48 protein-coding genes and 1 riboswitch (2 of these 49 running past the window's edge) are annotated in these 57,671 nt (G+C 60.3%); of the genes, 13 read left to right on the top strand and 35 right to left on the bottom strand.

Annotation, left to right across the window (positions count from 1 at the left end; all coding sequences use genetic code 11):
- Both motB and motA read right to left on the bottom strand, forming a co-directional pair.
- A protein-coding gene (gene motB, locus U6037_RS02500; RefSeq protein WP_322845694.1) for a flagellar motor protein MotB crosses the window boundary here: on the bottom strand, window positions 1-929 show its 5' portion. Its footprint begins 145 nt before the window's first position; the window shows 929 of its 1,074 coding nt (coding positions 1-929); the start codon lies at window positions 927-929; its stop codon lies beyond the left edge, outside the window.
- A gap of 3 nt (window positions 930-932) precedes the next feature.
- Window positions 933-1,784, bottom strand: a complete 852-nt coding sequence (motA, locus tag U6037_RS02495) for a flagellar motor stator protein MotA (RefSeq protein ID WP_007915795.1) — start codon at window positions 1,782-1,784, stop codon at window positions 933-935.
- Window positions 1,785-1,950: 166 nt separating this feature from the next.
- Between motA and U6037_RS02490 the strand changes: the two genes are divergently transcribed.
- The 4 genes from U6037_RS02490 to U6037_RS02475 all read left to right on the top strand — a co-directional run bounded on the left by U6037_RS02490 (window position 1,951) and on the right by U6037_RS02475 (window position 7,049).
- Window positions 1,951-3,489: an HDOD domain-containing protein gene (locus U6037_RS02490; RefSeq protein WP_322845693.1), complete on the top strand. Its 1,539-nt coding sequence runs from the start codon at window positions 1,951-1,953 to the stop codon at window positions 3,487-3,489.
- A 42-nt stretch (window positions 3,490-3,531) separates the two neighbouring features.
- The gene (gene rhdA, locus U6037_RS02485) at window positions 3,532-4,347 is read left to right on the top strand and encodes a thiosulfate sulfurtransferase (RefSeq protein ID WP_322845692.1); all 816 of its coding nucleotides are present in this window, start codon (window positions 3,532-3,534) and stop codon (window positions 4,345-4,347) included.
- 19 nt (window positions 4,348-4,366) lie between these two features.
- Window positions 4,367-5,227, top strand: a complete 861-nt coding sequence (gene asd, locus U6037_RS02480) for an archaetidylserine decarboxylase (RefSeq protein WP_008079215.1) — start codon at window positions 4,367-4,369, stop codon at window positions 5,225-5,227.
- A 67-nt stretch (window positions 5,228-5,294) separates the two neighbouring features.
- Window positions 5,295-7,049 (top strand): molecular chaperone, encoded by a 1,755-nt coding sequence (locus U6037_RS02475; RefSeq protein WP_322845691.1) that lies wholly within the window; start codon window positions 5,295-5,297, stop codon window positions 7,047-7,049.
- 119 nt (window positions 7,050-7,168) lie between these two features.
- Here U6037_RS02475 and serB read toward each other — a convergent pair whose 3' ends face one another.
- Window positions 7,169-8,383, bottom strand: coding sequence for a phosphoserine phosphatase SerB (gene serB, locus U6037_RS02470; protein WP_008079219.1), 1,215 nt, complete (start codon window positions 8,381-8,383; stop codon window positions 7,169-7,171).
- Between the two features lie 134 nt (window positions 8,384-8,517).
- Between serB and U6037_RS02465 the strand changes: the two genes are divergently transcribed.
- Window positions 8,518-10,023, top strand: coding sequence for an AhpA/YtjB family protein (locus U6037_RS02465; protein WP_322845690.1), 1,506 nt, complete (start codon window positions 8,518-8,520; stop codon window positions 10,021-10,023).
- Window positions 10,024-10,479: 456 nt separating this feature from the next.
- On the opposite strand, the gene U6037_RS02460 is transcribed toward U6037_RS02465, so the two are convergent.
- From U6037_RS02460 to U6037_RS02420, 9 genes are all read right to left on the bottom strand, one after another.
- The gene (locus U6037_RS02460; RefSeq protein ID WP_064117177.1) at window positions 10,480-11,190 is read right to left on the bottom strand and encodes a PqiC family protein; all 711 of its coding nucleotides are present in this window, start codon (window positions 11,188-11,190) and stop codon (window positions 10,480-10,482) included.
- A 177-nt stretch (window positions 11,191-11,367) separates the two neighbouring features.
- Window positions 11,368-13,632: a DNA topoisomerase IV subunit A gene (gene parC / locus U6037_RS02455; protein WP_322845689.1), complete on the bottom strand. Its 2,265-nt coding sequence runs from the start codon at window positions 13,630-13,632 to the stop codon at window positions 11,368-11,370.
- A 7-nt stretch (window positions 13,633-13,639) separates the two neighbouring features.
- Window positions 13,640-14,164, bottom strand: a complete 525-nt coding sequence (locus U6037_RS02450; protein ID WP_007915776.1) for a retropepsin-like aspartic protease family protein — start codon at window positions 14,162-14,164, stop codon at window positions 13,640-13,642.
- Entirely contained in the window at window positions 14,161-15,150 is a 990-nt protein-coding gene (locus U6037_RS02445; protein WP_322845688.1) for an esterase-like activity of phytase family protein, read from the bottom strand. Before U6037_RS02445 ends, U6037_RS02450 begins: the two co-directional genes overlap by 4 nt.
- Window positions 15,150-17,057 carry a DNA topoisomerase IV subunit B gene (gene parE / locus U6037_RS02440; RefSeq protein WP_007915770.1) on the bottom strand — a complete coding sequence of 636 codons (1,908 nt, stop codon included), beginning with the start codon at window positions 17,055-17,057 and terminating at the stop codon, window positions 15,150-15,152. Before parE ends, U6037_RS02445 begins: the two co-directional genes overlap by 1 nt.
- 42 nt (window positions 17,058-17,099) lie before the next feature.
- Window positions 17,100-17,708 (bottom strand): YqiA/YcfP family alpha/beta fold hydrolase, encoded by a 609-nt coding sequence (locus U6037_RS02435; RefSeq protein WP_322845687.1) that lies wholly within the window; start codon window positions 17,706-17,708, stop codon window positions 17,100-17,102.
- A gap of 256 nt (window positions 17,709-17,964) precedes the next feature.
- Entirely contained in the window at window positions 17,965-18,780 is an 816-nt protein-coding gene (cpdA, locus tag U6037_RS02430) for a 3',5'-cyclic-AMP phosphodiesterase (protein WP_322845686.1), read from the bottom strand.
- A gap of 99 nt (window positions 18,781-18,879) precedes the next feature.
- Window positions 18,880-19,332, bottom strand: coding sequence for a DUF1249 domain-containing protein (locus tag U6037_RS02425; RefSeq protein WP_322845685.1), 453 nt, complete (start codon window positions 19,330-19,332; stop codon window positions 18,880-18,882).
- The gene (locus U6037_RS02420) at window positions 19,323-19,940 is read right to left on the bottom strand and encodes an NUDIX domain-containing protein (RefSeq protein WP_093430152.1); all 618 of its coding nucleotides are present in this window, start codon (window positions 19,938-19,940) and stop codon (window positions 19,323-19,325) included. The genes U6037_RS02425 and U6037_RS02420 overlap by 10 nt, the downstream gene beginning before the upstream one ends.
- A gap of 227 nt (window positions 19,941-20,167) precedes the next feature.
- Between U6037_RS02420 and U6037_RS02415 the strand changes: the two genes are divergently transcribed.
- The gene (locus tag U6037_RS02415; protein ID WP_322845684.1) at window positions 20,168-20,914 is read left to right on the top strand and encodes an RsiV family protein; all 747 of its coding nucleotides are present in this window, start codon (window positions 20,168-20,170) and stop codon (window positions 20,912-20,914) included.
- On the opposite strand, the gene cytX is transcribed toward U6037_RS02415, so the two are convergent.
- Complete coding sequence (gene cytX / locus U6037_RS02410; RefSeq protein WP_007915751.1) at window positions 20,883-22,175, bottom strand: putative hydroxymethylpyrimidine transporter CytX; 1,293 nt, start codon at window positions 22,173-22,175, stop codon at window positions 20,883-20,885. The two genes, U6037_RS02415 and cytX, sit on opposite strands and share 32 nt — an antisense overlap.
- A 110-nt stretch (window positions 22,176-22,285) precedes the next feature.
- Window positions 22,286-24,178, bottom strand: coding sequence for a phosphomethylpyrimidine synthase ThiC (gene thiC / locus U6037_RS02405; RefSeq protein ID WP_322845683.1), 1,893 nt, complete (start codon window positions 24,176-24,178; stop codon window positions 22,286-22,288).
- Window positions 24,179-24,324: 146 nt separating this feature from the next.
- A riboswitch (TPP riboswitch) is annotated at window positions 24,325-24,430 on the bottom strand.
- A gap of 206 nt (window positions 24,431-24,636) precedes the next feature.
- On the opposite strand from thiC, the gene U6037_RS02400 reads away from it, so the two are divergent.
- A complete protein-coding gene (locus U6037_RS02400; protein ID WP_242208834.1) occupies window positions 24,637-26,070 on the top strand; it encodes a TolC family outer membrane protein in 1,434 nt (477 codons plus the stop codon).
- A gap of 91 nt (window positions 26,071-26,161) precedes the next feature.
- On the opposite strand, the gene waaA is transcribed toward U6037_RS02400, so the two are convergent.
- Both waaA and U6037_RS02390 read right to left on the bottom strand, forming a co-directional pair.
- Window positions 26,162-27,436 carry a lipid IV(A) 3-deoxy-D-manno-octulosonic acid transferase gene (gene waaA / locus U6037_RS02395; protein WP_322845682.1) on the bottom strand — a complete coding sequence of 425 codons (1,275 nt, stop codon included), beginning with the start codon at window positions 27,434-27,436 and terminating at the stop codon, window positions 26,162-26,164.
- 11 nt (window positions 27,437-27,447) lie between these two features.
- Entirely contained in the window at window positions 27,448-28,350 is a 903-nt protein-coding gene (locus U6037_RS02390) for a LysR family transcriptional regulator (protein ID WP_322847275.1), read from the bottom strand.
- Between the two features lie 103 nt (window positions 28,351-28,453).
- On the opposite strand from U6037_RS02390, the gene U6037_RS02385 reads away from it, so the two are divergent.
- The 4 genes from U6037_RS02385 to U6037_RS02370 all read left to right on the top strand — a co-directional run bounded on the left by U6037_RS02385 (window position 28,454) and on the right by U6037_RS02370 (window position 31,882).
- On the top strand, window positions 28,454-28,786 hold the full coding sequence (locus tag U6037_RS02385; RefSeq protein ID WP_007915730.1) for a DMT family transporter: 333 nt from the start codon (window positions 28,454-28,456) through the stop codon (window positions 28,784-28,786).
- 117 nt (window positions 28,787-28,903) lie between these two features.
- Window positions 28,904-30,079, top strand: coding sequence for an NAD(P)/FAD-dependent oxidoreductase (locus tag U6037_RS02380; protein WP_322845681.1), 1,176 nt, complete (start codon window positions 28,904-28,906; stop codon window positions 30,077-30,079).
- Window positions 30,076-30,888, top strand: a complete 813-nt coding sequence (locus U6037_RS02375) for an aldo/keto reductase (RefSeq protein WP_322845680.1) — start codon at window positions 30,076-30,078, stop codon at window positions 30,886-30,888. The genes U6037_RS02380 and U6037_RS02375 overlap by 4 nt, the downstream gene beginning before the upstream one ends.
- 31 nt (window positions 30,889-30,919) lie before the next feature.
- A complete protein-coding gene (locus U6037_RS02370) occupies window positions 30,920-31,882 on the top strand; it encodes a metal ABC transporter ATPase (protein WP_322845679.1) in 963 nt (320 codons plus the stop codon).
- Window positions 31,883-31,886: 4 nt separating this feature from the next.
- Here U6037_RS02370 and U6037_RS02365 read toward each other — a convergent pair whose 3' ends face one another.
- The 7 genes from U6037_RS02365 to msbA all read right to left on the bottom strand — a co-directional run bounded on the left by U6037_RS02365 (window position 31,887) and on the right by msbA (window position 40,145).
- A complete protein-coding gene (locus U6037_RS02365; RefSeq protein WP_322845678.1) occupies window positions 31,887-32,687 on the bottom strand; it encodes a hypothetical protein in 801 nt (266 codons plus the stop codon).
- 58 nt (window positions 32,688-32,745) lie between these two features.
- Window positions 32,746-33,432, bottom strand: coding sequence for a hypothetical protein (locus U6037_RS02360; protein ID WP_322845677.1), 687 nt, complete (start codon window positions 33,430-33,432; stop codon window positions 32,746-32,748).
- Entirely contained in the window at window positions 33,433-34,407 is a 975-nt protein-coding gene (locus U6037_RS02355) for a glycosyltransferase (protein WP_322845676.1), read from the bottom strand.
- Window positions 34,408-34,537: 130 nt separating this feature from the next.
- On the bottom strand, window positions 34,538-35,959 hold the full coding sequence (gene hldE, locus U6037_RS02350; RefSeq protein ID WP_093430139.1) for a bifunctional D-glycero-beta-D-manno-heptose-7-phosphate kinase/D-glycero-beta-D-manno-heptose 1-phosphate adenylyltransferase HldE: 1,422 nt from the start codon (window positions 35,957-35,959) through the stop codon (window positions 34,538-34,540).
- A gap of 64 nt (window positions 35,960-36,023) precedes the next feature.
- Window positions 36,024-37,424: a PIG-L deacetylase family protein gene (locus tag U6037_RS02345; protein ID WP_322845675.1), complete on the bottom strand. Its 1,401-nt coding sequence runs from the start codon at window positions 37,422-37,424 to the stop codon at window positions 36,024-36,026.
- A 4-nt stretch (window positions 37,425-37,428) separates the two neighbouring features.
- Window positions 37,429-38,325, bottom strand: coding sequence for a GNAT family N-acetyltransferase (locus U6037_RS02340; protein WP_322845674.1), 897 nt, complete (start codon window positions 38,323-38,325; stop codon window positions 37,429-37,431).
- On the bottom strand, window positions 38,319-40,145 hold the full coding sequence (gene msbA, locus U6037_RS02335) for a lipid A export permease/ATP-binding protein MsbA (protein ID WP_322845673.1): 1,827 nt from the start codon (window positions 40,143-40,145) through the stop codon (window positions 38,319-38,321). Before msbA ends, U6037_RS02340 begins: the two co-directional genes overlap by 7 nt.
- Window positions 40,146-40,270: 125 nt before the next feature.
- Here msbA and U6037_RS02330 point away from each other — a divergent pair, with 125 nt between their 5' ends.
- On the top strand, window positions 40,271-40,924 hold the full coding sequence (locus U6037_RS02330) for a toluene tolerance protein (RefSeq protein WP_322845672.1): 654 nt from the start codon (window positions 40,271-40,273) through the stop codon (window positions 40,922-40,924).
- Between the two features lie 3 nt (window positions 40,925-40,927).
- On the opposite strand, the gene U6037_RS02325 is transcribed toward U6037_RS02330, so the two are convergent.
- The 12 genes from U6037_RS02325 to glnE all read right to left on the bottom strand — a co-directional run bounded on the left by U6037_RS02325 (window position 40,928) and on the right by glnE (window position 55,937).
- Entirely contained in the window at window positions 40,928-42,388 is a 1,461-nt protein-coding gene (locus U6037_RS02325; protein WP_322845671.1) for a hypothetical protein, read from the bottom strand.
- A 54-nt stretch (window positions 42,389-42,442) separates the two neighbouring features.
- A complete protein-coding gene (locus U6037_RS02320) occupies window positions 42,443-43,351 on the bottom strand; it encodes a glycosyltransferase family A protein (protein ID WP_322845670.1) in 909 nt (302 codons plus the stop codon).
- The gene (locus tag U6037_RS02315; RefSeq protein WP_077570529.1) at window positions 43,344-45,098 is read right to left on the bottom strand and encodes a carbamoyltransferase; all 1,755 of its coding nucleotides are present in this window, start codon (window positions 45,096-45,098) and stop codon (window positions 43,344-43,346) included. Before U6037_RS02315 ends, U6037_RS02320 begins: the two co-directional genes overlap by 8 nt.
- Window positions 45,099-45,269: 171 nt before the next feature.
- A complete protein-coding gene (locus tag U6037_RS02310) occupies window positions 45,270-45,605 on the bottom strand; it encodes a YceK/YidQ family lipoprotein (protein WP_322845669.1) in 336 nt (111 codons plus the stop codon).
- 124 nt (window positions 45,606-45,729) lie between these two features.
- Entirely contained in the window at window positions 45,730-47,181 is a 1,452-nt protein-coding gene (locus U6037_RS02305; RefSeq protein ID WP_322845668.1) for a lipopolysaccharide kinase InaA family protein, read from the bottom strand.
- The gene (locus U6037_RS02300) at window positions 47,181-47,933 is read right to left on the bottom strand and encodes a lipopolysaccharide kinase InaA family protein (RefSeq protein WP_322845667.1); all 753 of its coding nucleotides are present in this window, start codon (window positions 47,931-47,933) and stop codon (window positions 47,181-47,183) included. The genes U6037_RS02305 and U6037_RS02300 overlap by 1 nt, the downstream gene beginning before the upstream one ends.
- Window positions 47,930-48,664: a lipopolysaccharide kinase InaA family protein gene (locus tag U6037_RS02295; RefSeq protein WP_322845666.1), complete on the bottom strand. Its 735-nt coding sequence runs from the start codon at window positions 48,662-48,664 to the stop codon at window positions 47,930-47,932. Before U6037_RS02295 ends, U6037_RS02300 begins: the two co-directional genes overlap by 4 nt.
- Entirely contained in the window at window positions 48,664-49,470 is an 807-nt protein-coding gene (rfaP, locus tag U6037_RS02290; protein WP_322845665.1) for a lipopolysaccharide core heptose(I) kinase RfaP, read from the bottom strand. The genes U6037_RS02295 and rfaP overlap by 1 nt, the downstream gene beginning before the upstream one ends.
- Window positions 49,470-50,591, bottom strand: a complete 1,122-nt coding sequence (locus U6037_RS02285) for a glycosyltransferase family 4 protein (protein ID WP_322845664.1) — start codon at window positions 50,589-50,591, stop codon at window positions 49,470-49,472. The genes rfaP and U6037_RS02285 overlap by 1 nt, the downstream gene beginning before the upstream one ends.
- A complete protein-coding gene (gene waaC, locus U6037_RS02280; protein ID WP_322845663.1) occupies window positions 50,591-51,652 on the bottom strand; it encodes a lipopolysaccharide heptosyltransferase I in 1,062 nt (353 codons plus the stop codon). Before waaC ends, U6037_RS02285 begins: the two co-directional genes overlap by 1 nt.
- A 1-nt stretch (window position 51,653) precedes the next feature.
- On the bottom strand, window positions 51,654-52,688 hold the full coding sequence (gene waaF, locus U6037_RS02275; protein WP_322845662.1) for a lipopolysaccharide heptosyltransferase II: 1,035 nt from the start codon (window positions 52,686-52,688) through the stop codon (window positions 51,654-51,656).
- 309 nt (window positions 52,689-52,997) lie between these two features.
- Entirely contained in the window at window positions 52,998-55,937 is a 2,940-nt protein-coding gene (gene glnE / locus U6037_RS02270; protein ID WP_322845661.1) for a bifunctional [glutamate--ammonia ligase]-adenylyl-L-tyrosine phosphorylase/[glutamate--ammonia-ligase] adenylyltransferase, read from the bottom strand.
- A 384-nt stretch (window positions 55,938-56,321) separates the two neighbouring features.
- Between glnE and aceE the strand changes: the two genes are divergently transcribed.
- Window positions 56,322-57,671: the 5' portion of a pyruvate dehydrogenase (acetyl-transferring), homodimeric type gene (aceE, locus tag U6037_RS02265; protein WP_007915682.1), read on the top strand. Its footprint extends 1,296 nt past the window's final position; only the first 1,350 of its 2,646 coding nucleotides appear in the window; its start codon is at window positions 56,322-56,324; its stop codon lies beyond the right edge, outside the window.

Below are 57,671 nucleotides of genomic sequence, written 5' to 3'. Positions count from 1 at the left end.
GCCGGCAGTGCATTCGGGTCGACAGGCGCTGCCGGAGCGGCGCCATTCTGACCTTGATCCGCCGGTTTCGCCGGATCCGCGCCTTGCGAACCTTCAATCGCCGCTTGAGCTTTCTTGGTCAGCACCACAATGTCGATGCGGCGGTTGACCGGGTTGAACGGGTTTTCCTTGTCGAACAGCGCCGACGAGGCATAACCGACGACCCGCGCCACTTGCGCATCCGGATAGCTACCGGCGACCAAGGCACGACGGGCAGCGTTGGCACGGTTGGCCGACAGTTCCCAGTTACCGAAATCGCCGGTGCCGGTGTACGGCTTGGCGTCGGTGTGACCGCTGATACTGATCTTGTTCGGCACCGCTTTGATGGTGTCGGCCATGGCCAGCAGGATATCTTCGAAGTACGGCTTCAGGCGTGCGGAACCTGAGTCGAACATCGGCCGGTTCTCGGCGTCCATGATCTGGATGCGCAAGCCGTTCGGCGTGATCTCGAAGAGGATCTGGTCCTTGAATTTCTGCAGTTGCGGGTTCTCGTCGACCTTGTTCTGCAGCTCTTGCAGGAGCAGTTCGAGGCGTTCTTTCTCGACCATTTCGGCCATGCCTTCAACCTGCTCCGTGTCGACCGTGACCTTGTCGGGCTGTGGTTGCGACTTCACTTCCGGGTTGAGGGTGTTTTCCGGGGCCAGGGTCGGCGTACCACCGAGGTCGATGATGTACGGCGTGCCGCTTTCGGAAAAGCCGACCGGGTCTTTGAAGTAACCGGCGATGGCAATCTTCTGCTCGGGCGTCGCCGTGGACAGCAGCCACAGCACCAGGAAGAACGCCATCATCGCCGTGGCGAAGTCGGCGAAGGCGATTTTCCACGCCCCGCCGTGATGCCCGCCGGCTATGCGCTTGACGCGCTTGATGATAATCGGCTGATTATTTTCCATGACTTAGCGACCGCGAACGGCTTGTTCCAGCTCGGCAAAGCTTGGACGGTGGGCCGGGTACAGCACCTTGCGACCGAACTCGACCGCCAGCGATGGCGGCATGCCGGAAGCCGAAGCCACCAGCGAGGCCTTGATGGCTTCGTAGACGTTCAGTTCTTCCTTGGCATCGTGGGCCAGGGAATGCGCCAGCGGGCCGAAGAAACCGTACGCCGCGAGAATACCGAAGAAGGTACCGACCAGCGCCGCACCGACGTGCAGACCGATGGACTTCTGATCGCCTTCACCCAGCGAGGCCATGGTCACCACGATACCGAGTACCGCCGCAACGATACCGAAACCGGGCATGGCGTCGGCGATGCCGTTCACCGCATGGGACGGATGCTCGAGATCTTCCTTGAGGCTGTACAGCTCCATGTCGAACAAGCCTTCCAGCTCGTGCGGGGCCATGTTGCCGGACGACATGATGCGCAGGTAATCGCAGATGAACGCGGTCATGCGTTCGTCTTTGAGCACGGCCGGGTACTTGGCGAAGATCGGGCTCGCGGCGGCATCTTCGATGTCGCCTTCAATGGCCATCATGCCTTCGCGGCGGCTCTTGTTGAGGATCTCGTAGATCAGGCCGAGCACTTCCAGATAGAAAGTGTGGCTGAAGCGCGAACTGAACATGCTCAGGGATTTCTTGAGCACGTGCATCGTCATGTAGCCGGGGTTGGCCTGCAGGAATGCACCGAGTGCAGCACCACCAATGATCAACACCTCGAAAGGCTGGATCAGGGCGGCAATCTTGCCGTGGGAGAGCACGTATCCGCCGAGCACGCTCGCGAATACGACGATGATGCCGATAATTTTAGCCATAGGTAGAAAGTACTTACTTAAGTCGGGTTCAAGGTCATATTCGGAAGTTAAAAAATCTCTTCTTCTACTTATCGGCAAAACTGCGCCAGACTATAGCCAGTTCAGGCGAAAAGCCAATTTAGCCCATGCCGGGCGCGTCTACAGTCAGTGAAGATCCCGTCCAGACATGGCTAATGAAACGAACGTCCCACACGCAAAACCGACCACGATCGAGGGCTGGGTAAAGTTGCTCGATGGCGTGCGACTGCCCGTGCCGCAAGAGTCTCACGACAAGGTGTGCCGGGCGATTCGCGACAATCGCAGCTCGTTGCGCGACATCGCCGACCTGATGCAGGACAGCCCGGCGCTGGCCTTGAGCATCATCCGTGAGGCGAATCGTCACACCCACGGCACCATGGCTACGCCAGCGGAAAATCTTGAGGTAGCGATCAATCGCCTCGGCCTCGCCCGCACCGAAGAGTTGCTGGCGCGGCTGCCCGCCGAACCGCAGATGCAGATCCCCAAGGCCCTGCGCCAACTGCAAATGATCAGCCAGCACGCGACGCAACAGGCCAACGGTTTTTTCGCCAGTCGCCTGGCGCGCCTATGGCAGGACATCCATTGGGGCAGCCTGCTGTTTCTGTCGCCGCTGTGGCCGTTGGCGCTGACGTATCCGCAATTGCTCGAAGAATGGGAATTGCGGGTTATCCACAAGGGCGAATCGGCGCGCGTGGTGGAGAAGCAACTGTTCGGCGTACGCCTGCTGAAAATCGCTGAAGCGTTGGTGCAGGCCTGGCATCTGCCGATCTGGGTGCAGCAGGGTTATAAACTGCTGCTCAGCGAGCAACGCGAACTGGTGAAAGTGCTGCGTATTGCCCGCGACAGCGAACATCCGCTGCGTCAGCAAAACCGCCTCGACGATGACCCGACCCTGCGCCGCTGGCTCAATCAACCGGCCAATACCGTGCTGCTGGCCAATGGTCTGGCGCTGTCGGCGCAACAGGCCTGGGACAGTCCGCACAGCGAGCGCTGGCAGTACCTGACCAGCCTTTATCTGCAAATCTCGATGGACGAGGTGCAACAACAGTTGCACCAGCAAGCCGCCAACAGCGCGCGCCAGCATGCGATGCCCGATTTGTGGCACCCGGCGGTTTCGCTGCTGTGGCCGTGGGGCACCCGCCGCTTGCCTGCCGGTATGTTGCCCGCCGCCGCGCCGACGGCAGAAGACCTGAGCCAATGGCGCAAGCAGTGCGCCGAGCTGTTGGCAGAGCCGAGCCGCTTCACCAATGCGATGAGCCTGACCGTCGCCGCCCGCGATGCCTTGGCCGCCAGTGGCATGCGCCAGGTGCTGATCCTGATGGCAGACCGCAGCCAATCCAGCCTGCGCGTGCAGCAAACGCATGGTTTGCCAAAAGACGCTGCGGCGCTGACGTTCGTTGTCAGCCAAAGCAGCGTGCTGCAACGCTTGCTCGCGCAACAGGCGCAAGTGCGCATCAACCCGGACAACAACGCACAATTCTCCGCCCTGCTGCCACCGAGCCTGCGCACGCTGTTTCGCGGCGAGCATCTGATGCTGCGCTCACTGGTCAATAACGGCCGGGTGATCATGATCGTCGTCGCCGATCAGGGCGGCGGGCCGTTCGCTGACATCACCGTGCAAGCCTTTGGCAAAACCGCGCAGTGCATCGAAAAGGCCCTGCACAGCTTTAGCAGCCGTGCCCGATGAGGCTGCGCTACAATCCCCCCCTTTGTGCTCTGGAGACCTCACATGTCTGACTTCTCTGGCTTGCCGCTCGTCATCGAACCGAGCGACCTGCTTCCTCGGCTTGAGTCTGAAGAGCTGATTCTGGTGGATCTGACCAGTGCCGCCCGCTATACCGAAGGTCATCTGCCCGGTGCACGCTTTGTCGACCCGAAACGCACTCAGCTCGGCCAACCGCCGGCGCCGGGGCTGCTGCCGGCCAAAGCCGATCTGGAAGCCTTGTTCGGTGAACTGGGCCATCGCAAAGACGCGGTCTACGTTGTTTACGATGATGAGGGTGGCGGCTGGGCCGGACGTTTTATCTGGCTGCTCGACGTCATCGGTCACGACAAGTACCACTATATAGACGGTGGTCTGCCGGCGTGGCTGGCGGATGGCATGCCGATGTCGATCCAGGTTCCGCCGATTGTCGGTGGGCCGTTGGCATTGACCCTGGACGAAGCGCCGACTGCAACGCGCGAATACCTGCAAAGCCGTCTCGGCGCTGCCGATCTGGCGATCTGGGATGCGCGCGGGCCGCTGGAGTATTCCGGCGAGAAAGTGCTGGCCGCCAAGGCCGGGCACATTCCCGGTGCGGTCAATTTCGAATGGACGGCGGGCATGGACAAGGCGCGTCAACTGCGCATCCGCACGGACATGCCGCAGATCCTCGAAGATCTCGGGATCACCAAGGACAAAGAAATCATTACCCACTGCCAGACCCATCACCGGTCGGGCTTCACTTATCTGGTGGCCAAGTCCCTCGGTTATCCGCGGGTCAAGGGCTACGCCGGTTCCTGGGGCGAATGGGGCAACCACCCTGACACGCCAGTCGAGATTTAAGGTTTTTTAAGGACAACCAATGAAAGAGCGTCTGTTTATCCTCAGCCAGTACCTGCTGCCTCATCACCTACTGTCGCGCCTGGCTGGCTGCGTTGCCGAGTGCCGTGTGCGCTGGTTCAAGAATGCCTTCACCCAGTGGTTCGCCAAGCGCTATCAGGTGGACATGTCGCAAGCGCTGGTCGAAGACCTGACCGCTTACGAGCACTTCAACGCCTTCTTCACCCGCGCCCTGAAAGACGGCGCGCGTCCATTGGACGAAACCCCGGGCGCGATCCTCAGCCCGGCCGACGGTGCGGTCAGCCAGCTCGGCCCGATCGAACACGGTCGCGTGTTCCAGGCCAAGGGCCACAGTTTCAGTGTGCTGGAGCTGCTCGGCGGTGACGCGGCCAATGCCGCGCCGTTCATGGGCGGCGACTTCGCCACCATCTACCTGTCGCCGAAGGACTACCACCGCGTGCACATGCCACTGGCCGGCACCCTGCGCGAGATGGTCTACATCCCAGGCCGGATCTTCTCGGTCAACCAGACCACCGCGGAAAACGTTCCGGAACTGTTCGCCCGCAACGAGCGCGTGGCGTGCATCTTCGACACCGAGCGCGGGCCGATGGCCGTGGTGCTGGTCGGCGCGATGATTGTCGCTTCGATTGAAACCGTGTGGGCCGGTCTGGTCACTCCACCGAAGCGCGAACTGAAAACCTTCCGCTACGACGAAGCCGCGCGTGCGCCGATCCATCTGGAAAAAGGTGCCGAACTGGGTCGCTTCAAACTGGGTTCGACCGCGATCGTGCTGTTCGGGCCGGATCAGGTGAAGTGGGCTGAAGAACTGGTCGCTGGTTCGCCTGTGCAGATGGGCCAGGGCCTGGCGCTGCCAAAAGCCTGATTGACCGCTGCGGGAGTCGCCCAGGGCGCTCCCGCAGATTGCGTTATTTGCTGCTATGGTTTTTGGCATGAGCCAGACCCTATCCCCGCCGTCCCTTCAAGCACCAACACCGTCGCAAACGCGCCTGTCGTTTTGCGAAGCCACCCCGCGCGACCTCAAGCGCTGGATCGCCGGCCTACCCAAGGCCAACATCGGCGAAACCGCCCGCCTGCTTTATCAAGGCCTGGGCGAACTTAACCAACTGCTCACCCCCAGTGACAACCGTCTCAACCTGCTTGAGTTGCTGCGACCCGAGGTGTATTTCGTCTGCCAGCACCTGGAGCGGCATTTCCTGCATCAAGCGATCATGCTCGACGAGCGCTCACGCAAGATCAGCAACCTTTGTCAGGCACTGCAAAGCCATCTGGCCATCGGCTACAAACAGATCGTGCTGCGAATTGCGCCGAAGTACGGCAAGGATCGCGCAGCGCTGGTCAGTATGGCCCTGCAACGTGCTGCCCATGCACTCAAAGGCCAACTGCTGCGCGCCACGCAGCTGTATAGCTCGCCGCCTGAGCATGTGTGGTTCGAACTGCATCAGCTGTATCGCAGCGCCGCTGAATTACAGCTGCAACATCGACGCGTGCGTGACGATCTGGCCAGCCTCACCACAGAATTGAGCCTTGAACAGACCTACATCGCCGCGCTCCTGGTGGGCAGCGCCCGGTGTAATCAGTTGCGGCAAAACCAGATCGCCCGGCTCGCCGAAGTGCTGGAGCCGTGGAGCGCGCTGCTCAAGCTGCAACCCGCCAGCCCGGACGCAGGCTTGTTGGCGATCAGCGCAGAGCTGGATGCCGGCCCGCGCTACCGCAACATGTTTCGCAGCGAACAAAAGGCGGGATTGCTCGGCTTCGATCCGCAGCCGCTGGTGAACGCCATCGAAGCGCATTTGCTGAATCAGGACACTTCAATACCTTTGCCCGTCCCGGCCGGGCTGAGCTTCGATACCCTGCAACACTTGCACGCAACCTGGGGCCAAGCCGCCGAACGCAGTTTTCAGCGTACCGTGGGTCAGGGCAACCTGACCGTGTGCGTGGGCATGAGCGCCCTGCACTTCTACCTCGGCGGCGAGCGCAGTTTCAGCGAACTGCTCAAACATCCCGGAGCACGCTCGGCGAATTTCAGCAGTGCCCTCGCCAAAGGTGAAAAGGACAGTTGGAGCCAGGCCTTCGACGCCGCACCGCAGAACAAAGCTGATGAGTTTTTGCCCTACGAGGAAATTCAGTACGACCATTTGCTCGAGGATGAAAGCCACACCGACAGCACACCGCATTACCCGACCTATGCCCTGCCGGTGATCAATCACAGCCCCGGCGGTTATTGCCTGGCGTGGCCAAACGAAGTCCCCGCCGAATTGCAGGCCGGCGAAATGCTCGGGATTCAGGACAGCGTCAGTCTGGGCTGGAGCATCGCGGTGATTCGCTGGATTCGTCAGGTGCGCGGCGGCGGTACGCAAATGGGCATTGAGCTGGTGGCGCCGCACGCACAGCCATGCGGCTTGCAACTGGTGCGTTCGCGGGACGACCACAGCCAGTATTTGCGTGGATTATTGCTACCGGAGATCAGCGCGATCGATGTCCCGGCAACCTTGCTGGCACCGCGCCTGCCGTTTCAGGAAGGCAGCAAGGTGCTGATCAACACCCAGGGCGAAGAGCACCGCGCCGGACTGGATCGACGGGTGGCGAGTACACACAGCTTCAATCAGTTTGCCTATCGCTCGCTGGAGGCCGCGCGCAATGGCGGTAGCGAGGAGGATTTTGATTCGTTGTGGAAATCGCTTTAAGTGCCCGCCGATGGATCGGCGGCGCTACCTTTGCGAGCAGGCTCGCTCCCACATTGGAATGCATTTCAACTATGGGAGCGAGCCTGCTCGCGAAGAGGCCAAGTCAGGCGATAGAGATCTCAGAGCTGTCCGTCACGATCGCGGAAACCCAGTAAATACAGCACGCCATCCAGCCCAAGGGTGGAAATCGCCTGCTTCGCCGACTGCTTGACCAGTGGCTTGGCACGAAACGCCACGCCCAGCCCGGCAATTGCCAGCATCGGCAGGTCATTCGCACCGTCGCCGACCGCAATGGTCTGCTCCAGACGCAAGCCTTCCTTGTGCGCCAGTTCTTTCAGCAGGTCAGCCTTGCGCTGCGCATCGACAATCGGCTCGATCGCCACGCCGGTGCACTTGCCGTCGACCACTTCCAGCTCGTTGGCGAATACATAGTCGATGCCGAGTTTGGCCTGCAGTTGCTTGGCGAAATAGGTGAAGCCGCCGGACAGGATCGCAGTCTTGTAACCCAGACGCTTGAGTTCGGCGAACAACGTTTCAGCGCCTTCGGTCAGACGCAGCGAGGCGCCGATCGAATCCAGCACGCTGACATCCAGGCCTTTGAGCAAGGCCAGACGTTCTTTGAAGCTGGCGCGGAAATCCAATTCGCCGGCCATCGCCCGCTCAGTAATTTCAGACACCTGCTCGCCTACGCCGGCAGCCTTGGCCAGTTCGTCGATGACTTCGGCTTCGATCAGCGTCGAGTCCATGTCGAACACCGCCAGGCGACGGTTGCGACGGAACAGCGAATCTTCCTGGAAGGCGATGTCGACGTTCAGTTCCTGGGCAACGCTGAGAAACTCGGCACGCAACGCCTGCGGATCGGCCGCTTCGCCACGCACGGAGAACTCGATGCAGCCCTTGCCCTTATCAGCCGGGGTGTCCAGCGGCATGCGACCCGACAGACGGTCGATATGGTCGATGTTCAGGCCATATTTGGCGGTAATCGAGCTGACGGCCTGCAATTGGCCCGCGGTCACTTTGCGGGTCAGCAGGGTGACGATGTGACGCTTCTTGCCCTGATTGCCCACCCATTGCTGGTAATCCTCTTCGGACACCGGCGTGAAGCGCACCTGCTGGTCGAGCTCGTAGCCCTTGAACAGGATGTCCTTGAGCACGGATTTACCCTGCTCCGAATCGGGAATTTCAACCAGGATGCCGAACGACAGGGTGTCGTGGATCACCGCCTGACCGATGTCGAGAATGTTCACACCACCTTGTGCCAGAACACCGGTAATGGCTGCCGTCAGACCCGGACGGTCGACTCCCGTGATGTTAATCAGGACGATTTCGCGCAACGCGCACCCCCGCAACTGGAAAAAAACCGCATTCTACCCACTTTCAGTGACCATCGGGCACCGCGAGCGCTTTGCCGGTCTAGGGCCTGTCGCTATACTGCGCGTCAACTTCACGGACAAAAGAGCCGAGCTCAGTGAACCGGCCCACGCCAGTTAAAACCGATAACTTCTTCCTGCTGATCTTCCGTGCACTGCGCCACCGCCGTGTACCGATTGCATTGCGCATTGCCAGCCATAACGTGATCCTGGTCGCTCTGGCCCTGGTGATCTATGCCGGCGTGATGGGTTTGCAATTCAAGCAGGCCATGCACCAGCAGGCCGATGCGCTGGGCGAAAGCCTGACCACGCAGACCGCGACCTCGGCCACCGAGCTGTTGGTGTCCAACGACATCCTCAGTCTCAACGTGCTGCTCAACAACCTGACCAAGAACAAACTGGTGGCCCACGCGGCGATCTACAGCGTGGATAACCGCATCCTCGCCGAGTCCGGTCAGCGGCCCAAGCACAGCCTGCTCGGCGAAGCCGAAGGCATGTACGAGAGCAAGATCACCTTCCAGGACGTGACCGCCGGGCAACTGCGCATCAGCCTGGACATGGATCAGTTCCAGCAGCCGATGACCATCAGTCTGCAAAGCATGGGCATTCTCAGCGGCATCCTGCTGGCGCTGTCACTGGCCTTGAGCCTGCGCATGGGCCGCTACCTGTCGACGCCGTTGCTGCAACTTCGCGTCTGGTTACGCCGTATCGACGAGCACACGCCGGGCATTGATCGTCAGGATGAAATCGGCGATCTGGCGCGTCAGCTCCACGCCAACTACGCGCCGGAGCCTGCACCAGAACCGGAACCCGAGTTCGAGGATGAAGAAGACGAGCCGGAATTCGAGGTGCGCAACTTGCGTGATCCGAGTTTCGACGAAACCCGTCCGATGGCCGCACAGAAGCCTGCACCGCGACATCTGGTCAGTACCGTCGAAGACGATGATGACGATGATGCATTCGCCGACCTGCGCGACGAGTCGCTCAATGGCGCGCCGCAACCCGTCGTTCGCCAACCGTCGCCAAGCGTGCCGCAGCACACCGCCGTGCTGGCGGTGCAACTGGGCTCGCAGGAGCAACTGCGCCGCTTGCCGCGGGCACGTCTGGAAGAATTGCAGGAGCGTTATCGCGATTGCCTCGATCAGGCCGCTTCCTTGTATCAGGGCGAAATCGAAACCCTGAACGATGGCAGCACATTGATGCTGTTCCACACCGAAGACAGTGGCGACGACTACCTGACCAACGCGATCTGCTGCGGCGAGTTGCTGCGGGCACTGGGTCATCAATTGCAGATTGAAGTCGCGGACAGCGGTATCACCCTGCAATTGCAACTGGGCCTGACCCTTGGCGATGAGTTGTTCGGCTTGAGTCAGATCGACCTGCTGCTGACCGATTCGGCGCAGGATGCATTGGCTCTGTCACAACACAGCCGCAACCTGCTACTGGTTGAACGCAAGATCGGCGACGATGCGCTGATCCGCCAGCGTGCGCGGATCCGCCCGATCGCCAGCCCTGAGGGGGCTTGCTGCGTGGAGCGATTGATGGAGCCTTATCCGTCGATGCTCGAACGGCAACTGGCGCGGATGCATGAGCGTCGGGCTTAAGCCTCAGGCCTGATGTGAAGAAGCCCGCAGACGAGTGATTGTCTGCGGGCTTTTTTGTGGGTGACTGAAAAGCCCCTCACCCTAGCCCTCTCCCCGAGGGAGAGGGGACTGATTGGGGGATATTGGAGAGCTACACCGACTTGAGCGCCCTGCTGTGAATCCAGAATCGCCAAGCGCTTGCAGGTCGATATGTAGCGCCAGACACCTCGGTCAGTCCCCTCTACCTCCTGGAGAGGGGACTGATCCGGGAATATTCCACATGTACACCGACCTGCCCCTGCCCTACCGAACCCATAATCGCCAGGATCTTTCAGGTCGATGCATAGCGCCAGACACCTCGGTCGGCTCCCTCTCCCTCGGGGAGAGGGCTGGGGTGAGGGGCTTTTGGTCTCGCCACCGCCCCCCCAGACACAACAAAGCCCGCACAAGGCGGGCTCTGTTCTAACTCGTTCCAGCTTAGAAGCGGAACACTTCCATATCCGTACGAATCGGCGAGGCCATTGGAATCTTCGGCTGCTTCTCGGCTTCCGCCGCCGGCGCGGCCGGTTTCGGTGCCGATTTACGTGGTGCCTCAGCCACCGGTGGCTGATTGGCCAACGGCTTGAGCGCCACCGACAATTGCTCGGCCAGACGCTGCAACAAGATCCCCTGAGCCTGCACCTGCGAAGCCGTACTGCCGGCATGCAGTTCCTGCAGATGAACGATGCGGTTATCGCGCACCTGACCACGACGGTCGATCAAACGCCATTGCGCATCAAGGATCGCCGGTTGCTTCTCTCCGGAGTCCAGACGCGTAATGGTCAGCAGCACTTGCACATCCGGGGTAAAACCGGTCGTGGCTGGTGCCAGCACCACACGCTGACTGTCCAGATGACCCGCCACCTGGCGCATCAACAATTGATCGATATCCGACGAAAGGCTACCTGCCCAACGACCGTCGGTCGCCGCTTGCAGACTGCCATCCGGTTGACGTTGCAGCAAAGTCTCACGTTGCAGGTAATCGGCTACGACTACCGGACCCAACAAAACCGCCATGCCCGCGCTTTGCGCAGGCTGAACCGGACTTCCGCTGTCCAGTTGATACAGCGACACCGGCTGGTGAACGCTGCAACCCGCCAGGCCCAAAACGCCGGCGAGCAGGAAAATAAGGGGGCGCAGAGCAGTCATCATCCCGTCCAGGTGGCCGCCACAAGGCTGACCACAGTGAAAATACTCAATAAATATGAAGAACGCTCGGCCACGCCGGCGCTTGGAAAGGCCATATCATCCGTGAATATGCGTTCCGACTCCAGCGCCAAAGCGTCGATCTACGCGTTAAATCGTGGATCGAGCTCTCTAGGACGCCTAATTGAGGTTTTCGACGAGCAGCGCATCCACTCTCTGGAAGCCCCTTGGAAGCTTATTGCCACGACGTCCACGCTCACCTTTGTAGTGTTCGAGGTCGTCGGCCTTCAGCGACAGGGTCCGTTTTCCGGCCTGCAGCACCAAGGTGGCGCCTTCCGGAATGACGGCGATGTCCGTGACATATTCTTCGCGACTGGCCACACGCTCACCGGGAATACCGATGATCTTGTTGCCTTTGCCCTTCCCTAATTGTGGCAGATCGCTGATTTTGAAGATCAGCAGGCGACCTTCGGTCGTCACCGAGGCCAGCCAGTTGTGCTCGCGGTCAGCCACTGGTCGCGGCGCGATCACTTTGGCGTTGTTCGGCAGGCTCAACAGGGCTTTACCGGCCTTGTTCTTGGCTTGCAGGTCTTCGCCTTTGACCACAAAACCGTAACCGGCGTCGGAGGCAATCACATACAACGCATCATCTTCCGGCATCAGCACGCATTCGAAGGTCGCGCCCGGTGGCGGTGTCAGACGGCCGGTCAACGGTTCGCCCTGGCCACGGGCCGACGGCAACGTATGCGCAGCGACCGAATAGCTGCGGCCGGTGGAGTCGATCACCACGGCAGACTGGTTGGAACGCCCGGCCGCCGAGGTCTTGAAGCCGTCGCCGGCCTTGTACGACAGGCCGGTGGCGTCGATATCGTGACCTTTGGCCGAACGAATCCAGCCCTTTTCCGACAGGACGACGGTGACTTTCTCGTTCGGCAGCAGATCGTGCTCGGTCAACGCTTTGGCTTCGGTGCGCTCGACGATTGGCGAACGGCGGTCGTCGCCATAGGTTTCGGCGTCCTTGATCAACTCGGTGCGCACCAGTTTCTTCAGTTTGGCTTCGCTGCCGAGCAACGCTTGCAGCTTGGCTTGTTCCTTGAGCAGTTCGTCCTGCTCGTCGCGCAGCTTCATCTCTTCCAGTCGCGCCAACTGACGCAAACGGGTGTCGAGGATGTAGTCGGCCTGGATCTCGCTGAGGGCGAAACGTTCGATCAGCTTGGCTTTCGGGTGTTCCTCGGTACGGATGATGTGGATCACTTCATCCAGATTGAGGTAGGCAATCAACAAACCGTCCAACAGGTGCAGACGACGCTCGACTTTATCTAGGCGGAATTGCAGGCGGCGACGCACGGTCTGCACGCGGAATTCCAGCCACTCGACCAGCAACGCACGGAGGTTTTTCAGCTGCGGCTTGCCGTCCAGACCGATGATGTTGACGTTGACCCGGTAGGTCGACTCCAGCTCGGTGCTGGCAAACAGGTGCTGCATCAGCGCTTCGTGATCGACGCGGCTGTTGACCGGAATGATGACGATGCGGCACGGGTTCTCGTGGTCGGATTCGTCGCGCAGGTCAGCGATCTGCGGGGCTTTCGACGGTTTCGCCTGCATCAGCGCGGCGATCTGCTCCAGCACTTTCGCACCGGACACCTGGTGTGGCAGCGCGGTGACGATGATGTCGCCGTCCTCAACGTGGTACACGGCGCGCATGCGCACCGAGCCCTTGCCGGTTTCGTACATTTTCAGCAGGTCGGCGCGCGGTGTGATGATTTCCGCTTCGGTCGGATAATCCGGACCTTGAATGTGTTCGCAGAGCTGCTCGACCGTGGCTTTCGGCTCATCGAGCAGGCGCACGCAAGCGGTAGCGACTTCGCGCAGGTTGTGCGGCGGCACATCCGTGGCCATGCCCACGGCGATACCGGTGGTACCGTTGAGCAGAATGTTCGGCAGGCGCGCCGGCAGCACCAGCGGCTCCTGCAGCGTGCCATCGAAGTTCGGGCCCCAGTCGGCAGTGCCCTGGCCGAGTTCGCTGAGCAGCACTTCGGAATAACGCGACAGGCGCGCTTCGGTGTATCGCATGGCGGCGAAGGACTTCGGATCGTCCGGCGCACCCCAGTTACCCTGACCGTCGACGAGCGTGTAGCGATAGCTGAACGGCTGCGCCATCAGCACCATCGCTTCGTAGCACGCCGAGTCGCCGTGCGGATGAAACTTACCGAGCACGTCACCGACGGTACGCGCCGATTTCTTGTGCTTGGAATCGGCGTCCAGGCCCAACTCACTCATGGCGTAGACGATACGCCGCTGTACCGGTTTCAGGCCGTCGCCGATATGCGGCAGCGCACGGTCCATGATCACGTACATGGAGTAATTGAGGTAGGCACTTTCGGTGAAGTCAGCCAGCGACCGGCGTTCTACACCGTCCAGGCTGAGATCAAGGGGATTGCTCATGCAGGCCTCATCGGTTCGTTGTCTGGCGCAGCAGCATGGTGCCACCGCGCTGAGTAAATTCAAGTTTGTTCAGGGCGCTCATGCCGAGCAGCACCTGATCGCCATGCAGCCCCGGCGCCACCAGTGCGCGAACATCCCGCAGCACGATGTCGCCCAGTTGCAGGCGGTCGATTTTGGTCCGATAGCCCTGGCTCAGGCCATTGGCCGTGCTCAGGGTCACACCGAAACCTTCTTCCAGCTTCAAACGCTTGGCCAGATCCGCCGGGATCGCCACATCGGTAGCACCGGTGTCGAGCATGAACTCCACCGGCTCACCGTTGATCTGGCCGCTGGCGACGAAATGCCCCTGGGCATTGCCGGCCAGCTTCACTTCGATAAAACCTTCGCCCTGCTCCGAACTGACTACGACGTTCGGATTCTGCTGGCGCTGCTCCCACTGACCGAAAAACCGCGTGGCCAGAAACAGCGCCGCGCACCACGCCAGAATCATCAGCACCCGACCGGCGCGCTTGCCCGGCGGTTGCTGGCTCATGGCTTGGCGCTCCAGCCACCGTCAGGTGCGGCGAAGCGCCAGACGATCGGGCGTTTCTCGCCGTCGGCACGCACGCCATCGTTGTTGTCCAGGCCAATCCATGCACCTTGCGCGTCCACGATAAGCGCTTCCGCCAGGCCATATGCCTGTGAATAAAGGCGCTGTGGTTGCAAGGCATCTTCGGCGTACGACCAGCATTGTTCGACTTTGGCAGTCACCGCATCACGACGACAAATCTGAAAGGCGTTGCGCTCAAGGGTGAACAGCTTGCCGTTGAACAGCGACAGATCGGCGAAATCGCGGGTGACCGCGCGCGCCTTGGGAAACTGCGGCGGCTGCATCTCGACGCCAGCCTCGCTGAGCAGTACGCAGGCGCCGTCGCAATCCCAGACCGTTTGCTGACGCTTGATCTTCAGCAAGCCACGGCGTTCGCGTTCGGCGGCCAGCCATAACTGATCGCCCGCCGGGTTGATCGCCAGCCCTTCGAACAGCGCGTTGAAGTGCAGCAACATGCCACTGGCCCGGGCTTCCTTCACCAGCATCGGCGAGATTTTCAGCCACGAGGCCGGGCCTTGTGGCGGCACTTGCAGCACCGCTGCGTGGGCCTCGCTGACGATGTAACGGTTGCCGGCACTGTCGCAGCTGATGCCTTCGAAATCCAGATCACCGCCACGGATGAACGACGCCGCCCAGGTGCGCGAACTCAAACCCCACGGCAAGCCGCTGTCCGGCACCGGTGGCACGTCGATGCGCACAGTTTCCGCCTGCCATACCTGATCAGCGGTTCTAAGCCGGTAGATCTGCTCATCGTCGCGATCGGACACCGTCCATAGTTCGTTGCCGCACAGCGCCAGCCCCGACAGGTTGCCGCCGCGCATGCCATCGACCGGGTGCTCGGAAAGCAGGCGCAACTCCTGTAGCGGCTCGGCCGCCACAGTCATCGCACTCAACAGCAAGGCACCCGCGAAGGCCCAGCCAAACCGCATCAGGCCAGCACCTCGGCGAGGTTGCCTTTGGATTCAAGCCAGGTCTTGCGATCACCGGCGCGTTTCTTCGCCAGTAGCATGTCCATCATTTCCGAGGTTTCGGCAAAATCTTCGCCCAGCGTCAGCTGCACCAGGCGCCGCGTGTTCGGGTCCATGGTGGTTTCACGCAGCTGCGGCGGGTTCATTTCGCCCAGACCTTTGAATCGGGTGACCTGCGGTTTGCCGCGCTTCTTCTCGGCGACCAGACGGTCGAGAATGCCATCGCGCTCGGCTTCGTCGAGGGCGTAGTAAATCTCTTTGCCCAAGTCGATGCGGTACAGCGGCGGCATCGCCACATAGACGTGACCGGCATCCACCAGCGGACGGAAATGCTGGACGAACAGCGCACACAGCAGCGTGGCAATGTGCAGGCCGTCGGAGTCGGCGTCGGCGAGGATGCAGATCTTGCCGTAGCGCAGCTGGCTCATGTCCGCCGCGCCCGGATCGACACCGATGGCCACGGCGATGTTATGCACTTCCTGGCTGGCGAGCACTTCGCTGCCGTCGACTTCCCAGGTGTTGAGGATCTTGCCGCGCAACGGCAGGATCGCCTGGAATTCCTTGTCCCGCGCTTGTTTGGCGGAGCCGCCGGCGGAATCACCTTCGACCAAAAACAGCTCGGAACGCATCGGATCCTGCCCGGCGCAGTCCGCCAGTTTGCCCGGCAATGCCGGGCCCTGAGTGACGCGTTTACGCTCGACTTTCTTGCTCGCTTTCAGGCGGCGGCCGGCGTTGTTGATCGCCAGTTCGGCCAGCGCCAGACCGGTTTCCGGGTTGGCGTTGAGCCACAGGCTGAAGGCATCCTTGACCACACCAGAGACAAACGCCGCCGCTTCACGGGACGACAGACGCTCTTTGGTCTGGCCGGAGAACTGCGGCTCCTGCATTTTCATCGACAGGACGAAAGCAATGCGCTCCCAGACGTCTTCCGGCGCCAGCTTCACGCCGCGCGGCAGCAGGCTGCGGAATTCGCAGAACTCGCGCATGGCATCGAGCAGGCCCTGACGCAAACCGTTGACGTGGGTACCGCCCTGCGCCGTCGGGATCAGGTTGACGTAGCTTTCCTGCACCGCGTCGCCACCTTCCGGCAGCCACAGCAGCGCCCAGTCGACGGCTTCTTTGTTACCGGCGAACGCGCCGCAGAACGGCTCGTTCGGCAGGCGTTCGAATTCGCTGACGGCATCGACCAGATAGGAGCGCAGGCCGTCTTCGTAATGCCACTCGACTTTCTCGCCAGTGCCTTTGTCTTCGAAGCTGACCAACAGGCCCGGGCACAACACAGCCTTGGCCTTGAGCACGTGCTTGAGGCGGCTGATGGAGAATTTTGGTGAATCGAAGTATTTCGGATCCGGCGCGAAGTACACGCTGGTGCCGGTGTTGCGCTTGCCGACAGTGCCGACGATTTCCAGCTCGGTGGCTTTGTAGCCATCAGCGAAGGTCATCTGGTATTCGTTGCCGTCACGCTTTACGCGTACGCGCACTTCGGTCGACAAGGCGTTGACCACGGAAATACCCACACCGTGCAGACCGCCGGAGAACTGGTAGTTCTTGTTGGAAAACTTGCCGCCCGCGTGGAGTTTGGTGAGGATCAGTTCGACGCCCGACACGCCCTCTTCCGGGTGAATGTCGACCGGCATGCCACGACCGTCGTCGCTGACTTCCAGCGAGTGATCGGCGTGCAGGATGACCTGCACCGATTTGGCGTGGCCCGCCAAGGCTTCGTCGACACTGTTGTCGATGACTTCCTGGGCGAGGTGGTTCGGCCGACTGGTGTCGGTGTACATGCCGGGGCGTTTGCGCACCGGGTCGAGGCCCGAGAGGACTTCGATGGCGTCGGCGTTATAAGAGCTAGCGCTGGGAGTGGCCATAGGGTCTCGTCGTCAGTCATTCATGAAATAGGGGGCAAGACTTCACAGTGCGGTGAAATCGATTGCCTGATACACATCGGCGCCAATGCCGGCAAAACTCAGCAACGCCGGCAATTGCCCGGCAAAACCCTGAAAACTGTGATCGCCGCCGGCCTGAATGCGCAAGGCACAGGCGCGGTAATACTGCTGGGCGAGGCGATAATCCAGTGTTTCATCGCCGGTCTGCAACCATACCTGATAGCGCTGGGCGTCCACAGGTGCTGGCACTTCCAGCTCGGCCAGGGCCGCAACGTGGTCGTGGGTCAATTCCCAGGTTTCATCGGTATACAGGTTTTTCTGCGTGCCCAGATAGCCGTCGAACATCCGGTGCGGGCTGACCGCCGGGTTGACCAGCAGGGCTTTCAGGCCATGGCGCTCGGCCAGGTGAGTCGCATAGTAGCCGCCGAGTGAACTTCCCACCAGCAATGGACTGCCCAGCTCGGCGATTGCCTGCTCCAGCTGACCGATGGCTTCGCGCGGATGGTGATGCAGGGCCGGTACACGCAGTTTGTCGCTCAAACCCAGTTGCTCCATCACCGTTACCAGCTGACAGGCCTTTTTCGAGGCCGGGGCGCTGTTGAAACCGTGGATATAGAGGATCGAACCGGACATTTGAGCTCCCTGGGTGTCGGCGAAAGATAGCGGAGTTTACAGGGAGAAAGCCCCTCACCCTAGCCCTCTCCCGGAGGGAGAGGGGACTGATTGGGGGATATTTGAGAAGTACGCCGACCTGAAAGATCTTCACCGAATCCACAATCGACACAATCGCTCAGGTCGATGGATAACGCCAGACACCTCGGTCGGCCCCCTCTCCCTCCGGAAGAGGGCTGGGCGGGCGGCGTTCCGATGAGGGGCTTTTGATTGGCTATCAGTAACCGTCAGAACCGTAATCAATGGTAAAAGCAAAACCGGTGACACGTTCAACCCCAGTTTCCAACCGCCCATCCGGCAACAACCGCAACCACCGATACCCAGGCGCCTGCTCCCCCACCTTAAAATCCTCACTCCGCGGCTCAAACTGAATGCACGTCGAAGGCGAAGCCATCAGTCTCACGCCATTACGCTCACGATCAATCTCCTGATGCACATGCCCCCACAACACCGCGCGAGCTTGGGGGAAACGATCCAGTACTTCGAAAAACGCTTCGGGATTGCGCAGGCCGATCGGCTCCATCCAGGCGCAGCCAATCGATACGGGATGATGATGGAAGCACACCAGATGATGGCGCTCCGGCGCTTCGCTCAGCGAGCGGGCCAGCAATTGCAGTTGATCGTCCTGCAGATACCCCGGCACCGAACCCGGCACCGCCGAATCAAGTAGCGTCACGCGCCAGTTACCGATATCGACCACCGATTCCAGCAGCGTGCTCTGCACGGCGGCCTGGGCCATGATCATCGGCTCGTCGTGATTGCCGGGAATCCACCGCGCCGGCGCAGCGATCTGCGCGCTCATCTGGCGAAACTGCTGATACGACTGCAGCGTGCCGTCCTGCGAGATATCGCCAGTGGCCAGAATCAGGTCGATCTGCGGCTGCTGCCCCAGCACCAGCTCGATGACCTTTTGCAGGCTCTCGCGGGTGTTCATGCCCAGCAGTGCGCCATCCGCTTCAGCGAACAAATGGCTGTCGGACAACTGCACCAGCAACGCCGCATCGGCGGTGGTCAACGTGGATACGCTCGGCAAGGCGTTCTCCCAAGGCAAAAGCACGGAATCGATCAAGTGCCGCAATTATGCTGGGGGATCACGCAAAGAGGAAACCGGCGAACCGGACACAGTTCACAACTAGCGTACGACTTCGTACTCGTGCCCCAACGCCAGGCAATGACTCAGCCATTCCCCCAGAAACAGATTGAGCTGAGCCTTTTCATCCGGCTGATGCATCGCCGCGTTCGGGTAAGGATAGATGCCGCGAAAGCGTCGTGCATGTTCGGCGCTGACCACTTCGGCCATGCGCGCGTCGTGATAGACCTGCACTTCCAGCTGCGGCACCGGCAGCCACGGCAGGCTGTGTTCCTGACGCACTTGCAAGGTGGTGGTGTACGGACAGGTCTGCAGCACTTCAAGGGCCAGCACGCCGAGCATCTGCTCGCCCTGAGTCACGGCGATGCGCCGCGCCTCGGGCTCGTTGCGCATTTCCGGCAGCAGTCGCATCAGGCGCGCGTAGTTGGCCTCGCAGGCGGCTTGCAGCCCCACGAGGTCGACTCGATAGCGATCGCGCAACTTGTTTACGACCATAACCCCCTCACTTCGGCGCGGTTCAGCGCCAGCCACTGCAAAGCGATGATGCTCGCCGCGTTGGCAATACGTCCATCACGGACGGCCTGCAAGGCATCTTCAAAAGCCCAGACCGTGACACGGATATCTTCTGCCTCTTCTTCCAGGCCATGCAGACCGCCAACGCCTTCGGTGCTGCAACGCCCCAGATACAAATGCACGAACTCGTTGCTGCCGCCCGGTGACGGGAAATACTTGGTCATCGGCCACAGGGCCTTGATGTCCAGTCCAGCTTCCTCCTGCGCCTCGCGGTGAGCAACTTCTTCCGGTTGTTCATCCTTATCGATCAGACCAGCGACCAGTTCGACCAGCCACGGGTTGTCGGTCTTGCCCATGGCGCCGACGCGGAACTGTTCGATCAACACCACTTCGTCGCGCTGCGGATCGTACGGCAGCATGCACACGGCATCGTGGCGCACGAACACTTCACGATTGATCTCGCGGCTCATGCCACCAGCGAACAATTCGTGGCGCAAGTGCAGACGGTCGAGCTTGTAAAAGCCCTCGTAGCAACGTTCACGCCGCACGACGTCTACGGTGGTCGGAATGGCGTTGGCAAAATCAGTCATGAGCATCCTCTTTACTGCAGATCCATTACGAGGTTGCTGCTTGTTACTGGCAACCTCGACTTCGCGCCATCCTAACGCGCCCGCACCGTTTGATGCAGCCCCTTTACCGTCAGCGGGATGGACGGTGAAGGCGAAACGCACTCTAATTAGCTTAGTGGCGAACTGACTGCTTCGTTGAGAGTCGAAGCGGTAACTTTTTGCCTTCCCTTGTTTTCGAAAGGACGCCCATGTCGCTTTTCAAAATTGCCTCCGTGGCCGCCATCGCCCTGACCCTCGGCGCGTGCGCAAGCCTGTTCCAGCCCAACTACCGCACGCCGCTGGAAACCACCCGCGATGCGTCGGAACAGCTTAAGCCTGGATGTTCCACCCCGGATTGCCCACTGGTGAACATCGACACTCTGCGCTTCCCGGCCGAACCTGCGCTGGACGGCATCATCGAAAAACGTCTGCTGCAAATGACCCGCACCGAGAAGAACGCCACGGTGGCGCCAACCCTGGCGGCCTATCGCGAGCAGTTTCTGGCCAGTGCCGGCCCGCGCAACAGCAGCTACCTGCAAGCGAAAGTACGCGAGCAGCATGACGGCTTGGTGATCATTGAGGTGTCGAGCTACCTCGACACTGGCGGTGCCCATGGCACCCCGGGTCGCGGTTTCATCAACTATTCACGCCAGCAGCACAAGGTGCTGAACCTGTCCGACATGCTCATGCCGGGTCAGGAAGAGGCGTTCTGGAAGGCGGCGCAGGTGGCGCACAACAGCTGGCTGATCAGCACCAAGCTCGATCAGGAGCCGGAGTTCGTGGCGAACTGGCCGTTCGTGAAAACCCCGAACGTGGCGCTGACCTATGGTGGCGTGATCCTCAAGTACGACGTGACCACCATCGCGCCTTACGCGCTGGGCCACGTCGAACTGAAGATTCCTTACCCGCGCCTGAACGGTATTCTCAAGCCTGAGCTGTTTCCCGGCCGTAACTGAAGGCCCGGCCCAGCACTAGCTGCAACAGCCCTGCCAGCACCAGCGCCGGCAGGGTTGCGCCGACATCCGGATACAGATTTGCCAGCAAGTGGTAGGTGCTCACGCCACCCAGCCACGCCAACAACGCCGGCCAGCGCAACGCGGCTGACGCGACCTGAGCACTGCGCTTGCGCAGGATGAAGTGATCGACCAGCACCACGCCAAACAGCGGTGCAAACACCGAGCCGATCAACAGCAGGAAATTCTGGTACTGCGCCAACGGCGCCAGCAGTGCGATCAGCGTGCAGATCACGCCGATGGCCAAGGCCAGATGCTCGACTTTCAGGCGCAACAGAATCCCGCTCGATACCGCTGCCGAATGAATATCGGCAAAGGCGTTTTCCGACTCATCCAGCAGAATCAGCAACAGTGGAATGCCCAGACCGGCGCCGGCCAGTGCGAGCAACAGTGCATTGACTTCACCGCTCGGCGCGAAGGCCAGGGTGTAGGCGACGCCGAGGCTCATCAGCCAGAAGTTGCCGATGAAGAAACCGACGGCAGTACCGCCGAAAACATTCTTCGCACGTTTGCCAAAACGTGAGTAGTCGGCGATCAGCGGCAGCCACGACAGGGGCATCGCGATGGCAATGTCAAAGCCCACGGCGAACGGCATCGAACCGTCACCGGCACGCGACCAGAGGTCGGCCAGATCGGCTTTGGCAAACAGATTCCAGGTCAGCCACAGGCACGCTGCCAGCAGCAGCCAGATGCCCCACTTGCGCAGAATCTGCCGGACGAAAGTCAGCGGCCCGCTGACCGCAAGCAAGGTCGCCAACGCGCCGAAAAACAGCGTCCACAACACCGGGTTCGACCAAAGCGAACCTTCGCTGAACGCGCGGGTACCGAGCAAGCTGGCAGCGTCGCGCATGACGATGATTTCGAACGAGCCCCAACCAATCAATTGCAGCAAGTTGAGCAACGCCGGCAGGCTCGCGCCTTTGCTGCCGAGGCTGAGTTTCAGCGCGGCCATCGACGACAGACCGGTGTCGCTGCCGATCACGCCGACCGCAGCCAGCAACAGCACACCCACCAGCGTGCCAAGGAAAATTGCCAGCAGCGATCCAGACAGCCCCAGACCCGGCGCGAGCAATGCGCCGGTCTGCAAGACCATCAGGCCGATGCCGAGGGAGAACCACAGAGAAAACAGATCGCGACCGCCGAATACACGCTTGTCGGCGGGTACGGCGAGATCGGGGGAATAGGTGCTGGGTTGAATGCTCAAGGGTGTTATCTCAAAAAAGAGCAGAGAAAAAGCTGCAAGCTGCGAGCTACAAGTTAGAAGCAGTGCGCGGACTGCTTCTGATCTTGCAGCTTGTAGCTTGCCGCTCGGGGCTAGACTTTCTTGTACAGCTGACTGCCTTCCTTCTTGAACCGCTCGGCCTGTTCCGCCAGGCCTTGGGCGACGTCCACGTCGACCGCGTCGATCCGCTGGTTGGCCGCGTATTCGCGGACTTCCTGAGTGATCTTCATCGAGCAGAATTTCGGCCCGCACATCGAACAGAAATGCGCGACCTTGGCCGAATCCTTCGGCAGGGTTTCATCGTGATAGGAACGGGCAGTGTCCGGGTCCAGACCGAGGTTGAACTGGTCTTCCCAACGGAATTCGAAACGCGCCTTGCTCAAGGCGTTGTCGCGAATCTGTGCGCCCGGGTGTCCTTTGGCCAAGTCCGCTGCGTGCGCGGCAATCTTGTAGGTGATGATCCCGGTCTTCACGTCATCCTTGTTCGGCAGGCCCAAATGTTCCTTCGGCGTCACGTAGCAGAGCATCGCGCAACCGAACCAGCCGATCATCGCCGCACCGATACCCGAGGTGATGTGGTCATAGCCCGGCGCGATGTCGGTGGTCAGCGGGCCGAGGGTGTAGAACGGCGCCTCGTCGCAGCACTCCAGCTGCTTGTCCATGTTCTCTTTGATCAACTGCATCGGCACGTGGCCCGGGCCTTCGATCATGGTTTGCACGTCGTGCTTCCAGGCGATCTTGGTCAGTTCGCCGAGGGTTTCCAGTTCGCCGAATTGCGCGGCATCGTTGGCGTCGGCAATCGACCCCGGACGCAAGCCATCGCCCAGCGAGAAGCTGACGTCATAGGCCTTCATGATTTCGCAGATTTCTTCGAAATGCGTGTAGGCGAAGTTTTCCTTGTGATGCGCCAGGCACCACTTGGCCATGATCGAACCGCCACGGGACACGATACCGGTCACGCGTTTGGCGGTCAGCGGCACGTAACGCAGCAGCACGCCGGCGTGAATGGTGAAATAGTCGACGCCCTGCTCGGCCTGCTCGATCAGCGTGTCGCGGAACAGCTCCCAGGTCAGGTCTTCAGCCGCACCGCCGACTTTTTCCAGCGCCTGATAGATCGGCACCGTGCCGATCGGCACCGGCGAGTTGCGGATGATCCACTCGCGGGTTTCGTGAATGTGCTTGCCGGTGGACAAGTCCATGATGTTGTCCGCGCCCCAGCGAATGCCCCAGGTCAGTTTCGCCACTTCTTCTTCGATGGACGAACCCAGCGCGCTGTTGCCGATGTTGCCGTTGATCTTCACCAGGAAGTTACGGCCGATGATCATCGGTTCCAGTTCGGTATGGTTGATGTTGGCCGGGATGATTGCGCGGCCACGGGCGATCTCTTCACGGACGAATTCAGGGGTGATGATTTTCGGCACGCTGGCGCCGAAGCTGTGACCCGGGTGTTGCTGATCCAGCAGGCCGGCGGCGCGGGCCACCTCAAGCTTCATGTTTTCGCGGATGGCGACGAATTCCATCTCGGGCGTGATGATGCCCTGACGCGCGTAGTGCATCTGCGTGACATTGCCACCGGCCTTGGCGCGGCGCGGGTTGTTGACGTGGGCAAAGCGCAGCTTGGTCAGTTCCGGGTCGGCGAGGCGCTCGCGACCGAAGTTGGAACTCAGGCCCGTCAGACGCTCGGTGTCGCCACGGTCGTCGATCCACGCCGAACGCACATCGGCCAGGCCTTTGCGCACATCGATAATCACGTTCGGATCGGTGTAGGGGCCCGAGGTGTCATAGACAGTGACCGGCGCGTTGATTTCGCCGCCGAAGTCGGTCGGGGTGACATCGAGGGTGATTTCGCGCATCGGCACGAGGATGTCCGGGCGCGAGCCCTGAACGTAGACTTTTTGCGAACGGGTGAACGGCTTGACCGATTGCTCGTCGACCTTGGCCGAGTCACTCAGGTTGATCGCGTTTTTTGATTTTGTAGTAGTCATCACGGGCTCTCCAGACAGCATCCAGGCAGTGGATTGTCGGAGCAGAACCTGAAAGGCACGGACGCACCAGGACTGGTGCTGTGCATCGTCGTCGAGCGTTCGATTGTCGAACAATTTCCCGGACGAAGCACAAGAGGACTCGCCGGGTGACGAGAAATCTTGTTCCCTACGCAGGCGCTAACCTGATCAGGTTCAACGGGATCCGAAATTATTCGATCTCAGCCTCATAGCAAGGCACCCCGACAAGAACCCGGCCAGTCTAGACACAACTGGCAAAGAACGCCAATACCGCAGCAATCACCATGATGAATGGCGCAAATACAGGGGCTTGGCCGATTGTTGTCATGCAAATGCGCAACTACACTCGCTTTGCCCCGCCACGCCTTGACGCTGTGGGGCTTGCGCCTTACCGTTGGCGCCCGGATTACTTCCATAATATTAATGCTAGGGATCGCCTCATGCTGCGCAAACTCTCACTGGCTGTTGCCGTGTCTTGTGCGTCCAACGCAATGGCCTGGGCAGCAGAAGCGCCCTTGTCGACCAAAACCGATCTGGTCAGCGTCTATCAGGAGGCTGTCGACAACAACGCCGATCTGGCAGCCGCTCGCGCCCAGTACGGCGCACAAAAAGAAGTAGTGCCGCAGGCTCGCGCCGGACTGCTGCCGAATCTGTCCGGCGGTGCCGAAACAGCCAACGTGCGCACCTCGATCGACCAGCCTTCGGCCGTGGCCAACCGCAGCGCTCATTCCTATCAGGCGACCCTCGCCCAACCGTTGTTCCGCGCCGATCGCTGGTTCCAGTACCAGGCCGCCAAGGACGTCAACGAGCAAGCTGCGCTGCAACTCTCGGCGACCGAACAGAACCTGATCCTGCAATCGGCGGAAGATTACTTCAACGTCCTGCGCAGCCAGGACAACCTGGCCTCGACCAAGGCTGAAGAAGCGGCGTTCAAGCGCCAGCTCGACCAGTCCAACGAACGTTTCGATGTCGGCCTGTCGGACAAGACCGACGTGCTGCAATCGCAAGCCAGTTACGACACCGCACGGGCCAACCGCATCGTTGCGCAACGTCAGGTCGACGATGCATTCGAAGCGCTGATCACCCTGACCAACCGTCAGTACAATTCGATTCAGGGCATCGTCCACACCTTGCCGATCCTGCCGCCGGCGCCGAACGACGCCAAGGCCTGGGTCGATACCGCAGCGAAACAGAACCTCAATCTGCTGGCCAGCAACTTCGCCGTCAGCTCGGCTGAAGAAACCTTGAAACAGCGCAAGGCCGGCCACTTGCCGACCCTCGACGCTGTGGCCAAATACGAAAAGGGTGACAACGATGCGCTCGGGTTTGCCAACCCGAACTCGTTCGGCACGCCTTACCACGGCAACGTCGAACAGAGCACGGTCGGCCTGCAACTGAACATCCCGATCTACAGCGGCGGGCTGACCAGTTCGCAAGTGCGCCAGTCGTATGAACAACTGAATCAGAGCGAACAACAGCGCGAATCCCTGCGTCGGCAGATCGTCGAAAACACCCGCAATCTGCACCGTGCGGTGAACACTGATGTCGAGCAGGTGCAGGCGCGTCGTCAGTCGATCATCTCCAACCAGAGCGCGGTGGAGGCCACGGAAATCGGCTATCAGGTGGGTACGCGCAACATCGTTGACGTGCTCGATGCGCAGCGGCAGCTGTACACCTCGGTGCGCAACTACAACAACACGCGTTATGACTACATCCTCGACAACCTGCGCTTGAAGCAGGCGGCGGGGACGTTGAACCCGGGGGATCTGGAAGATCTGCGGCGGTATCTGAAGGCTGACTACAACCCGGACAAGGATTTCCTCCCGCCGGATCTGGCCAAGGCTGCCGAGGCGCAGCTCAAGGCCCGGCCTTAAGCCTTAAAAACAAAAGATCGCAGCCTTCGGCAGCTCCTACAGGAAACGTATTCCAATGTAGGAGCAGCCGAAGGCTGCGATCTTTTTTGCTTTACTTGATCAGTCGGCCCAAACCATCCAGCAGACGCTGCAACGCGCCCTGATTGCGGCGCATCACCGCCAGCCCGGCGTCGGCCATACGCTGCGCATCGCGCGGCAGCTCAAACAGGCGCTGCACTTCCACCGCCAGTCCTTCGGCATCATCGACCTCGGCCAACGCTCCGGCTTCGCGCAATTGCGCGGCGATGTCGAGGAAGTTGAACAGGTGCGGGCCGCTGATCACCGGTTTGGCCAAGGCTGCCGGCTCCAGCAGATTGTGCCCACCGTTGGCTACCAGACTACCGCCGACGAACGCGCTGTCCGCCAGAGCGTAGAGAAACAGCAACTCGCCCATGGTGTCGCCGAGCAGCACGCTCGTCTGCGCATCGACATGGGTTCCGGTCGAACGTCGCACCGTGGCAAAGCCTTCGCGCTGGCACAACTCAAATACCGAGTTGAAACGCTCCGGGTGACGTGGCACCAGAATCAGCAACGCATCCGGATGACTGGCCAGCAAGCGACGATGGGCATTGAGCACCACTTCGTCCTCGCCTTCATGAGTGCTGGCGGCGATCCACACCGGACGCTCCAGCGCCTGCCATTGGCCGCGCAGTTCGGCTGCGCGTTGCAGCAATTGCGGGTCGATGGTCAGGTCGAACTTGATCGAACCGGTGACCTCGACTGTTTGCGGGCGCGCACCCAGATCGCGGAAACGCTGGGCTTCGGCTTCGGTCTGTACGGCGAACAGGCTCATCTCGGCGAGCATCGGCGCGGTCAGCTTGCTGAAGCGGCCATAGCCGCGTGCCGAGCGCTCGGACAAGCGCCCGTTGGCCAGCGCCACCGGGATTCCACGCTTGGCACACTGATGAATGTGGTTAGGCCACAGTTCGGTCTCCATGATCACCGCAAGCTTTGGCTGCGCGCGATCAAGAAACCGCGCCGCCGCACACGGCAAGTCATACGGCAGATAGCAGTGCTGGATGCGCGGTTCGTTAGCGAACAGCGCCTGAATCCGCTCCGATCCGGTCGGGGTCATGCAGGTCACGGTGATCGGCAACTGTGGATAACGTTGCAGCAAGGCGCGGATCATCGGCGCCGCAGCGATGCTTTCGCCCACCGACACTGCGTGCACCCAGATGCCGCCGGGTTGCAGCGTCGGCATCCCGTAGGAGAAACGTTCGCCAATCCGTTTGGCATACGCCGGCGCCTTGCGCGCCCGCAGCCATAGCCGAATCGCCACCAATGGCAGCCCCAGGTAAAACAGCGCGGTGTAGAGAGTTCTATTCATGGCGGCGGAGTTTATCGACTTTTGTCGCCGATCGCCCGCAAGTGCACGGCAAAACGTTCGGCCAGCCAACGCGCAGCCGGACCGAGGGGCTCGTCGCGGCGCCAGACCAGTTCCACCACCAAGGCTGGCGGGGTCCATTCGCTCTCGAGTTCGACCATCAAACCCTGATAGGCCGAGTACTGCACCACATGGCGCGGCAACCAGGCCCAGCCGAGATCGCGCACCAGCCATTCGGACATCACGTAGAAACTGTCGGCACGCCACACCTGGGGGCTGGCCGGCTCGTTGCCGGGATAGACACTGGTTTGCGTCGACATCAGCAATTGCCGATGTTGCGCCAGTTGCTGGCAGGTCACGTAAGACTGCGTCGCCAGCGGATGATTGATCCCGCAGACGGTGACCATTTCCACGCTGCCCAGCACGCGACGCTCCAGCGCTTCGGGGATTTCATCGTGATAAAACAGCAGGCCAAGGTCGGCGCGGCGCTCGACCAGTTTGCGCGCAACCTCACCTTGCGCGGCGCTGGTCAGTTGCACTTCCAGGCTGGGGAACTGCTCGGCCAGTTCACCGAAACTTTCCACCAGCGCCTGATAGGGCATCGCCTCATCCTGGGCCACACGCAATTGCGCTTCCTGGCCGCGCATCATTGCCATGGCCCGACCGTTGAGACGCTCGCATTGGCGCAGGACTTCTCGTGCTTCTTCCAACAGCGCTTCACCCGCCTCGGTGAGCGTCGGCTGCCGACCGCTGCTACGCTCGAACAGGCTGACACCCAGATCATCTTCGAGCATGGCAATCGCGCTGCTGATCGCCGACTGCGCCTTGCGTTGCTGGCGTGCCACTGCCGAAAACGAACGCTGCTCGGCAACGCCGACAAACACCCGAAGCTGATCGAGATTCCATTGCATGTTGATTCGCCAACCCATCTTCATAACAGATAGGTAATGATTTTACCCCATCTGGCAAATCACTAGAATGCCGCCTCAGCAAGCAACGTTTCCTATGAGGATTTGAACCATGAACGCCTACGCCTACCTGGCCATTGCCATCTGCGCCGAAGTGATCGCCACCGTGTCGATGAAAGCCGTCAAAGGCATCAGCACACCGCTGCCACTGGTGCTGGTTATCGTCGGCTACGCGATTGCGTTCTGGATGCTGACGCTGGTGGTGCGCACGGTGCCGGTCGGCGTGGCCTACGCGGTTTGGGCGGGAATGGGGATTGTGATGGTCAGCGTCGCGGCGCTGTTCATCTACGGGCAGAAGCTGGATATCCCGGCGATGCTGGGGATGGCGTTGATCGTGCTCGGCGTCGTCGTGATCCAGCTGTTCTCGAAAACTGCCGGCCATTAAAAGCAGCGACAAGCATCAAGCCCCGAGCTGCAAGCAGAGCTGATTTTCCAGCGCCGGGTTGCAGCTTGCGGCTTGAAGCTTGAAACTTGCGGCTTCTCTAAGCCCCGAGGTCGCTGCATGCCATCCGTTATTTCCACCGACGTTCTGATTGTCGGCGCTGGTGTCGCCGGCCTCTGGCTGAATGCGCGTCTGCGCCGTCAGGGGTTTTCGACCGTGTTGGTGGAAAGCGCCAGCCTCGGCGGCGGGCAGACGGTGAAGTCCCAAGGCATCATCCACGGCGGCGCCAAATACGCGCTGCACGGTGCCCTGACCGGCGCCTCGGAAGCCATCGCCGACATGCCGCGCCGCTGGCGTGAAGCGTTGGCCGGCAATGGCGAACTGGATCTGTCCGGCGTGCGCCTGCTGTCCGAAGCGCATTACCTGTGGTCGCCGGGCACCCTTGCCGGCAACCTCACCAGCTTCTTTGCCAGCAAAGCCGTGCGTGGCCGCGTTGATCAGGTCAAGGGCGAGCAACTGCCGCCGGCCCTGCAAGACAAACGCTTCAAGGGCAAGGTCTACCGCCTCGCCGAACTGGTCGTTGATGTGCCGAGCCTGGTCCAGCGTCTGGCCGATCTGGCCGGCGATGGCCTGCTCGCCGGGCAGACCATCGAGCCGCTGCTGGAAGCGGGCGTGCTGGTCGGCGTGAAAGTCGACGGCCGCGAGATCCGCGCTCAGCGCATCGTCCTCAGCGCCGGCGCCGGCACTGCCCAATTGCTCGAAGACCTCGGTTTGAGCCAACCGGCCATGCAACGCCGGCCGCTGCACATGATCATTGCCAAAGGCCCGGGCCTGAAACCGCTGTACGCGCACTGCCTGGGCGGCGGCACCAAACCGCGCATCACCGTGACCACGCATCCGGCCGCTGACGGTCAGTGGGTCTGGTACATGGGTGGCGACATCGCCGAGAGCGAAGGCGTGCATCGCGAGCCGGCCGAGCAGATCGCCACCGCGCAGAAAGAGATCGCCCAGTTGTTGCCGTGGATCGACCTCAGCACCACGCAATGGGCGACCTTGCGCGTTGATCGTGCCGAGCCGCTGCAAACCGGTCTGACCCGCCCGGACAATGCGTTCCTCGCCGAACAGGGCCGTTTGCTGGTCGGCTGGCCGACCAAACTGGCGCTGGCGCCGGACTTCGCCGATCGAGTGATCGCCGCACTGGAGCGCGACGGTATCCAGCCGCAAACCAGCGAGCCTTTACCGGCCCTGCCGAAACCACCGATGGGCATTCCCGCCTGGGAGCAACTGCTGCCATGACCATTGCCAGCCTGCATGACTTTCATCGCCCGCTGGGCAGCACCGGCCTGACGGTTTCGCCACTGGGCCTGGGCACGGTCAAGCTCGGCCGTGACCAAGGGGTGAAATACCCCAACGGCTTTCAGATTCCCGGTGATGACGAAGCGCGGATGCTGCTGCGTCAGGCGCGGGAATTGGGCATCAACCTTATCGACACCGCCCCGGCCTATGGCCGCAGTGAAGAACGCCTCGGCCCGCTGTTGCGCGATCAGCGTCAGGACTGGGTGATTGTCAGCAAGGTCGGCGAAGAGTTTGCCGATGGCTTGTCGCACCACGACTTCAGCGCCGCGCACACGCGCATGTCCGTTGAGCGCAGCCTGCAACGTCTTGAAACCGATTTTATCGACCTGGTGCTGGTGCACTCCGACGGCAACGACATGGCGATCCTCGAGCACACAGAGGTGTACGCGACACTCGCGGCACTCAAGGCCGAAGGCAAGATTCGCGGCTTCGGCTTCTCTGGCAAAACCGTCGAAGGCGGCTTGAAAGCTCTGGAGCAAGGCGACTGCGCGATGGTCACCTACAATCTGAACGAACAAAACGAGAAGGCTGTCATTGACTATGCTGCTGCCCACGGCAAAGCCATTCTGGTGAAAAAAGCCTTGGCCAGCGGTCACGTGTGTCTGAGTCCGGGCGTGGATCCGGTACGCGCCAGCTTCGAATTGCTGTTCGCCCAGCCTGGCGTGGCCAGTGCTATTGTCGGCACGATCAACCCGCTGCACCTCGCCCACAACGTTGCGACCGTTGCCCAAGTCCTACGTGGTCACTGACGCCGCCTCGCGGCCTTAAGCAGGAGCCGATATGCCGCGCACGCTCATCAGAAAGAACCCGAGCAACTTCAAGACCCTGCCGCTGTTCGTCGAAGCTACCCCGGAAGGCCTGACTTACCAGAGCGTCGGCATGCCGCTGAACTTCGCGCAGACCTTGCAGCGGCGCAAACCGGTGAGCGTGGCCGATACCGAGCGCTTCTCGCTGGAACTGGCCAACCTCGGGGTTTCCGTGCGCCTGACCCTGCACTGGCAGAATCGCGATTATTGGGTGCTGGTGCGCCAGCGTCGGCAGGATCGTGGCGACGTCGTCCTGAAGTTGATTTCCGGTTACGTGCCGGCCCACGAACTGAATATTCCGCTGCACACAGCGATTCAGGAAATTGCCGAAGAGTGCTTGCTCGAGACACCGGAAGGCTGGCTCGGCGGGCGTTTCAACGACACCTGGCTGCCGGCGCCCTACTCGGCTGCGCTGCATTATCGCGAGGCCTTACCGTTTCGGCTGACCCCGTTGTCCGGCTCGGCGCGCCCCATACGTTGCGCCAACCTGCAATTGCTCGAACGACCACGGGCGTACGTGCACCTGCCGACCGCGTCACTGCAATTGATCTACGACTTGCGCCTGGATGTGCCCAAGGAAGCCAAGTCCCTGAGCCTGTTCCACGTTGATGAGCGTCTGGAAGGTGATCAACTGGTGGCCCGGCTCGACCGCAAGCGCCCCGATCTGTACTTGATGCCACTCAAGGACGGCGCGCCACTGGCCGAGTTGTACACGCTCAAGCGCGACAAACTCATACCGGCGAGTACCCGGGGGCTTTACCTGGCCGAGAGCTTTGCCACGCAAACTGGCTGGGTCGTGCGCGAGGAGCGGATTCGCTGGAAGGACTGGCTGGTGCAACAGGGCCTGCAACCGGCGAAAGCCCCGCGTCAGGGGCTCAAGCAGTTGAGTATCAAGGCGTTGCGATTAGTCGGGCTGGGCAAAAAAACCGCCAAATAGCGGTTTAGCGGCGGCGATCCCACCAGGTGCGCAACCCGGCGAAGAAATGAAAATAGCGGTTTTCGCGCTTGCCCATGCCGCGCTTGGGCGAAAACGATTCTTCGGCAAAGGCGCCGGTAATGCGTACCCGTGATGCCTGAGTCGGCAGCGTGCAGATTTTCGCATCGACCTGCTGCAGCGCATATTTGAGCAAGCGCTCGGAATGCAGCTTGCGACCGGTTGCCTTGCAGAATTCGAAAATACGCTCGACCCGTTTGCCGTACGCGACATACGTATCGCGTCCGCAAACCGCAAAACGGTCGTTCAAGCCGCCCCACCACTGCCAGTCCGGAATATAAGCGTTGTGCTTGCGAGCCTCAGGGTAAGCGAAGACATAGGCAGGCAATGCGCTGTGAAAGAAATTGTCCGGGCGCACGAACACAACGAAATCCGGATTGAACGGCTCGATCATGCTGGTCACGGTGTGCAATGAGTTGAGCTGAAAGATCAGATTGCGCAATGACGCAAAGTCATCTGCCCAGGTATCGCCTTGTGCCTTGACCTGTTCGAAATCCCAGCGCTCCAGCACACCCTCGGTCGAGGTGAGTGTGCCGGTCATCGATTCGAATGGCTGGTAGTTGTCCGCCTTCAGTTCGCCTTTCTCGCCGGATCGCGTGTTTTGCACCTCATCGATCTTGTACAGATGGTAGAAGCACTTTACATCGCTGCCCGCAGGCAACTGCGCCAGCACGTTCTGCTCGATGGAGGGGAAACAGATTTGCGAATTTCTCGGGATTCCGAAAAAAGCCACGGCAATTTTCAACACTCAACAGCACCTTTTGAAAGTAGTTCGGGCCTGCTGGCAACCGGATAGACGATATCGCTTACTTTGGCCGAAACAGCTTTTGCCACCAGCGACGGGGTTGCAGCGGCACCACGATGATGTCCGATTTCTGCAGCCAGTCACGCTCATAGTCCCAGGCATGGCCACCCCACAGCTTTCCTGCTTCGTTGGAAAAACCCAGGGTCATGAGCTGATAGGTATAACCGGCTTGAGCGCGCAACCAGTCGAACAACACCAGCGTGTTGAAACCGGTGGAAGGCCCGACGTAGCGCTTGCCACCCGGGCGATCAACCGGGTAGTTCCATAGTGGCGGCAATGGAATGCGATCCCAATACATGGCCACGCGTGGCAGTGGACACATCGGTGCGGCGCAGCCCACCAGCATGCTGAAACAACGTTCGCTCGCCTGTTCGAACATCTGCTGTACCGGCGGCGCGTAAGGCAGACCAAAAAAATACGCGTCCGGCGCGTTGTAGCCATGCACAAAGACATTGACGCTCTGCTTGTTGAGCAGCGCCGCTTTGATGCAGGTATTGAAGCTGACGACGACGTCATCGGCGCCAATGTTCAACGCCTGAAAGTCCGCCGCCGTGATGGCCGGGTTGTTGGCAATCAGCACCACCCGAGGCGCACGGCTCAGACAATCGAGAAGTTCTGTCGGTAAAGCACCCAGTACGGACTGATCACCCCCGGGCAGCGCATCCAGCGCCATGTGTTCGTCCTTCATTCAGACCGGCACCTTCATCCCGTAACGCAGCTTCACCCAGAAACGTGTGAGCGCAGAGGGCGGCTGCCATGGGCGCATCTCACGCTGGATTTCCGTGGCCAGTGCCTTACCGACCCGGGCAAAGGAATAGTGGCTTTGCGCGAATTCCTGGCCGTTGCGGGCAATGCGCTCTGCCAGTTCCGGATCGCTTTGCAGCAGCTTGATCTTTTCCACCGCCTCTTCTTCGCTGCGATAAAACACGGTGTTGTGCATGTCTTCAAAGCCGAGCAAGCGGTCTTCTTCGCCCTGACTCCAGGCCAGCAGCACACAGCCGCAGGCCATGGCCTCATAGTTCTTGATCATGAACTCGTTCATGCCGATGTCGGCGCTGACAAAAATCCTGATGCGATTGAGCGTCTGCAGGTATTCCTCGCCCGACCTGGTGCGGGTCACCAGCATACCGGTACGCTTGGAGAGCGATTCGAGCATGGCTTTGCGCTCGGCATACTCGGTGCTTTTCAGGCTGCCAAGAAAGCCGATGGGAATGTCCCGCTCAACGCCAGTGTTGTGCAGCATCTGTTCGTCATAACCCTTGGAGACGAACACCGTGTCGATACCTTCCGCCTGCATCTTGCGCGCGACAACAGCACCGGACACCAGCGCCCGACAACTCGGCAGACGCCGATAGAGCCGTGAATACACGCCACGGTACTTACTCGCGGGCATGTAGTTCTGGTACGCGTCGTGCTCGAGAAAGACCAGCCCGGGAATGCACTTGAGCACCTGCAGTTGCGTGGCCAGACGCTTGACACGGGAGAAAATCACCACGCGATCAAAGGTCTGGTAATCGACCGAGGCGAGAAATGACCCCAGATTCAACTGCTGCTGTTTGCTCAAACGATAGATGAAACATTCATCACAGTTCTGCTGCACGATGTCGTAGAGCCGGTCGAGAATGACCCGCTGCTCGTCCATCACCAGGAGCATGACTTTCATAGGCTAATTGACCACGCGATGTAGGCAGGCAAGCGCATCGGATTCAAAGCTGCCTACATCATCGGAAACGGTAAAATCCCCAAGGCAAAATCCGTTCACACGCAGTACACAACGATAAAAGTTCATCTGATCAACGACTGCGGATCTTCTCGACAATCGCAGTTGTCGAGCTGTTTTCCACAAGCCCCAAGACCTTCACGGTGCCGCCATATGCCGTGACGATATCTGCGCCGACCACCTGATCGATGCCGTAATCGCCCCCCTTGACCAGCACGTCCGGCTTGACCTCGCGCAGCAGGTTTTCCGGGGTGCCTTCAGGGAAACTGATCACCCAGTCCACCGCGCCGAGGCCGGCGAGAACGGCCATGCGCCGGTCAACACTGTTGATTGGTCGGCCCGGCCCTTTCAGGCGGCTTACCGATGCATCATCGTTGACCGCGACAATCAGACGATCGCCTTGTGCCCGTGCCTGTTCCAGGTAGGTCACATGCCCGGCATGCAGAATGTCGAAGCAGCCGTTGGTGAAGACGATCTTCTCGTTGTGCGCGCGGGCATCGGCCACGGCGAGCAACAATTGCTCCAGCCCCAGAACACCACGCTCGGAACCTTCTTCACGCTGGATGGCGCGACGCAGTTCCGGGGCACTGATGGCGGCTGTACCGAGTTTGCCAACCACGATGCCTGCTGCCAGGTTGGCCAGCGCAACGGCGTGGGGCAGGTCTTCACCAGCGGCAATCGCTGCGGCCAGAGTCGAAATCACGGTGTCACCGGCACCGGTGACATCGAATACTTCGCGGGCACGGGCCGGCAGATGCAGTGCCGGCTGGTCCGGACGCAGCAGGGTCATGCCGTGCTCGCCACGCGTTACCAGCAGCGCGCCGAGTTCGAGGTCGTGCATCAACGCAGCGCCCTTGCTCACCAGTTCATGCTCATCGACGCAACCGCCGACTATGGCTTCAAATTCGCTGAGGTTCGGGGTGATCAGGCTGGCGCCGCGATAAATCGAGAAATCCTTGCCCTTCGGGTCGGCCAGCACCGGAATGTTCTTCGCGCGGGCGGCCTGGATCAGCGCCTGATGGTTTTTCAGCGCACCTTTGCCGTAGTCGGAAAGTACCAGCACCTTGATGCCTTCCAACAGGTCGTCGACCTGCGAGCCAAGGGCCAGTGCATCGGTGGCAAACGGTTCTTCAAAGTCGATACGCAGCAGTTGCTGGTGCCGGCTCATGACCCGCAGCTTGACGATGGTTGGCTGGTGCGCAATGCGCTGGAACAGGGCGCGTACGCCCGCGCCTTTGAGACTGTTGCTCAGGCTGTCGGCAGCTTCGTCGTCGCCGGTCACACCGACCAGCGACGCCGGCGCACCCAGCGCGGCAATGTTCAAGGCAACGTTCGCGGCGCCACCTGGACGGTCTTCGATCTGCTCGACCTTAACGACCGGCACTGGCGCCTCAGGGGAAATCCGTGAGGTTCCGCCATGCCAGTAACGGTCGAGCATGACATCGCCGACTACCAAGACCGGGGCTTGATCGAAACGCGGCATGGACAACTTCATGGAGCAACCCACATACAAAATGAACAGGGGCGCGATATTAACACAGGGTAAAGCGCCGTCCGCCTCAATCTGAAAGGTCGCGTACCCAGAACAATTCGTGACGCCGGACCGCCTTGCGGAAAAACTCGTTACTGCCTGTTTCAGGCCAGCGACGACCCGCCAGGCCTTGCTGGATCCAGCGGCGCAATTGCCGCTTGAACGCCTGCCCACCCTGCAAATCGTGCTCCATGGCCAGCGCCATGGCTTTGTCCAGTTGCACGTCCGCCGACAACAGCGGACTCCACAGCCGATCCGCCGGCAACGGCTCGATCGCGGGCGGCAGTGCAATACCGGTACCGGCAGGGCCCATCGGCCAGCGATCGTTATCGTGCAGGTGATTGGCGTACATCAGCAGGGTTGCCGGTTTCCAGCTACTCAGCTTGATAGCCTCAAGCAGCGCTTGGGTAGACGCCACATGATCACTGTGGGGATCGAGTTCAGGGTGTGGCGTCACCACGACTTCCGGGCGATAGTGCTCAAGCAGCGCCGCCAGGTCGCCCAGAAGATTGTCCCAGCTCGGCCGTCCATCAACGTCGGCGGGCAAGGTCAACGGGTTGTGCCGGCGCACACTGCGCACGTCGCTCTCCTGCGATTCACGTGAGCCGAACGCCTGGCTGGGCTCTTCGGCCATCGACGGCAGTTGCAGGCAGTAATAACCCAACTGCACGCAGCGATCGGCAGGCACGCCCCCCCACAACGGGATCACCAGACTGTCCCAACTGCGCAAACGGCCCTTCAAGCGTGCCGCCGCAGCTTGATCAAGACCCAGGCACTGAAAGTCTTCGGCCTCGATTTCGCCTTGGGTCAGGGTCACGACACTGACGTCTTCACATCGGCTATAAAGGCCAAATGCAGCGAGTTCGGCATCGTCGGCATGGGGAGCGATGACCATCACCCGCTGGCGGCTGTAGTCAGGATTGGCCATGACCCACAACACTCCCGTTGCAGCTGGCGTGCAATACCGGCCACGCAGTGCCAGAGCACCTTGCGCCAGTGCATGGTCCTGACCAGACAGATTGAGGAAACGCCGGCCATTGACCCCGCGTTCGAAGTCCTGCCGATCATTGCCCACTTCAACATAGGGGTCGAACCAGCGCCCCAGCCAAGTGGACTTCACTTCAATCTCAAGCAGTAATGTCTCGCCCTGCGCCAGCGGCTCGCTCAGGCGCAGAACGCCGCCCTCAAGGCTCACGACCTGCCGCGCGGTTTGTGCTGGAAAGTTGTACTGGTAGTCGTCAGAAGGGCGATAGAACAGATGATCGGCAAACCAGGCCTCATGGGCGACCCAGGCCAGCACCAGTAATGCCGGCACCAGCCACCAGGCGATCAGGAAGCCGATCAACAACAGCACCACCATGAAGGCGATCAGGAACAGACGCTTGTTGCGCCGATGGGCCTTGAGAAGCTGTTGCTTGCGAGCGCTCATGGATTCAGACCTTGTAGACCGGCACCGTGTGGCACCAGCGATCCTTGTACTCACGGTCGGCACGACCGAATGAATAGCGCAGAGGCTTGCCCAGCGCTTGCGCGTGCGCCCAGGCCTCTTGGGTATTGACGAAACTCAGCACACTGCCAGGACTGAACTCGCGGCTCTGCGGATCGACGCCACCGTTGATGTATTCCAGCGAAACCCATTGCGGGGCTTCGACGCGGTACAGCACCTGAATGGCCACGGGCGCGGAATCAAGCATTGCCACGGAACCGGTCATGAACTCGCGCAGCAAGGTAAAGACTTCAACCAGCCCCGACTTGCCCGGCACCTCAAAACCCCAGCGACGCTGAAACAGATCACCGTAAGCGGCAGCTTGCTCCTGCGGGGTAAAGTCGGACATCGGCACCAGCGATCCGCCCGCCTCTTCCAGCAGGCGCTGCTCGCGACGCTGGTTGTAGCGGAACTTCTTCGAATACTCTTCCGGCAACCGCGCCAACGCCAAACCCTCAGGTTGCGGCTTCAACGTGCTGATCTGCTCGGCATTGAGCTGAGACACATACGCCATGCGCTGGCGCACGGGCACGACGACTTCGGGAGCGATCGGCAGAATGATTTCCGCATTGCCCATATCGAGCAATCCGCGTTTGCCCTCACGCTTGAGCACTTCCTTGGACAAGGCGACATGCCGCCCCCAGCAAGGAATGGCGGCCAGTACATCACCGCCAACGATCCAGCCCAGGTAGCGCAACTCGATGCCCAGGAATGTCGACAAGCGCTCGACGACTTGCGGATGCGTGGCAAAACTGCCGCCGAAACGCTGCCAGGCCCGGGCGTAGCTGTCGCGGTCGATTTCAGTCCAGCCACGCTCGCGAAAGCTGCGAAACATTCTCAGCATACGTTGGTCACGTGCGCCGGTTGTGGCTCGTCACCCTCTTCGAACTCTTTGGCGTGCAAACGCGCGTAATAGCCGTTTTGCTCGAGCAATTGCGCGTGAGAGCCGCGCTCGACGATTCGACCTTCGTCCATGACCAGAATCAGGTCGGCCTTTTCGATGGTGCTCAAACGGTGAGCGATCACCAGGGTCGTGCGGTTTTTTACCACATGATCCAGTGCAGCCTGAATATGTCGCTCCGACTCGGTATCGAGAGCAGAAGTGGCCTCGTCGAGAATCAGCAGCGGCGCATCCTTGAGCAGCGCTCGCGCGATGGCGATGCGCTGGCGCTGGCCGCCGGACAGCAGCACGCCGTTTTCGCCGACCATGGTTTCATAGCCTTGCGGCATCTTGATGATGAACTCGTCGGCATAGGCCTCTGTAGCCGCGCGCTTTACTTCTTCGAACGGCGCGCCGGCCAGATCGCCGTAAGCGATGTTGTTGGTCACCGTATCGTTGAACAGCGTGACCTGCTGGGTCACCAGAGCAATCTGCCGACGCAGGCTGCGCAGGGTGAAGTCCTGCACCTGCACGCCATCGAGCAGGATCTGGCCCTGAGCATGATCATGTTGGTAAAAACGCGGAATCAGGCTGGCCAGGGTCGACTTGCCGCTGCCCGAGCGGCCAACCAGAGCGACCATCTGCCCCGGTTCGACGACGAAGCTGATGTCGTTGAGCACCGCTTTGTCGGTGTCGGGATAGTGGAAGCTCAAATTGCGCACTTCCAGACGACCTTCGAGACGATCCTGCTCAACCGTGCCCTGATCCACTTCCGCCGGCTCATCCAGCTGCTCGAAAATACTTTCGGCACCGGCCACGCCTTTCTGGATGGTCGAACTGACTTCCGACAATTGACGGATCGGCTTGGGCAGCAGGCCTGCCATGGTGATGTAAGCCACCAGATCGCCCGGCGATGCGTCGCCGCGCAGATACAGCACGAGGAACATGACCACGGCCATGGCGCTGTACGTCACCAGTTGCAGCATCGGCGTGTAAACGGCGCCGGTCTTGGTCATCGTCAACTGCTTGTCGGTGTTGCTCTGGCTGGCATCGCGAAAGCGATCCCTTTCGTACTGCTCGCCGCCGAAGCTGCGCACAACGCGATAGCCATGAATGGTCTCGGACGCGACGTGCGTGACATTACCCATCGAGACCTGGATCTTCTTGCTTTGCTTGCGGAATTTCTTGCTGGTGCTGTTCACCATCAAACCGATCAACGGCAGGATCGCGACCATCACCAGTGTGAGTTTCCAGTTCATCCACAGCAGCGTGCAGAACAGGAAAATCACGGTCATGCCTTCACGGATGACGACTTTGATGGCATCCGTCGCAGCACCGGTAACCATGGTCACGTTGAAAGTGATGCGGGAAATCAGGTGGCCGGAATTGTTCTTGTCGAAGAAGCGATTGGGCAACTCGAGCAACTTGTTGAACAGCACTACCCGCAGGTCGTGCACCAACCCCAGCGAAACCCGCGCCAGGAAGAAGTTGCCCAGGTACGAGCCCACACCCTGCCACAGTGCAATGAATACGATCATCAGCGGCACGGTTTCGAGCAACTGCAGCTTGCCCAGATAAGGGTTGCCCGGGAACAGACTGGCTTCAGGATTGGCCAGACCGTCGACAAAGTACTTGAGGATGTAGGCGAGCATCGGTTGAGTCGATGCGAAAATCAGAAACCCGACGATGCTGAGAAGGAAAAGGCCGGCATAAGGCCGCACGTAAGCCAAAAGGCGGAAATAGATCGCCAGCGTGGACTGGGCTTTCGGTTCAGGACTGCTCATGGTGATCCGCGCAATTCAGTGAGGCGCCGATGATATCACACGCGTTTTTGCCCCGATAAACATGACTTCGAACCAGCCTTCGGCCAAGTCGGTTAAGATACCCCGCTAATGATGGGGAGCCGGATATGCAATCGATTGATCACAGCACTTACGAGGCACTGCGCAAGGGTGCACACGTACTGGAGGCCGACGGTTCCGGCGACAAAGTGCTCAGATTGGCCGATGGACGCATGCTCAAACTGTTCCGCCGCAAGCGGCTGCTCAGTTCGGCACTGTTCTACCCCTATGCACAACGCTTTGCCGACAATACCCGGGCACTCGAGCAACGCGGCATCCTCTGCCCGAAAGTCATTGCGGTCTATCGTATTCCGAGCATCGAACGTGACTGCGTGTATTACAGCCCGCTGGAAGGCAATACGGTGCGTCAGTTGCAGAGTTCTGGCGATGAGGCTGACTCATTGCGATTCCAGCTGGGCGGGTACTTCGCGCTGCTGCACGAAAAAGGCGTGTACTTTCGATCGCTGCATTTCGGCAACGTGGTGCTGACGCCGGACCACCATTTGGGCCTGATCGATATCGCCGACCTGCGCTGCCAGAAACGCGCACTCAGTGACAGCAAACGCCTGCGCAACTTCGCTCACTTGCTGCGTTACCAGGAAGACCGTCAATGGCTGCTGGGCCAGGATGCCGGCGACACGTTTATCGAAGGTTATCGGCAGGCGCTGCCGAGCAACCGGCAAGCGCCGCTGATCTCGCGCCTGCGCCCGCTGCTCGGTTAGATCTCAGCGACCGATGACCACCACGGTGGCCCCTTTGCGATTGGCGAAATGCTCGATGATGCGCAGCTTGTGCGCCACCAGCCACTCATTCAGCCATGGCTCGTCACCCTTGGCCTCGATGAGGAAGTACTGATAGTCGCCCGCGTGCGCTGCCGACATCGCTTCCTCTGCGGTCAGTATCGGCATCACGTAGCCGCGACCGGCGTAATAGCTGATCCGCCCATCCTCGAAATAGGTCTTCGCCCCTGGCTCGACATGGGCCGACATCCAGCGGCCGGCCTCGACGTAATGCGTTTTGCCGGCTCCGGTGGAAATGACATTTGACAGCATCACCAGCAACCCCAGAACCACCAGCCATTTGCCGCAACGCGGGAACTCGCGAACGAACGCTGCCAGCCCCATGGCCAGCACGGGCACGAACAACAGATTCAGAAAGCTCAGATAACGCGTATTCATGAACTGTTGCTTGATGAAAAACAGCACCAGTACCACCAGATACAACACGGCCGCCCAGGCAAACGGACGATAATCACGCCAGTAAGTACCGAGAACTCCCCAGTTGCGCCGCAGAAGGAAAGGCACCGCGAAAGGTCCCATCAACTTCACGAAACTGATGGTCATGGTCGCCAGAATACCGAAGAAAATGATCCGGCCAGATTCATCCTGGGAGTACTTGTTGATCAGTGAATTGGCAAATTGATCGCACAACAGCTGGAAGGAAGCAAACACGCTGTGCGGCGCAATCATGTCCAGATACAGCATCACCCGCGCCGACATCAGCGCGCCCGACACCGAAACGGCCAGCAGCCCCAGAAACGGCAGCAGCGAAAACTGTACGAATTGCATCCGTCGGTTCGACGACCACAGGCTGGGCAACTGCCACAGCGCCAACGCCGGCACCAGCAGCAAGGCTTCCAACCGGAACAAGGCCGCCGCAACGATCGCCAAATGAATGAATGCCGCCCGCAGCCAGCCGCCACGGGCTTGCCAGCGCAGCGCGAGCCAGAGCGTCAGTGTGCAGAAGAACCAGAAACCGCACTCGCGAATGATGTCGTTGCGAAAGGCGTTCACCGCCGGCATTGCCAGTACCACAAGGCAGGCCCAACTGGCGAGATGTGCAGACCGCTGACGAACGCAATCCACCATCAATGCGCTGGTGCCGGCAAAAAAGAGACCGCACCAGAGATAGGCACTCAGTTCGAGCGGCAAATGCAGGACCGTGTGCGTACCGGCCAGAAGAAAGGAAAACCATGGCCAGTCGAAAGTGGCCCAAGCCACATCTGGCCCGTGTTCGGTGACCTGTTGCGCAATATCAATGTACAGCGCGGCATCACGCCCCACTGTCGCGGTGCCCAGGACAGCTATCAGTGACAGCAGCACACTGCCCAAAAACGCCAGAAAAACCGGGTATTCGTCGATGATTCTGGAGACTTGAGCCCCTACCTTGCCGCCCGTACCTTTCACCCAGCCACCTCATCGACACTCGTTACAAGGTACGCACACATCAGCGCGACCCGCTTACCGAAACAGCAACCTCAACGCCTTGCGCGTGTATGACCAACGCGAAAACGTCCGCCAGTCTGCGCGCAAGGCCTGAAAATAGAATGACTTGGCCAGCTTGTACTCGCCATGGGAATAACAGTCACGAAACAACGACAAGCAGCGCTGCGCCAGAAAGGCCTGGCGCAAATCACTCATTTCGTCGGGCATTCGTCGACTGGAAAAGACTTCGCTGACGACCTGCTCCGTACCAGCGGCAAGGCTTTGGCGCAAATCATGGCGCATGCTGTCGGCATGTTTGTAGATCAGCGCCAAAGGCTTGTCCAGAACGGTACAGGGATAGCGCGCCAGCACTTGGGCAAACACTGGCAAATCCTCGACGTTGCGCAAATGTTCCGGGTAATTGCCCAGAACGAACACATCACGATGCATCGCGCAGGCACCGTTTGAAATCGATACCGTCTTGCTCAACAGGTAGCCCTGCAAGCGCTGCCGCGGCGTCAGAGGCAACGGCTTGGCTGCCTGCAAGCTGCGTCGCCCGTCAGCGAACACCGACCAGTGTGCACCGATCACCATCAGGCTGTGCGGATGACTGGCAATATGCTCAGAAAGCGCAGCCAGTGCGCCGGGAGCCATTTCGTCATCGGAGTCGAGGAATACCAGATACTGCCCGGTCGTCTCCTCAAGCCCACGATTGCGCACCGACGACAATCCGCCATTGGCTTTGCGCAGCGCGCGAAAACGCCTGCCATGCTTGAGCAGGAGTTTTTCGACCACCTCAGGCGTATCGTCCGTCGACCCATCGTCGATGACCAGCAGATCCGCCGTCGTTTCATCCAACTGCGCCAACACCGACTCCACTGCACGTGGCAGGGTTCGCGCATAGTTGTAAACCGGAATGACGACGCTGATCAGTGTTTCAGTCAAGTTCGTATCCTTTTACACCCTCTTTTACGACCAGAATATCTTCCATGATCAGGTATTCCAGGTCAGAACCGAAAAACATGTTCAGCGCGTCGGTTGGCGAGCAGATCATCGGTTCGCCACGACGGTTGAGCGAGGTGTTCAGCGATACGCCGTTGCCGGTCAGGTTTTCCAGCGCCTTCATCATGTCGTAATAGCGCGGGTTGTATTCACGCTTGAGCACCTGGGCACGAGAGGTGCCATCTTCGTGGACAACTTCCGGTACGCGGGTCTTCCACTCTTCCGCCACTTCGAAGGTGAAGGTCATGAACGGTGCCGGGTGATCGATCTTGATCATCTGTGGCGCAACGGTGTCGAGCATCGACGGGCAGAAAGGCCTCCAGCGCTCGCGGAACTTGATCTGGTGGTTGATGCGGTCAGCCACGCCAGCCACGCTCGGGCAACCGATGATCGAACGACCACCCAATGCACGCGGGCCGAACTCCATGCGCCCCTGGAACCAGGCCACCGGGTTGCCATCGACCATGATTTTGGCGATCTGCTCAGGCATGTTGTCGAGCTTGCGCCAGGTCGGCTTGCTCTCGTGACGCGCGCAGGCGGCAATCACGTCTTCGTTGCTGTACGACGGGCCGAGGTAGACGTGTTCCATCTTCTCGACCGGCACGCCACGTGCGTGCGACACGTAGGCAGCGGCGCCGACCGCAGTGCCGGCATCGCCGGATGCCGGTTGCACGAACAGCTCTTTGATGTCGTCGCGAGCGATGATTTTCTGGTTCAGTTTGACGTTCAACGCACAGCCACCGGCGAATGCCAGCTTACCGGTTTCCTTGAGCACGTCGCCCAGGTAGTGGTCGATCATCTGCAATGCCAGTTTCTCGAACAGTGCTTGCATGCTCGCGGCGTAATGGATGTACGGTTCGTCAGCGATGTCGCCTTCGCGCTTCGGACCCAGCCATTCGATCAGCTTCGGCGAGAAGTAGAAGCCTTTGCCCTTCTCTTTGTAGCGACGCAGGCCGATGACATTGGCGTAGTCGGTGTTGATCACCAGCTCACCATTCTCGAACGAGGCCAGACGCGAAAAGTCATACTTGCTGGCGTCGCCGTACGGCGCCATGCCCATGACCTTGAACTCACCGTCGAGCATCTCGAAACCGAGGAACTCGGTGATCGCGCCGTACAGGCCGCCGAGGGAGTCCGGATCGAAGAATTCCTTGATCTTGTGAATCTTGCCGTTTTCGCCGTAGCCGAAGAAAGTCGTGGCGTACTCACCCTTGCCGTCGATACCGAGGATCGCGGTTTTTTCTTTAAAACCGGAGCAGTGGTAAGCGCTGGAGGCGTGAGCGAGGTGATGCTCGACCGGTTCGATCTTGATCTTTTTCGGATCGAAACCCAGTTGTTCAAGGCACCAGACGATCTTGTTGCGATAGCGCTTGTAGCGACGGTTGCCCATCAGGATCGCATCAAGGGCACGATCCGGTGCATACCAGTAACGCTTGGCGTAGTGCCAGCGCGCCTTGCCGAACAGGCTGATCGGGGCAAATGGAATCGCAACCACGTCAACATCGGACGGCTTGATGCCGGCCTGTTCAAGACAGAACTTCGCCGATTCGTAGGGCATGCGGTTCTTTGCATGCTTATCACGTACGAAACGCTCTTCTTCAGCCGCCGCCACCAGCTTGCCGTCGATGTACAAGGCTGCTGAAGGGTCATGGCTAAGGGCGCCGGACAGGCCAAGAATCGTCAATGCCACAGGGGTCTAGCCTCTTTAGTCTGCGTGCAGGCGCGATGCGCCTTGAATATTGATGTGCCCTCGCACAGGGCGAGTGACAGCTAAAGGGCGGGATTATAGCGTAAACGAGTGGGGAATTACCCTGCGCGATTGCCCCAGGGTGAATGGTTTGGAGAAACCTTGCCCTGTGCCTCAATAACCGCCCTTGCGCCAGTAAATACCAAGGTTGCCGTCGGTGACCTGACGATAAACCGTATAGGGCAGCGCTACTGTATCGAATACACCGGACAATGGCAGGTCCAGCAGCACGAATGGCACGAGAAACCCGCTGGGATCAGGAGGCGCATTCAATACGCAGAAATCAAAGGCCAGACCGCTGTAAATCCGCGGAATGGATTGGCAGTAGGTTTTTTGCTTGCGCATGTCCCGCGCCACGTCGGCATCGTCCTGCAAGACGGTCATCACACTGCCACAGCCAGCCAGAACCCATGAAAATACGCTTAGCGTCACAGCCTGTTTGATCGTCAAAATTCGCCCTCCAAGGTCGTTGGGCAAATTAGCATCGGGGCTGAACGGCGCACAGTTCATGGCTTCTGGAGAGGCTGTAGGACAAGTCGCTGAATCTTGTCCTCCACTGCTGCAGTTATTTGACTCAGGCCGCGCTGGAAATGTCTCTCGGCAAACGCTGATCAATAATCTGATACAGCACGCTGCTTTCAGGCCAGTTGCGCATGAATCGCGCACGGTCTCGGGCATAGGCCGGAGCGAAACTGCCGATAGATCCATGCTGACACATCGAATCCAGGTCGATCAGCGCCCAGCGATCCTGCTGCCAGAACAGGTTGTGTCCCTTGAAGTCGCCATGGCTGATGCGCTCGTCAATCAAGCGCGCGAACAACTGGTCCAGCGCCTGCAACTCCGCTTCCGGCGCATCGCCATGTTCCACATACGGCGCAAAGCGCTCGATGATGTCCGGCCCCGGCAGGAACTCGGTTACCAGATACGCACGACTGCGCAGCCACAAAAAGCGCTTTTCCAGCACCGCCAGCGGTTTGGGCGTGGCGATACCAAGGAACGCCAGGCGATTGCCTTCGCGCCACGAATGCCAGGCCCGACTCGGCCGCCAGAAACGCTTGAGCCAATGCGCAAAGCCCTTGATGTTGTAGCGCTTGATCACCAGCGTGCGCTCACCGGCCTGAACCTTGCCGACGCTTGCCGCACCACCGGTCTTGTACAAATGGCCCTGATCGAGCAACGCATCGGCCTGCTCCAGCACCGGCACCATGGCTGATTCTTCTTCGCGACGGATCGCGCGCAGAGCGAACGCCCCACGCTGCACACTGAACAGCGTGCACTCGCGACCGACCTTGATCAGAAAGTCTTTCAAACGCCAGCGGCGCACTTTGTCGATCTGTTTCTGCAAGGCTTCCAGCGGCAACGCGTGCTCGCTGTTGCTCAACAGGTAATACACCAAAAGCTCTTCGGTAAAAGGCTCCAGCGTTTTGGGCAACTGGGCGAAAAACACCCCGAGGTTTTCCAGGACTTTTTGTCGCGACAGCGGCTGGCCGGCGGTCTCGGCACAAATACCGGCACCGTCGATCAAGTACAACTGGCCGCCGTGGCGCAGCAGATTGTCCAGATGCAGGTCTTCCTGCCACAGTCCCTTGCCGTGCAACCGGGCAATGGCGCCCAACGCCTCGGCCAACACCGCCGATTGCTCGTCGGCCAGTACCGGCAGCATCTCGACTTTCGCCCAGGCATCACCAAGACTTTCGGCACCTTCAAGGTAATCGAACAGCAGCCAGCCGCCCTCGCCATTCTTCAAACCATCGGCCAGCAGCAACGGCGTCGTCATGCCTTGCGCAGCCAGCAAGCGCACACCTTCCAGCTCACGCTGAAAGTGCCGGGCTGCCTTGCCGCCAACGAGCAATTTGGCCAGCACCGGACGGCCGCGCCAGACACCGGCGCCAACGTAACGCTGCCCCGGCAGGACTCGCAGCAGACTCAGCAACTGCAGATCCGCACTCCCGGCGGCATCAGCCAGAGTCACTGTCAGCGGCAGTTGCGGGGCTCGCCCGACAGTGGCCAGCTCGGACAATTGCATCAACGCGTCTCCTTGTGACTGCGGCGCGCGGTCAACCGGCCGAGCCAGCTGTCGAGCAGCGTGCTATCGGTCGACTGATCGAGATAAGCCGCCAGCAACTCACGCAGTTGCGCCTCGTTCCATTCCGGTGCGCGACGTTGCAGCGGCTCCAGATCCTTGATCCGGTCGCGCATGCCGAACAACAGAGGCCGGGTTTTTTCCAGGTCGATCAATTGCGCCTGATACCCGTCACCGGTTGCCCGCAGAAAAATATGCTTGGGATAGAAGCAGCCGTGCACCTGACGCACACCGTGCAGATGCCGAGCCAGCAATCCACAAGCCTTGAGGATGGCTGAATGCTGTGCAGCACTGAGTTGCGCCCAACGCTGCAACAGCGACTCCAGATCATTCCAGCCATCGAGTGCCCGGGTCAGCAGGATCGCGCGGACTTCGCCGTCGACCTTGCGCTCACCGAAGAACGCCGCTTGCAGCGCCGGTATGCCAAGTTTGCGATAACGGCTGATGTTGCGAAACTCACGAGCAAAACTCGGTTCGCCGAAAGGTGCATGCAAGGTACGCGTCAGGTAGTTGCTCTGACGTTTGAGGTAATAGCCCTGCCCTTCCAGGTCCAGACGGAAGACGCTGCTCCAGCCGCCACGGGCGGTATTGGGCTCGTCCACAGCTTCAAGCTGCTTGGCCCACAGTGCGTCGAAAGTGCCGAGCCCGTGGCGCTCAAGCAGTGCGCGGTCTTCCGCAGCGAGAAAATCAGTCATTCGCGTCCCTCGAAAAATCTCACCACGTGCCGAATCCGTTTCTTGTCGGCGCTATCAAGCCGATCGCACTGGCGGTATTGCTTGTAGAAGCGCAGGCGTTGGGTATTGGACAGGTGGTATTTGGCGAGTTTATCGAGACAGGCCAGATCCTTGGTGATCCGATACTTGAGCCAGAAGCCGCGCCAGAACTCGCCGTTAGGGCAATCGATCAGAAATATCCGCGCCTGGTCATCGATCAACAGGTTGCGCCATTTCAGATCGTTATGGGTAAATCGGTGATCATGCATCGTCCGGGTATAACCGGCCAGTTGCCGACTGACAGCGTCGACCCAGGCGCCATCCTTGAGCTTCGGATCCTTGCGCTCGGCGAGCGCCGAGAGGTCTTCGGTGTGCGGCAGTTCGCGGGTGATCATCGCGCCACGGTCATACGCCGCACCCCGACGCTCCAGGCCCCAAGCCACCACTTCAGCGGTAGGAATGCCCCACTTGGCGAAACGCTTGAGGTTCTGCCATTCCATTTTTACGCGCGGTTTGCCGAGGTAACGACGCAAGCCTTTACCGGCACCGACATAGCGTTTGACGTAATAGTTGACGCCGTTACGCTGCACGCGGATGACTTCGGACAGCGGGTCGCGGGTCAGGCGTTCGCCTTGCAATGCGAATACGGCCTGGAGACTGCCAAAATCCTCGGCGAGCTCGCTGTATTGCGGCTCAAGCGTCCAACCCGCCATCAGAGCGCATCCCCGTAACGCTGCTTACGCGCATAGAGTTTGTTGGCCTTGCCTTCCAGCCAGCTCAGCAGCGGCGCTTCTTCCGCCAGGATCTGGCGCAGCGGTTGCTGGAAATAGCCCTTGAGGAAACGCAGTTTGTCGCGACGGGTCAGGCCGATATCCAGTGCGGAAAAGTACAGCGCCGCCAGATCCTTGTTGCGCCAGCGCTGAGTAATCTTCGCACGGGTCTGGGCACGGTGCAGGTCGATCACCGACAGTTTGAAATCTTCCGGCATCACCGGTTTATCGGTGTGCAGCAGGAAGTGGCAGATGTAACAGTCGCGGTGATTGACGCCAGCGCGGTGCATCATGCCGGTCATGCGCGCGACTTCAGCGATCAGCGCGCGCTTGAGTTTCGGCTCGGGCGGCTGCTTGATCCAGTCGATGCTGAAGTCTTCGAGGCTGATGGTCGGCGCCAGTTCTTCGGTGACGATGAACGAATGCTGATCCGCCGGGTTGCTGCCCTTCTCGCCGTAGGCAACAGCGGTCATGGTCGGCACGCCGACTTCTTGCAGACGCTGGATGGCTTGCCATTCCTGACCCGCGCCGAGTACCGGCAGCTTGGCGGTCAGCAGGTTTTTGAAGATTTCGCCCCAGCCGATGCCACGGTGGATCTTCACGAAAAATCCGTTGCCGTCGACTTCCGTGCGCAGTGTCCGGCGGGCTTCCAGCTCGCGGTATACCTCGCCCTGCAAGCCCTCGACTTCGGCGAACGGGTCGCGCCCGGCCCAAAGGCTTTTGAACGGTTCAGCCAGCATCAACTTCATTAAGCGTGCTCCGCCAGAATCACATCGGCCGCATGCTGCGGCATGCTGTAGAGGTCGGCCATTTCGGCGAAGGCCAGACCATTGCGGCTCCAGGCCGCGCGTGCACCGTCGTCATGCAACATTTCAGTCAGGTACTGCGTCAGTTGCGCTTGATCGAACGGCTCGTCCAGCACTCGCCCGGCGTCCGCCTCGGCAATGTAATGGGCGTAACCGCAGACCGCGCTGACCAGCACCGGCAAACCAGCGACCAGCGCTTCGAGCAATACGGTGCCGGTGTTTTCGTTGTACGCCGGGTGGATCAACAGATCGGCACCGAGCAGGAAACGCGGAATATCGCTGCGGCCCTTGAGGAACGTCACATTGTCGCCCAGACCTAAAGTTGCACTCTGCATCTGGAACAATTTGGGGTCATCCTGGCCGATTACAAACAGCCGGGTGCGTTTCTTCAGTTCGGCGGGCAAGGCGGCCAGCGCTTTCAGGCTGCGATCAACGCCCTTGGTCTTGAAGCCGGAACCGATCTGCACCAGCAGCAGTTCGTCGTCCTTCAGATTGAATTCGGCGCGGAAAGCGGCGCGGATTTCGTCAGCATCTGCCGGACGGCGGCGATCCTGAGCGATGCCCGGCGGCAGCAAGTGGAAGCGCTCGAGCGGCGTGTCGTAATGCTTGATGAACAGCGGCTGCTGCACTTCGGAAATCATCAGCACTTCGGTCTTCGCGTCTTTGGCGAACACCGCGCGCTCGTACTCGGCGAAGTGGCGATAGCGGCCCCAGCGACGGTACAGCGAGTGGCGCAGGTTCTGCGCCTTGTCTTCGAAGCAGCCGTCGGCGGCGTAATAAACGTCCAGCCCCGGCATCTTGTTGAAACCGATCAGGCGATCCACCGGGCGCTTGGCCAGATCCGCTTCCATCCACGCACTGAGCTTTTCGTTGCGACGGTGATTGAAGAACGCTTTGACCGGCGCCACCAGCACTTCGAAACCGGGCGGCACGTCGCCTTCCCAGATCAACGTGTAAACGCGGATCTGGTGACCGCGCTTCTGACATTCGAGGGCGATGCGCATGAAGTCGCGCTGCAAGCCACCGAACGGGAAATATTTGTACAGGACGAATGCCAATTGCATCAGCGCAGCTCCTCAGCCATTAACAACGTGCTCAGTCGGCTGGCGACACGCTCGGGGTTCAGTCGCGTGAAGCACAGCGGCTGTTCACGCTTCAGGTCAAACTGACGGGCATCCTGCGCGGTCGGTTGATAGGTACATTTCTTTTGCAGGCACGGCGCGCACGGGAAGTCGCTGGCCAGGTGAATCTGCAATTTGCCGTAGGCTCCGGTCAGGCCCGGGTTGGTCGGGCCGAACAGCGAGATGGTCGGCACATCCAGCGCGGCGGCCAAGTGGCCGAGACCGGTGTCCACAGCCACGCACGCTTGCGCCCCGGCGAGGACTTTGCCGACGCCGGCCAGATTGAGTTTCGGCAGGACTTCGGCGTGCTTGAAGCCGGCGGAGATACGTTCAGCGCGAGCCTTTTCCTGCGGGTTGCCCCACGGCAGCTTGACGCCGACGCCGAGGTAACCGACGCGTTCGGTCAGTTCACGCCAGTAACTTTCCGGCCAGTGTTTGGTGTCCCACGTAGTGCCGTGCAGGAACACCACAAAAGCATTTTTGCGCGGCAACTCGACCAGACGTTCGACATTGAGGCCGTAATCACCGAGGCCTTTGGGCAGGTCGTATCCAAGGGCGATGGCGAACAGTTGGCGAACGCGCTCGACGGCGTGTTGACCACGGGCCACGGCCAGTTTGCGATGGTAAAAATGCGCGGCCATCGGCTCGCGGGCCGAACCTTTATCGAGACCGGCCACTGGCGCTTTGACGTAACGGGTCAGCCAGGCACTTTTCAGCAGGCCTTGGGCGTCGATCACCAAGTCGTATTTGTTGGCGCGCACGCTTTGCTTGAAGCGTTTCCACTCGCCGCTGGTGATGGTTTTCCAGATGTTCTTGCGCCAGCGGCGGATCGCCACCGGAATCACTTTGTCGACGGCTGGGTGCCAGGTCGGGATCTCGGCAAAGCCTTCTTCCACGACCCAGTCGAATTTGATTCCGGGAATGGCCCGGGCGGCGTCGGTCAGCGCCGGCAACGCATGAATCACGTCGCCCAGCGATGAAGTCTTGATCAGCAGTACCCGCAACTTAATGAACCTCGACCACGGAGCCCTGCAATTTCTGCAACGCATCGTTGACCGCGTCCGGCATCAGCTGGCGCAGGCAGTTGTAATGGCCGAAGCGGCAGGTACGATCGAAACACGGGCTGCAATCGAGGCCCAGACGGACCACTTCGACGTGTTCGGCCAGCGGCGGGGTAAAGCCCGGAGAGGTCGAGCCATAGACCGCGACCAATGGGCGGTTCAACGCGGCAGCGACGTGCATCAGGCCGGAATCGTTGGAGACCACCGAGTCGGCGCAGGACATCAGGTCGATGGCCTCGGCCAGCGAGGTGCCGCCGCTGAGGTTGACCGATTCTTCTCGCAGGCCCGGGATCAGCCGTGCGCGAATGTCTTCACCGACCGAGTGATCGTTTTTCGACCCGAACAACCAGACCTGCCAGCCTTCGCGAATGCGTGCTTCTGCGACTTTGGCGTAGTGCTCGGAAGGCCAGCGCTTCGACTCGCCGAACTCGGCGCCGGGGCACAGGGCCAACACCGGACGGTCGAGGCTCAGACCGAACTTCGCCAGCGCCGCTTCGCGGGTCACCGGGTCAATTTGCAGGCTTGGGCGTGGATACGGTTTCGGTAATTCGGCGTTTGCTTCATAAGCCAACGCCATGAAGCGCTCGATCATCAACGGATAGCGTTCTTTGTCGAGGGTGCGCACATCGTTGAGCAGACCGTAGCGGAATTCGCCGCGCCAGCCGGTGCGTTTCGCGATGCCAGCGAAAAACGGCACCAGCGCCGATTTCAGCGAGTTCGGCAGCAGGATCGCCTGGTCGTACTGACCACGCAGGGACTTGCCGATGCGCCGACGCGTCGCCAATTCCAGCGCGCCGTGGCCGAGCGGGAAGCTCAAGGCCTTGCGCACTTCAGGCATGCGCTCAAGGATCGGCCGGCTCCACTCGGGGGCCAGCACGTCGATTTCGCATTGCGGGTGGCGCTGCTTGAGACACTGAAACAGTGTCTGCGCCATCACCATGTCACCGACCCAACTGGGCCCAACGATCAGAATATTCATGTGGTTTCCATAAACGAACCGGGGAGGCATTTACGCCTCCCCGCCTCGATAATCACTGTGGGAACACCGGCGGCTTGCGATGGGTCATTACCTTCAACATGACTGTCGACTGTTACTCCGCTATCGCGAGCAGGCTCGCTCCCACATGGTTTGCATCTGTTCACATATCTGCGACTCAGCGCAGATCACTGTGGGAGCGAGCCTGCTCGCGAAGGGGTCGTTACATTCGACATTGTTGTCGTCTGATACTCCGCTATCGCGAGCAGGCTCACTCCTACAGGGTTTTGCATTCGTCCACACATCTGTGTTTCAGCTTAGCCCCATCTCTTTCCATATCCGCAAAACCTGCCGTCTTTCTTCGACAAACTGATCGCCCGATATCACCCCGGCGTCCTTCTGCAAGGCCTGCCGGTGGGCGGCGGAGCGGTAGGCTTTGTAGGCCTCGCGCAACAGGCTGGCATCTTCGGCCGGCATCAGCCCTTCGTGTTCCAGCTCTTCCAGAATGCGGATGTTATCGGTCCAGCGCAGCAGTGGCGGGTGGCTTTGCGACCACGCCAGAGCCGCGTATTGCACCATAAATTCAATATCGACGATACCACCGGCGTCCTGCTTGAGGTCGAACGGCGCCGTGGCGTCGAAGGCATTTGCCGCTGTACCGGCTGCGGTGCTCTTGGTGCCGAGATTGTCGCGCATCTTCGCGCGCATCTCGCTGACTTCCTGTTGCAGCTTGGTCAGATCACGTGCCTTGCCCAAAACCTGCGCGCGAACTTTCTCGAACGCCTGGCCGACATCCTGACTGCCGACCAGCACTCGCGCACGCACCAAGGCCTGATGCTCCCACGTCCAGGCTTCATTTTCCTGATAACGGGCGAAAGCGCCGAGGGAACTGACCAGCAGCCCCGAGGCACCGGATGGCCGCAGACGCATATCGACCTCGTAGAGCTGACCGGAGTTGGTCTGCGCCGTCAGCAAGTGAATGATCCGTTGCCCGAGCCGCGTGAAGAACTGCGCGCCATCGATCGACTTCGGCCCATCGGTTTCCGCCTGCGGATCGCCGTCGTGGATGAACACCAGATCCAGATCGGAACCATGCCCCAGTTCCAGACCGCCGACTTTGCCATAACCGACAATGATGAAGCCCGGATCGCACAAGGTGCCGTCGGTGCGCAACGGCGTGCCGTATTTGGCCACGGTCTGGCGCCAGGCCAGGGCCAGCACTTGCTCAAGAATCGCCTCGGCCAGCCAGGTCAGGTAATCGCTGACTTTCATCAGCGGCAGGCTGCCGGCGATTTCGGACGCCGCCACGCGCAAGCGGTGCGCCAGTTTGAAATGGCGCAGGGCTTCCATTTGTTGCTCAAGGTCGTCTTCGGGAATCCGCGTCAGGCGCTCGCGCAACTCGGCAGCCAGCTCCGGCGCCAAGGGCGGCTTGAACAGTCGGCCTTCGTTCAACAACTCATCGAGCAGCAGCGGGAAGCGAGTGATCTGCTCGGCAATCCACGGGCTCGCCGCGCACAGCGTCAGCAGGCGGCGCAAGGCACTGGGGTTTTCCGTCAGCAACACCAGATAAGCCGAACGCCGGGCCACCGCTTCAACCAGCGGCAATACCCGCTCAAGCACCAGATCCGGATTGGCGTGTTCAACTGCCTGCGCGAGCAAACGCGGAATAAAGGCATCGAGACGCTCACGCCCCAACCGCTGCATCGCCCGCAATTGCGGACTGCTGCGCAAACCGGCCAGTGCTTTCAGGGCTTTACTCGCATCGGCAAAACCGCCTTCCTCCAACTGACGGCAGGCCGCTTCTTCGTCCTGCGCCTCTTCCCACAGCGGCAGCCATTCACCGCCGACCACCACTTCATTTTCGGCGCCTTCATCCTCATCGGGATCGGCGATCACCTGAGCGAAGTGCCAAGCGACGCGACCGCGCCAGAACATCAGTTTTTCATGGAAAGAATTCCAATCGGCAAAGCCGAGCATGAAGGCAATGCGCGCTTGATCCTGCGCGCCATCCGGCAGCATCTGGGTCTGGCGGTCGGCAATCGCCTGAATCGCGTGCTCGGTGTAACGCAGAAATTCGTAACCATCACGCAGCTCGCTGATCACCGCGGGCGGTAGATAACCCTGCCCCTCCAGCGTGCTCAACACCTTTAATAGAGGACGCTGCTGCAGGCTCAAGTCGCGACCGCCGTGAATCAACTGAAAAGCCTGAGCAATAAATTCGACCTCGCGGATACCGCCGGAGCCGAGCTTGATGTTGTCGGCCATGCCCTTGCGCCGGACTTCCTGCTGGATCAACTGCTTCATGGTGCGCAGCGCTTCGATCGCCGAAAAGTCCAGGTAACGCCGGTAAACGAACGGGCGCAGCATGTCGAGCAACTGCGCGCCCGCGACCTGATCGCCGGCCACCACCCGCGCCTTGATCATCGCGTAGCGTTCCCAGTCACGGCCCTGATCCTGGTAATACTGCTCCAGCGCATTGAAGCTCAGCACCAGCGCGCCGGACGAACCGTACGGGCGCAGGCGCATGTCAACGCGGAACACAAAGCCATCGACCGTCATCGGATCGAGCGCCTTGATCAGGCGCTGGCCGAGGCGAATGAAGAATTCCTGATTATCCAGCGAGCGCTTCACGCCCACCGTTTCACCACCCTCGGGGTAAGCAAAGATCAGGTCGATGTCCGAAGACAGGTTCAACTCGACCGCGCCTAGCTTGCCCATGCCGAGGATGACCATTTGCTGTGGCTCACCGCTGCGGCGGCCGGTTGGCGTGCCGAATTGTTCGCAATGGCGGCTGTACAACCATTGATACGCCTGGTCGATGGTCGCGTCGGCCATGTCCGAAAGATCGCGGCAGGTCTGCACCAGATCGGCCTGCCGGGTGAGATCGCGCCAGATGATCCGCACTTGATGGCGAGAGCGCTGACGACGCAGGGCGCGACCGAGTTCATCTTCGTTCTGGGCAGCGTTCACTGCGGCGGCAATCTGCGCACACAATTCACCCGGCGCGAAAGCCCGGTCGAGTTCGCCAGACTGCGCCAGCGCGAGCAACATCAAAGGGTCACGAACGCTCTGTTCAATGACAAACTCGCTAGCGGCGGTGACGCGGGCGAACTGCGCCCAGCGCTCTGGGGTCCAGCTCGCGAAGCCGTGATCGTCTTCCAGCGCGGCGACGGCCGTACGGAACGACTGCTCGGATCGAGTGACCAACGGCAGGAGAATGGCGGGCAGTTCGGCAAGCACGGGCAGGGTCATGGTCTATCCTTGATCGGCGTGTAAATGGCCGCTTGTAGTGATTGGTGAAAAGCCGCTACCCGGAGGACTGTCGAACAAAAGTTAGAAATAGCTGAAATTTCTTTCTCTTTGGCAGCGAACATCAAAGTTTCACCTTTTTCGGATGGTAAAAGACCAACCTTAACGATTATTCTCACAACGCAGCCGGAGGCCACAAGCCATTCTTCTGTAGTTTTACTACTCGTCTATACATTCGAAAGGCTGAAATGCCGGAAGATTTGTAGTAAAACTACACGCCGCCGGAACAACCTATCGGCAATCCAAGAATTTTAAATCGTCTGCCCACAAGGCCAGTCGCAAACTCAGGCAACCGATTCTGGAAGCCTTTCCGCCCTGGAGCAAGCCATGCAAGACCTCGATCCCGTCGAAACCCAGGAATGGCTGGACGCCCTGGAATCGGTTCTCGACAAAGAAGGCGAAGACCGTGCTCACTATCTGATGACCCGTATGGGCGAACTCGCGACCCGCAGCGGCTCGCAGCTCCCTTACGCCATCACCACGCCTTACCGCAACACCATCCCGGTAACCCACGAAGCACGCATGCCTGGCGACCTGTTCATGGAACGCCGCATTCGCTCGCTGGTGCGCTGGAACGCGATGGCCATGGTAATGCGTACGAACCTGAAAGATTCTGACCTGGGTGGTCACATCTCCAGCTTCGCTTCCAGTGCGACCCTGTATGACATCGGCTTCAACTACTTCTTCCAGGCCCCGACCGACGAACACGGCGGCGACCTGATCTACTTCCAGGGCCACACCTCGCCAGGCGTTTACGCCCGCGCGTTCATGGAAGGCCGCATCACCGAAGACCAGATGAACAACTTCCGCCAGGAAGTCGACGGTCAGGGTCTGTCGTCCTACCCGCACCCTTGGCTGATGCCTGACTTCTGGCAGTTCCCGACCGTATCGATGGGTCTGGGTCCGATTCAAGCGATCTACCAGGCACGCTTCATGAAGTACCTGGAACACCGCGGTTTCATCCAGCCGGGCAAACAGAAAGTCTGGTGCTTCCTGGGCGACGGCGAGTGCGACGAGCCGGAATCCCTGGGCGCAATCTCCCTGGCCGGCCGCGAGAAGCTGGACAACCTGATCTTCGTCATCAACTGCAACCTGCAGCGCCTCGACGGCCCGGTTCGCGGCAACGGCAAGATCATCCAGGAACTCGAAGGCGTGTTCCGCGGTGCTCAGTGGAACGTGACCAAAGTCATCTGGGGCCGTTTCTGGGACCCACTGTTGGCCAAAGACGTCGACGGTATCCTGCAACGTCGTATGGACGAAGTCATCGACGGCGAGTACCAGAACTACAAAGCCAAAGACGGCGCGTTCGTCCGTGAACACTTCTTCAACACGCCAGAACTGAAGGCGATGGTTGCTGATCTGTCCGACGACGAGATCTGGAAACTCAACCGTGGCGGCCACGACCCGTACAAGGTCTACGCGGCATACCACGAAGCGGTCAACCACAAAGAACAACCGACCGTCATCCTCGCCAAGACCATCAAGGGTTATGGCACCGGTGCCGGCGAAGCGAAAAACACTGCGCACAACACCAAGAAAGTCGACGTCGACAGCCTGAAGTTGTTCCGCGACCGCTTCGACATCCCGGTCAAGGACGAAGAGCTGGAGAACCTGCCGTTCTTCAAGCCAGAGCCAAACAGCGCCGAAGCCCGCTACCTCAGCGAGCGTCGTACTGCA

It is taken from the genome of Pseudomonas sp. B33.4, from assembly GCF_034555375.1.
GTDB lineage: Bacteria > Pseudomonadota > Gammaproteobacteria > Pseudomonadales > Pseudomonadaceae > Aquipseudomonas.
The sequence above is the reverse complement of the archived record's forward strand: the minus strand, read 5'-3'. Positions and strand labels throughout refer to the sequence as shown.

Coding starts and splice junctions, on each gene's coding strand:
- motA (WP_007915795.1), bottom strand. CDS start 1,784: ATGGCTAAAATTATCGGCATCATCGTCGTATTCGCGAGCGTGCTCGGC.
- U6037_RS02490 (WP_322845693.1), top strand. CDS start 1,951: ATGGCTAATGAAACGAACGTCCCACACGCAAAACCGACCACGATCGAG.
- rhdA (WP_322845692.1), top strand. CDS start 3,532: ATGTCTGACTTCTCTGGCTTGCCGCTCGTCATCGAACCGAGCGACCTG.
- asd (WP_008079215.1), top strand. CDS start 4,367: ATGAAAGAGCGTCTGTTTATCCTCAGCCAGTACCTGCTGCCTCATCAC.
- U6037_RS02475 (WP_322845691.1), top strand. CDS start 5,295: ATGAGCCAGACCCTATCCCCGCCGTCCCTTCAAGCACCAACACCGTCG.
- U6037_RS02460 (WP_064117177.1), bottom strand. CDS start 11,190: ATGACTGCTCTGCGCCCCCTTATTTTCCTGCTCGCCGGCGTTTTGGGC.
- parC (WP_322845689.1), bottom strand. CDS start 13,632: ATGAGCAATCCCCTTGATCTCAGCCTGGACGGTGTAGAACGCCGGTCG.
- U6037_RS02450 (WP_007915776.1), bottom strand. CDS start 14,164: ATGAGCCAGCAACCGCCGGGCAAGCGCGCCGGTCGGGTGCTGATGATT.
- U6037_RS02445 (WP_322845688.1), bottom strand. CDS start 15,150: ATGCGGTTTGGCTGGGCCTTCGCGGGTGCCTTGCTGTTGAGTGCGATG.
- parE (WP_007915770.1), bottom strand. CDS start 17,057: ATGGCCACTCCCAGCGCTAGCTCTTATAACGCCGACGCCATCGAAGTC.
- U6037_RS02435 (WP_322845687.1), bottom strand. CDS start 17,708: ATGTCCGGTTCGATCCTCTATATCCACGGTTTCAACAGCGCCCCGGCC.
- U6037_RS02425 (WP_322845685.1), bottom strand. CDS start 19,332: ATGGTCGTAAACAAGTTGCGCGATCGCTATCGAGTCGACCTCGTGGGG.
- U6037_RS02420 (WP_093430152.1), bottom strand. CDS start 19,940: ATGACTGATTTTGCCAACGCCATTCCGACCACCGTAGACGTCGTGCGG.
- U6037_RS02415 (WP_322845684.1), top strand. CDS start 20,168: ATGTCGCTTTTCAAAATTGCCTCCGTGGCCGCCATCGCCCTGACCCTC.
- thiC (WP_322845683.1), bottom strand. CDS start 24,178: ATGACTACTACAAAATCAAAAAACGCGATCAACCTGAGTGACTCGGCC.
- U6037_RS02400 (WP_242208834.1), top strand. CDS start 24,637: ATGCTGCGCAAACTCTCACTGGCTGTTGCCGTGTCTTGTGCGTCCAAC.
- waaA (WP_322845682.1), bottom strand. CDS start 27,436: ATGAATAGAACTCTCTACACCGCGCTGTTTTACCTGGGGCTGCCATTG.
- U6037_RS02385 (WP_007915730.1), top strand. CDS start 28,454: ATGAACGCCTACGCCTACCTGGCCATTGCCATCTGCGCCGAAGTGATC.
- U6037_RS02380 (WP_322845681.1), top strand. CDS start 28,904: ATGCCATCCGTTATTTCCACCGACGTTCTGATTGTCGGCGCTGGTGTC.
- U6037_RS02375 (WP_322845680.1), top strand. CDS start 30,076: ATGACCATTGCCAGCCTGCATGACTTTCATCGCCCGCTGGGCAGCACC.
- U6037_RS02370 (WP_322845679.1), top strand. CDS start 30,920: ATGCCGCGCACGCTCATCAGAAAGAACCCGAGCAACTTCAAGACCCTG.
- U6037_RS02360 (WP_322845677.1), bottom strand. CDS start 33,432: ATGAAGGACGAACACATGGCGCTGGATGCGCTGCCCGGGGGTGATCAG.
- U6037_RS02355 (WP_322845676.1), bottom strand. CDS start 34,407: ATGAAAGTCATGCTCCTGGTGATGGACGAGCAGCGGGTCATTCTCGAC.
- hldE (WP_093430139.1), bottom strand. CDS start 35,959: ATGAAGTTGTCCATGCCGCGTTTCGATCAAGCCCCGGTCTTGGTAGTC.
- U6037_RS02345 (WP_322845675.1), bottom strand. CDS start 37,424: ATGAGCGCTCGCAAGCAACAGCTTCTCAAGGCCCATCGGCGCAACAAG.
- U6037_RS02340 (WP_322845674.1), bottom strand. CDS start 38,325: ATGCTGAGAATGTTTCGCAGCTTTCGCGAGCGTGGCTGGACTGAAATC.
- msbA (WP_322845673.1), bottom strand. CDS start 40,145: ATGAGCAGTCCTGAACCGAAAGCCCAGTCCACGCTGGCGATCTATTTC.
- U6037_RS02330 (WP_322845672.1), top strand. CDS start 40,271: ATGCAATCGATTGATCACAGCACTTACGAGGCACTGCGCAAGGGTGCA.
- U6037_RS02305 (WP_322845668.1), bottom strand. CDS start 47,181: ATGCAATTGTCCGAGCTGGCCACTGTCGGGCGAGCCCCGCAACTGCCG.
- U6037_RS02300 (WP_322845667.1), bottom strand. CDS start 47,933: ATGACTGATTTTCTCGCTGCGGAAGACCGCGCACTGCTTGAGCGCCAC.
- U6037_RS02295 (WP_322845666.1), bottom strand. CDS start 48,664: ATGGCGGGTTGGACGCTTGAGCCGCAATACAGCGAGCTCGCCGAGGAT.
- rfaP (WP_322845665.1), bottom strand. CDS start 49,470: ATGAAGTTGATGCTGGCTGAACCGTTCAAAAGCCTTTGGGCCGGGCGC.
- U6037_RS02285 (WP_322845664.1), bottom strand. CDS start 50,591: ATGCAATTGGCATTCGTCCTGTACAAATATTTCCCGTTCGGTGGCTTG.
- waaF (WP_322845662.1), bottom strand. CDS start 52,688: ATGAATATTCTGATCGTTGGGCCCAGTTGGGTCGGTGACATGGTGATG.
- glnE (WP_322845661.1), bottom strand. CDS start 55,937: ATGACCCTGCCCGTGCTTGCCGAACTGCCCGCCATTCTCCTGCCGTTG.